The sequence below is a fragment of the Prosthecobacter sp. genome (assembly GCF_029946185.1).
GTDB lineage: Bacteria > Verrucomicrobiota > Verrucomicrobiia > Verrucomicrobiales > Verrucomicrobiaceae > Prosthecobacter.
The window spans coordinates 1-49,205 of record NZ_JAQSEA010000111.1; the positions used below are offsets into that span (position 1 = coordinate 1).

Annotated in this window: 35 protein-coding genes; 14 read left to right on the forward strand and 21 right to left on the reverse strand. The window is 60.8% G+C overall.

The genetic code is table 11. The features are described from left to right. Window positions 1-364: 364 nt before the first annotated feature. From PSV43_RS08620 to PSV43_RS08630, 3 genes are all read right to left on the reverse strand, one after another. On the reverse strand, window positions 365-5,284 hold the full coding sequence (locus PSV43_RS08620; RefSeq protein ID WP_300195663.1) for an autotransporter outer membrane beta-barrel domain-containing protein: 4,920 nt from the start codon (window positions 5,282-5,284) through the stop codon (window positions 365-367). Beyond that, complete coding sequence (locus PSV43_RS08625; protein WP_300195665.1) at window positions 5,208-5,714, reverse strand: hypothetical protein; 507 nt, start codon at window positions 5,712-5,714, stop codon at window positions 5,208-5,210. Before PSV43_RS08625 ends, PSV43_RS08620 begins: the two co-directional genes overlap by 77 nt. 249 nt (window positions 5,715-5,963) lie before the next feature. Next, on the reverse strand, window positions 5,964-6,833 hold the full coding sequence (locus tag PSV43_RS08630; RefSeq protein ID WP_300195667.1) for a hypothetical protein: 870 nt from the start codon (window positions 6,831-6,833) through the stop codon (window positions 5,964-5,966). Between the two features lie 352 nt (window positions 6,834-7,185). On the opposite strand from PSV43_RS08630, the gene PSV43_RS08635 reads away from it, so the two are divergent. From PSV43_RS08635 to PSV43_RS08655, 5 genes are all read left to right on the forward strand, one after another. Next, window positions 7,186-7,698: a hypothetical protein gene (locus PSV43_RS08635; protein ID WP_300195668.1), complete on the forward strand. Its 513-nt coding sequence runs from the start codon at window positions 7,186-7,188 to the stop codon at window positions 7,696-7,698. A 16-nt stretch (window positions 7,699-7,714) separates the two neighbouring features. After that, window positions 7,715-8,815 (forward strand): DNA-processing protein DprA, encoded by a 1,101-nt coding sequence (dprA, locus tag PSV43_RS08640; RefSeq protein WP_300195671.1) that lies wholly within the window; start codon window positions 7,715-7,717, stop codon window positions 8,813-8,815. Window positions 8,816-8,837: 22 nt separating this feature from the next. Then, a complete protein-coding gene (locus PSV43_RS08645; RefSeq protein WP_300195674.1) occupies window positions 8,838-9,161 on the forward strand; it encodes a type II toxin-antitoxin system HigB family toxin in 324 nt (107 codons plus the stop codon). 129 nt (window positions 9,162-9,290) lie between these two features. Then, window positions 9,291-9,578 (forward strand): helix-turn-helix domain-containing protein, encoded by a 288-nt coding sequence (locus PSV43_RS08650; protein ID WP_300195676.1) that lies wholly within the window; start codon window positions 9,291-9,293, stop codon window positions 9,576-9,578. Window positions 9,579-9,652: 74 nt separating this feature from the next. Then, window positions 9,653-10,423 (forward strand): peroxiredoxin-like family protein, encoded by a 771-nt coding sequence (locus PSV43_RS08655; protein ID WP_300195678.1) that lies wholly within the window; start codon window positions 9,653-9,655, stop codon window positions 10,421-10,423. Between the two features lie 98 nt (window positions 10,424-10,521). Here PSV43_RS08655 and PSV43_RS08660 read toward each other — a convergent pair whose 3' ends face one another. Continuing rightward, complete coding sequence (locus tag PSV43_RS08660; protein WP_300195681.1) at window positions 10,522-11,568, reverse strand: methyltransferase domain-containing protein; 1,047 nt, start codon at window positions 11,566-11,568, stop codon at window positions 10,522-10,524. Window positions 11,569-11,675: 107 nt separating this feature from the next. On the opposite strand from PSV43_RS08660, the gene PSV43_RS08665 reads away from it, so the two are divergent. From PSV43_RS08665 to PSV43_RS08680, 4 genes are all read left to right on the forward strand, one after another. Continuing rightward, the gene (locus tag PSV43_RS08665) at window positions 11,676-14,102 is read left to right on the forward strand and encodes a fused MFS/spermidine synthase (protein ID WP_300195684.1); all 2,427 of its coding nucleotides are present in this window, start codon (window positions 11,676-11,678) and stop codon (window positions 14,100-14,102) included. A 64-nt stretch (window positions 14,103-14,166) separates the two neighbouring features. Continuing rightward, window positions 14,167-14,664, forward strand: a complete 498-nt coding sequence (locus tag PSV43_RS08670) for a hypothetical protein (RefSeq protein WP_300195687.1) — start codon at window positions 14,167-14,169, stop codon at window positions 14,662-14,664. A 38-nt stretch (window positions 14,665-14,702) separates the two neighbouring features. After that, window positions 14,703-16,316 carry a flippase activity-associated protein Agl23 gene (locus PSV43_RS08675; RefSeq protein ID WP_300195690.1) on the forward strand — a complete coding sequence of 538 codons (1,614 nt, stop codon included), beginning with the start codon at window positions 14,703-14,705 and terminating at the stop codon, window positions 16,314-16,316. Further along, entirely contained in the window at window positions 16,313-17,179 is an 867-nt protein-coding gene (locus PSV43_RS08680; protein WP_300195692.1) for an FAD:protein FMN transferase, read from the forward strand. Before PSV43_RS08675 ends, PSV43_RS08680 begins: the two co-directional genes overlap by 4 nt. A gap of 5 nt (window positions 17,180-17,184) precedes the next feature. On the opposite strand, the gene PSV43_RS08685 is transcribed toward PSV43_RS08680, so the two are convergent. The 4 genes from PSV43_RS08685 to PSV43_RS08700 all read right to left on the reverse strand — a co-directional run bounded on the left by PSV43_RS08685 (window position 17,185) and on the right by PSV43_RS08700 (window position 24,568). Continuing rightward, entirely contained in the window at window positions 17,185-19,719 is a 2,535-nt protein-coding gene (locus PSV43_RS08685; protein ID WP_300195695.1) for a tetratricopeptide repeat protein, read from the reverse strand. A gap of 78 nt (window positions 19,720-19,797) precedes the next feature. Beyond that, window positions 19,798-20,823: a vWA domain-containing protein gene (locus PSV43_RS08690; RefSeq protein WP_300195698.1), complete on the reverse strand. Its 1,026-nt coding sequence runs from the start codon at window positions 20,821-20,823 to the stop codon at window positions 19,798-19,800. A 271-nt stretch (window positions 20,824-21,094) separates the two neighbouring features. Further along, complete coding sequence (locus PSV43_RS08695; RefSeq protein ID WP_300195701.1) at window positions 21,095-22,390, reverse strand: DUF1501 domain-containing protein; 1,296 nt, start codon at window positions 22,388-22,390, stop codon at window positions 21,095-21,097. A gap of 21 nt (window positions 22,391-22,411) precedes the next feature. Beyond that, window positions 22,412-24,568, reverse strand: a complete 2,157-nt coding sequence (locus PSV43_RS08700) for a DUF1549 domain-containing protein (protein WP_300195704.1) — start codon at window positions 24,566-24,568, stop codon at window positions 22,412-22,414. 316 nt (window positions 24,569-24,884) lie between these two features. Here PSV43_RS08700 and PSV43_RS08705 point away from each other — a divergent pair, with 316 nt between their 5' ends. The 3 genes from PSV43_RS08705 to PSV43_RS08715 all read left to right on the forward strand — a co-directional run bounded on the left by PSV43_RS08705 (window position 24,885) and on the right by PSV43_RS08715 (window position 29,550). Further along, on the forward strand, window positions 24,885-27,578 hold the full coding sequence (locus PSV43_RS08705) for a zinc-dependent metalloprotease (RefSeq protein WP_300195706.1): 2,694 nt from the start codon (window positions 24,885-24,887) through the stop codon (window positions 27,576-27,578). 140 nt (window positions 27,579-27,718) lie between these two features. Next, window positions 27,719-28,801 (forward strand): DNA polymerase IV, encoded by a 1,083-nt coding sequence (dinB, locus tag PSV43_RS08710; RefSeq protein ID WP_300195709.1) that lies wholly within the window; start codon window positions 27,719-27,721, stop codon window positions 28,799-28,801. Between the two features lie 269 nt (window positions 28,802-29,070). Beyond that, on the forward strand, window positions 29,071-29,550 hold the full coding sequence (locus PSV43_RS08715) for a hypothetical protein (RefSeq protein ID WP_300195712.1): 480 nt from the start codon (window positions 29,071-29,073) through the stop codon (window positions 29,548-29,550). A 791-nt stretch (window positions 29,551-30,341) separates the two neighbouring features. Here PSV43_RS08715 and PSV43_RS08720 read toward each other — a convergent pair. The 12 genes from PSV43_RS08720 to PSV43_RS08775 form a co-directional block, all read right to left on the reverse strand. Beyond that, a complete protein-coding gene (locus PSV43_RS08720) occupies window positions 30,342-30,776 on the reverse strand; it encodes a hypothetical protein (protein ID WP_300195715.1) in 435 nt (144 codons plus the stop codon). Window positions 30,777-31,116: 340 nt separating this feature from the next. Beyond that, window positions 31,117-34,254, reverse strand: coding sequence for a CusA/CzcA family heavy metal efflux RND transporter (locus tag PSV43_RS08725; protein ID WP_300195718.1), 3,138 nt, complete (start codon window positions 34,252-34,254; stop codon window positions 31,117-31,119). A 229-nt stretch (window positions 34,255-34,483) separates the two neighbouring features. Continuing rightward, complete coding sequence (locus tag PSV43_RS08730; protein WP_300195721.1) at window positions 34,484-35,272, reverse strand: HlyD family efflux transporter periplasmic adaptor subunit; 789 nt, start codon at window positions 35,270-35,272, stop codon at window positions 34,484-34,486. Between the two features lie 225 nt (window positions 35,273-35,497). Next, the gene (locus PSV43_RS08735) at window positions 35,498-35,902 is read right to left on the reverse strand and encodes a DUF2946 family protein (protein WP_300195724.1); all 405 of its coding nucleotides are present in this window, start codon (window positions 35,900-35,902) and stop codon (window positions 35,498-35,500) included. A gap of 53 nt (window positions 35,903-35,955) precedes the next feature. Beyond that, entirely contained in the window at window positions 35,956-36,279 is a 324-nt protein-coding gene (locus PSV43_RS08740) for a hypothetical protein (RefSeq protein WP_300195726.1), read from the reverse strand. 166 nt (window positions 36,280-36,445) lie between these two features. Further along, entirely contained in the window at window positions 36,446-38,518 is a 2,073-nt protein-coding gene (locus PSV43_RS08745) for a transglycosylase domain-containing protein (protein WP_300195729.1), read from the reverse strand. A gap of 104 nt (window positions 38,519-38,622) precedes the next feature. Continuing rightward, entirely contained in the window at window positions 38,623-40,635 is a 2,013-nt protein-coding gene (locus PSV43_RS08750) for a penicillin-binding transpeptidase domain-containing protein (RefSeq protein WP_300195731.1), read from the reverse strand. Window positions 40,636-40,834: 199 nt separating this feature from the next. Next, window positions 40,835-41,173, reverse strand: a complete 339-nt coding sequence (locus PSV43_RS08755; protein WP_300195734.1) for a hypothetical protein — start codon at window positions 41,171-41,173, stop codon at window positions 40,835-40,837. Between the two features lie 49 nt (window positions 41,174-41,222). Beyond that, a complete protein-coding gene (locus PSV43_RS08760) occupies window positions 41,223-42,320 on the reverse strand; it encodes a nuclear transport factor 2 family protein (RefSeq protein WP_300195737.1) in 1,098 nt (365 codons plus the stop codon). After that, complete coding sequence (locus PSV43_RS08765; protein ID WP_300195740.1) at window positions 42,317-42,511, reverse strand: hypothetical protein; 195 nt, start codon at window positions 42,509-42,511, stop codon at window positions 42,317-42,319. Before PSV43_RS08765 ends, PSV43_RS08760 begins: the two co-directional genes overlap by 4 nt. A gap of 47 nt (window positions 42,512-42,558) precedes the next feature. Beyond that, window positions 42,559-42,744 (reverse strand): CsbD family protein, encoded by a 186-nt coding sequence (locus tag PSV43_RS08770; RefSeq protein WP_300195743.1) that lies wholly within the window; start codon window positions 42,742-42,744, stop codon window positions 42,559-42,561. Window positions 42,745-42,801: 57 nt separating this feature from the next. Beyond that, on the reverse strand, window positions 42,802-43,023 hold the full coding sequence (locus PSV43_RS08775; RefSeq protein ID WP_300195746.1) for a hypothetical protein: 222 nt from the start codon (window positions 43,021-43,023) through the stop codon (window positions 42,802-42,804). A 268-nt stretch (window positions 43,024-43,291) separates the two neighbouring features. Between PSV43_RS08775 and PSV43_RS08780 the strand changes: the two genes are divergently transcribed. Continuing rightward, window positions 43,292-45,178: a KUP/HAK/KT family potassium transporter gene (locus PSV43_RS08780; RefSeq protein ID WP_300195749.1), complete on the forward strand. Its 1,887-nt coding sequence runs from the start codon at window positions 43,292-43,294 to the stop codon at window positions 45,176-45,178. A gap of 38 nt (window positions 45,179-45,216) precedes the next feature. Next, complete coding sequence (locus PSV43_RS08785) at window positions 45,217-46,119, forward strand: alpha/beta hydrolase (RefSeq protein WP_300195752.1); 903 nt, start codon at window positions 45,217-45,219, stop codon at window positions 46,117-46,119. Between the two features lie 89 nt (window positions 46,120-46,208). On the opposite strand, the gene PSV43_RS08790 is transcribed toward PSV43_RS08785, so the two are convergent. Next, window positions 46,209-49,193 carry a DEAD/DEAH box helicase gene (locus PSV43_RS08790; protein WP_300195755.1) on the reverse strand — a complete coding sequence of 995 codons (2,985 nt, stop codon included), beginning with the start codon at window positions 49,191-49,193 and terminating at the stop codon, window positions 46,209-46,211. Between the last annotated feature and the right edge of the window lie 12 nt (window positions 49,194-49,205).

Here is a 49,205-nt window from a genome sequence, read left to right on the forward strand (position 1 = left end):
TTCCTGCGACGCTGAATTCACGATCCCCGGCTTCACTGAGTGCCATCCATGCCAGACATGAATGCCGCTCGGTTAAGCCCATGTTTCGTCCGCATTGCCGCCAAGCTCTCAGACCAAAGGTGCGGGGACTCAGCCCAGGGCGCGGCGAGGAACGAGCAAGCCCTGGGTTACTGCACCAGCTATTCAGGCAGCAAACCCAGCGCGCTCTTCGCACGCCGACTCCACCAGCAGCGTCTCAACGCCCCACCGCAGCTGCCCGTGTGCCCCCGCTTCCACAACCATATGCACCACTCGGTTGAGGCTGCTTTCCGTCGATTGAATGCTATCAGCTACCGGCGTTTTTCAGTGGAAGAACAGCCCCCTGTTAGAAGCTCTTGTTGAACCGAAAATCATACAAATCCAGTTGGTAGTTCTTAGACAGCGCCTTGGTGTAGTAGATCCCCAGCGAGAGATCATTCCGAATGAGCACCTGCAGGCCGATGCTCATGGTCGCCATCGACCCCAGATCAATCGGCACCGTCATCTTGTCAGCCCCCGCAGGCGCTCCGGAAAAGCCAGCACGCACATACGTGTCATTGCCATTGAGGAAATACTGATACCCAAACTCCGTGTGCAGGCTGATGCGCGTGCCTGATGTCACCAGCAGCGCTTTGCGCACAGTCACGGCCGGCCTCACCCACGCGTGGGCTTCATTGTAGCCCAGCAGCTCCAGGTTGGTGGCCCCTGCCCCGTTCTCAGCGGTCGCACCCGCGGAGAGCTGGGTGACGCCGAGGTCGAGCTGCGGCTTCAAGTAGAAATCTTCATACACAAATTCATGCGCCATGCGCACCATCGCGGTGAGGGTCTGCATGTCGCGGTTGGCAGCGGCATTGAAGAGAGTGGCCACCTCCCCCGCACGCGTGCTGTCCATGTTGTTCCAGCCATAAGATACCAGCGCGGCGAATTCGCTGCCCGCGTTTTTGTAGCGCACCATCGCGCCCACGCGCTCGCTGTTGCCGTTCGCATTCCAGCGGCCGCCGTAGCCGTTGGCGCTGTTGTCTTCAAAGGAGACCGCGAGGCCTGCGCTCCAGTGCTCGCTGATCATTTCTTCAAATCCCAGCGCAAAACCGAGCGTCTGCTGCCGCACCGTTTTGTAGTCGTCGTAGGCGCTGTGCAGCGTGTTGGAGCCGATGAAGTCAAACCAGATCGTCCGCTCCTGCAGCGAGAAGCGCGAGCTGCCGCCATTCAGCATCGTCTCGCCAAAGCGCTGCGTGGCGCGGATCTGCTCCGCCTGCTGCTCGCCATAGAAATCGGGGCCGAGCTGGCTGAGCAGTTCGCGGTACACTCCCATGTTGGGGGCATACAGCAGCGCGATGAGGGTCGCAGCCAGCGCTGGGGAGCTGCCTGCCCGTTGGATGTTGTTAAAGTACTCACCCACCTCCAGCAGATTGCGCCCCATGTTGGCGCCCGGCGGATTGAAATTGACGTCGTAGTCGAGGACCTCATCGTTCGGCGTGGGATACTGCAAATCGTAGGTGATGACCACCGAAGGCCGCGTCGTGAGCACCGCGCCGTCATTGGTCACTCCGCCATCCGCATGCACCAGCACTTTCTCGAAATGGCCGATGGGGATGAGCTGCGGATTCAGCAGCGCGGCATCAATGCGCCCCGCGAGCTTCGCGGTGCCGGTCATGTAAATCTGGTCGATGGCATTCGTGCCGAAATCGAGCTCGGCAAAGGTCACCCCGCTGCTGCTCTGCGTGAAGCTGCCCGTCATGTCCGTGTGCTGTGCGAAGTTCGTGTCACCAGGGAGCAAGATGCCGTTGTTGATGAGCTGATTGCCGGCCGCACCGAGGAAGAACTGCGGTCCCAGCACGAGAAGCGCGTCGGCGGCATTGCTGAACTGATTCGCACCCGTGCCGAAGTCCGCATTCCCCACGAAGGTGCCGTTGTTCTGGAAATGGTCGTCGCCGTTGTCGCCGCGGAAACTCCAGCCTGTCAGTTCATCCAGACCGGCGATGGTGCCGTTGTTGGTGAAAAGATTATTGCCCCCGCCGGAAAAGCGCACGCCGGTGCCGCCCGTGCCAAAGAAGATCGACTTCGTGGCCGCGAGATCCACGTTAATGTCGCCCTGCGTGCCGCTGGACTGCGACTGCGCCAGCAGCCCCGTGCCGGAGGCTCCCGTGGCGTAGATATTGCCGCCCATGTGAAAGGTGATGGCCCCGGAGGTGACCGCCATGGCCAGATCAAGCCCGAAGTTGCCGCCGCCGCCACCGATGGACTGCGCCAGGATGCCGTAGGAACGATAGCCCTTGGTTTCGATGTCGCCGACCTGAATCACACTCACCTTTTCCCCATAGCCGCCATCTCCCGGTGCGCCGCCCACAGCCAGACTGAAGCCAAGGTTTTTGTTCTCCTTGTTCATGTTGTCGGAGTCCGCGTAGGTCCTGGCCAGATTGAAGTTTCCATTGCCGCCACCGCCGCCGATGGACTGCGCCAGGATGCCATCGCTGTAGTCTTTCACGGTGCCGATGGCGCTGTAATTGCTGACCGTTACGACACCGCCATTGCCCGCTTGGCCACCAGCACCGCCGATGGCGAAGACGGCGGCAAATCCGGCGTCGGTGTTGTCCTTGCCGGCACTGGAAAAACCAGCGTTGAAATTCATCCCCGCCCCCGCCGCCAATGCTGGAGGCTTGAATGCCATGCGCACTGTAGCCGGTCGTGGTGATCGCTTGGGTAGCCGCCGAGGACAGCCCCCGGGTGATGGTGACTGCACCCGCGTGCCCCCTCCCGATCCTGTGCCACCCACGCCCACTGAAATGGGGGAACTGCTCTTCGCATACACCGCCGTCACGTTCATCCCGCCGGTGCCGCCACCGCCACCGATGCTCTCGCCGATGATGCCACGCGCGTAGTCCCCATCCGTCTGCACCCGGCCGTTTTGCGTGATGCTCACATCTCCGGCATCCGCACCGAAACCGCCGTTGCCACCGACACCCGCGACGATGGTCACGTCCGTTTTGCCGCCCGAGGCGGTGGAGTCCGCGAAGTTGAACTGGCTGGTGATATTGATGCCGCCGTTGCCGCCGCCCCCGGCGATGCTTTGGGCCATGATGCCGTGAATCCAGTCACCCGAGGTGATGGCATCGCCGACATGCGTCACCACCACATCGCCACTGCTGGCACCAGCTCCGCCAAACCCACCGATCCCGAGGGAGATGGAGGGCGTGGAGTTGTCCTTGTTGATGGCGATGCCGCCCGTCACATTGAGGCCGCCATTGCCGCCACCGCCGCCGATGGACTGCGCCAGAATGCCTGCCGCGCTGAGGGTCTTGGACGCCAGTGCCGAGGCATACACATTCGCCGTGACCGTCGCCGTGACATCTTTGGCCACGCCCGCGTTTCCACCAAAACCGCCCACGCCCACATTGATCGCAGAATCCGAAGTGATCCCGCCGCTCACATTGAGTCCGCCATTGCCACCACCACCGCCAACGGACTGCGCCAGGATGGCGGAATTCCCCGCGCCATAGCCCGTGATGCTGCCAGCCCCTGTGACGAGCACGTACACCTTGTCAGCGCTGCCGCCGCTGCCGCCACCGCCGCCAATCGACTGCGCCAAAATGCCCGTGGAGTCATTGCCCTGCGTGATGATCAGCCCGGTCACATCCACCGCGACATTCCCAGCATTGCCCGCGCCGCCGCCAAAGCCGCCTAGGCCAACTCCGATGGCCGCGCTGCTCTTGCCCGTGATGTTCACCGCCCCCGTGACATTGATCCCGCCCATGCCGCCGCCGCCGACTGACTGCGCCACCACCGCGGAGGAGTGATCTCCCGTGGTGCCAATCTGAGTGTAAGTGGCCGTGGTTTTCACCGTGCTGGACACATTGCCCGCATTGCCGCCATCGCCGCCGAAGCCGCCAATGCCGATGCCCAGCGCGCCGACGCCATCCTTGGTGGCATTGATCACGCCAGTGACATTGATCCCGCCATTGCCGCCACCACTGCCAAGACTCTGCGCCATGACGCCCGCCGAATAACTGCCCGTCGTCACCACCCCGCCGGTGAAGGTGCTGGTCACCGCCTTGCCATTGCCACCGTCACTACCAAGCCCACCGATGCCGATCGCCAGCGCGTCGCTGCCTTCCTTGGAAGCCGTGACCGCGCCCGACACATTGAGTCCGCCATTACCACCACCCCCAAGGGATTGGAACAACACGCCAACCGAGTGACAGCCCTGAGTTTGGAGGTAACCCGCAACCGTGTTGGTGACGTCGGCCGCGTCACCGCCTTTGCCGCCGGACCCGCCCAAACCAAAGGCCAGCGCACCCGCTCCAGTCTTCGCCATGGAGATGGCGCCACTGACACTCAGGCCGCCCATACCGCCACCACCGCCGAGCGATTGGGCGGCAACACCGAAGCTATCTTGCTGAATAGTGTACACGTTTCCGGTCAAAGTGTTGGTGACGCTGCCCGCGTTTCCGCCGTCTCCACCCGACCCACCGAGCCCCACACTAATGGCTCCGCTGCCGCTGCCAGCGAACGACATGGCACCCACGATGGAGATTCCCCCATTGCCACCACGGCCGCCGAGCGATTGCGCCAGCAATCCGCCCGAACCTGCCTGCTCTGTATTGATGTTTCCCGTTACGTTAGATGTAACGATTTTCTCGTTTTCTCTTGTGCCGCCATTGCCACCCAAACTAACTCCAATAGCCCCACTGGTAGTGCTAGCCCCTGACAGTGGCGCAGCAACTTCAAAACCACCGCTACCACCATCACCACCAATGGACTGCGCGATGATACTGGTCGATTTTTTGCCTTTTGTTGTCACGTTATTGGTCGTAGTCAGTGTAACGCTTAAAGCGTCACCTCCACCTGACCCGGAACCACCCAAACCGACGCTCACAGCGCCACTGGTTTCACCGGAACCGGAGGCCGCGATGCTGACATCGAACCCACCCATACCACCGCCACCGCCGACGGATTGCGCCACGATGCCAGCGGAGTTTTCGAGCAGGGTGTCCACATTGCCGGTGATGCGCGCTGTTACGCCACCCTCGTTACCATCGCCTGCACCTGCACCGCCGAGGCCTACGCTGATGGCTGCCGTGCCGCTGCCTGCGCCGGAGCCGCTGGCGGAGACGTTGTACCCTCCGCTGCCGCCACCGCCTCCAATGGCCTGAGCCACAATGGCTGCTGAATTTTTGCCCGTGGTGCTGACGTCATTGCTCACCGTTAGATTGACCGCTCCCGCATTCGCCCCGGTCCCGCCGCTGCCACCGAGGCCTACGGTAATCACCCACGGCAACCCCGGCAAAGAGACCGAAGGAGCCCGCGCTGCCGCCACTGCCGCCGACGGACTGCGCGTGGATGCCGAGGGAGTCTTCCCCCAGGGTGATGATGCTGCCGCCGTTGGTCACGGTGACTTTGCCACCTGCGCCGCCGCCATTTTCGGCAAGCCCGGCATTGCCGCCCACGGAGACCATGCCGAGCGTGGAGCCGCCATCGCCGCCATCGCCGCCGCCGCCGATGGACTGGGCGAAGATGGCGTCCGCGTATAACCCCTGTGTCTGGATGATGCCTGTGCTGAGGTTTGACACGGTAACGGTTGAAGCGCTACCTCTATTGGAACCGGCGCCGCCTATAGAGACCAGACCACTTGCAGAGCCGCCCGTACCGCCGCCGCCGCCGGTGCTCTGGGCAAAGATGCCGCGTGATTTATTCCCCACGGTCAGAATGGTTCCGTCATTGGAAACCAGAACGGTGCCGCCGTTACCGCCATTGTCTCCGGAGCCGCTGAGCGAGACCAGCAGATTTCCCGAAATACCGGCCGAGCCGCCCGAGCCGCCGATGCTCTGCGCCAGAATGCCATGGGCCTGAATGCCGATGGTTGAGATACTGCCGCCGGCTGCGTTGGTGATGCTGACCTCACCTCCGCTGCCGCCATAGCCGCCTGACCCACTGGTGCCAACGAGTCCCTAGGTGGAGCCGCCGCTGCCGCCATTCTGGCTAACGCTTAGACCGTAAATACCGATGGCCCCGTCTCCGGTGATGGAGACTGATCCATTTTTCATTACTGTAACGCTGCCGCCATTGCTGGAATGACCGCCCGTGCCCCCACCGGGTGCGGCGAAACCGCCGCCACCATTGCCTGCCTGACCGCCACGGCTGTAAGCAAAGATACCGTAATGTTGTCGCCGCTGGTGGCCACGGTGTTGCCCATGCCGACGGTCACGGATGCAGCGCCGCCCGAGCCGCCATTGCCCCCGTCCCCCCCAGATGTAGAGGTAGGAGTCCCCACCATTGCCGCCACGTCCCCCGACGCTGCCCACTTCAATGCCGATGGCATTGACGGTGTTGATCGTGGGAATGCTGAGGACGGTGCCGTTGGGATACGTGGCCGCAGGCCCCGCCGCCCCCCTGCCGCCGGAGTTTGGCGGCACAACAAGAGCCCCGTCGCGGCCATTGGAACCATTCCCACCCGTATTCACAATGCGCACGCCGCTGGTCGCATCCCCGCCTGCCACGGGGGGCGTGAGCATGCCGGGGGTGTCGGGCGGATTGAGCACTCCATTCATCGTGGTAAAGAGCGTCTGGTAGCTCAGCGAGGTCGTCGGATCGGTGGGGAGCAGGTTGCTGGGCTGGATCTCCACCGTGCCTGCGGTGGTGTCCTTGCTCACGATCTTCATCGCCACGGGTGGATCGTCATTGTTGTAGATGAGATCGCCCACGGTTTTGACCAGGAATACGTAACCGTTAGCAGTCTTCACAAAAGCCACATCTCCGACCGTGGGGGTGCCTACAGGGTCATTGATAAAACCACTCACCGTGGTCGAAAGATTGGTCACCGGGTTCAACCCGTCATGCCCAAGGTGGAGGTCGCGGTGGGCGGTGGATCCACGGCTAACGCAGACGAAATGCTCAGAAAAAGGGCCACCCACACGCATATCAGGAGACGCCACGCGCAGGCATTGCCCGCCCGAGTGCTGAATGATTGAGTGAAGGTGATTTTTAAGGCCTGATTCGGCATAGCCCAAAATTTTATTCAATTTGATAGTTATGAAAAATACGATATACGTTAAATGCCCAGCCTGATACACCTATCAGCTAGGTTCCTAGGGGGGGGCGGGCACCAGTCCTCATCTTCTGCGTTTTTGCCCGGTTGCAGAGGCCCGGGCATGCGTATAACTTTCCACAGCCATGTTTAAAGACCTTCTTTCCCCCCAGAACACCTTCGTTTACGGCATTTTGCTCTGCGGCATTTTCCTTGTGCAGTCCCTCTGGGGCCACTTTAAGACCAAGCGCGAACTCAAGCGTTACAAAGGCATGCTCAGCGACAAGCTGGACCTCGACTCCAAGCAAAGCCAGGACCTCAGCAAGGAACGCGCCTCGCTGAAGCAGGAAAACGAAAACCTGCGCATGCAGGTGGCACGCCTGAACGAGCGTCCTGACAACAAGATGCAGCGCGAACTGGAAATCCTGGCCCGCGCTGAAAAGCAGATGGTCATCAGCGCGCCCGGCTTTGCCCCGGCTTGGGAGATGGCCAAGTCGGCGGCTCTGGGCCAGCTTGAGAATGAGGAGAAGGGCCAGTCCTTCCCCTCTAAGATCTTCCGCAAACTGATCGGTTCCGGTTCCGCGCAAACGAACGTCGCGCTGCCTGAGTCCGCTGCTGCTGCCGCGAAAAACGGCGAAGCGACTCCCTCTATCGCCTGAGCCTGAGCGTTCTGTCATGACCCGCACCGAGGCCTGGCTGGCGTTGAACCTGCTCCCGCAGGTCGGTCCTGTGCGCGTGCGCAAACTTTTGCAGCACTTCGGCAGTCCTGAGCGCATTCTCAGCGCGAAAAGCAGCGACATTTTGCAAATCGAAGGCTTTGGACTCGCGCAGGCGGAAAGCATTGCGGGATGGGAGGCGCAGGTAGATCTAGAAGGCGAACTCAGAAAGGTCAAAGAGCGCGGCCTGACCCTGCTGACGCAGGAAGATGAACTGTATCCGCCCCTGCTACGGGAGATTTACAACCCGCCGCTGGTCCTCACGGTGTGGGGGGAACTGACGAAGCGTGACCACAACGCCCTCGGCGTGGTGGGCAGTCGCCATGCCACGAACTACGGCCTGAGCACCGCGAAGAAGATGAGTTTCCAGATCGCGTATGCGGGCTACACGGTGGTGAGCGGGCTGGCCCGTGGCATCGACACCGCCGCGCATGAGGCCGCGCTGGCAGCCAAGGGGCGCACGGTGGCGGTCATCGGCTCTGGCATGGGCAAGCTGTATCCGCCGGAGAACATGGCGCTGGCCGAACGCATCGCGCAAAACGGCGCGGTGGTGAGCGAGTATCCGGTGGATCGGCCCGCCGACAAACAGACATTTCCGTATCGCAACCGCATCGTCGCGGGCTGGACCTGCGGGTTGATCGTGGTGGAGGCTCCGCTGCGCAGCGGCTCGCTGATCACCGCGCAGCAGGCCACCGAGCAGGGCCGCACGGTGTATGCCGTGCCCGGTCCCATCGACAAGCCAACCTCCGCCGGGTGCAACCGCCTTATTCAGCAGGGTGCCAAGCTGATCATGGATGGAGCAGATGTGCTGGATGATTTGATGACCCTCTTCCCAACCGCGCCGAAAGCGCCGGTGGTCGAGGAATCCCGGCCTGCTGTCACGCTGACGCTGGAGGAAGAGATTCTGTACAACGCCATCAGCACGGATGAAGCGCACATCAATGACATCACGACCACTTCGGGACTGACGACTGCGACGGTGTCAGCGACGCTGATGAGGCTGGAGATGAAGCGGCTGATCCGGGCGCTGCCGGGGCGGCGGTATGTAAGGCTGGTTTGAGTGTTGCCATTTTGGCAACAAAATGTCACAAATGTGCGTGCGTGTCATCAAGCCGACACATCGCAGCAGGCTTGGCTCCAGGCATTCAGCCTCGCTACCAGCCGTTGAAAAGTGGCTGCGGCTTGTCAGGTACGCGCGCTGGCAGCACCTTGCCGATGCCCGGCGTGTCTTCCCGCATGCGGATGCTGTTGAAGTCGCCAGTGGCAACACCGTCACCTTGTTCAATCTCGGCGGCAATGCCTTCCGGCTGATTACCGCCATTCATTACCGCACCCAGAACATCTTCATCCTCCGCCTGCTGACCCACGCCAGCTACTCCAAGAACACCTGGAAACAAGAGCTATGAAAACCACCTCGCGCGCCCGCTTCACGCCGCCACCTTTTGCAGAACTGCCCAAGGATTACACTCGTCTCTGCCTGCTACTGTTACCACGTCCCAATTCATTCCCGCACTCAGGCAGGCGAGGTCGAGGCCATGATTGATACGCTCGCGGTGGACGAGCGCCGTCTCTCGGCCGATGAGCGTGACTACCTGGAAATGCTCAGCGAAGTACTCACCGTCTGGGATGAGTCCCGCTCTCCCGCCGCTGCTGACATCGCGCCTGCCGCATTACTGAAGCTTCTGCTGGAGGAATCAGGTCAAACCGCCGCCGCCGTGGCACGGGCGATTGGGGTGGACCGCTCCGTCATTACCCGCTTGCTCAACGGCGAACGCGCCTTCACCATTCAGCAAGCCAAAGCGTGGCGGCACACTTCGCTCTAGCACCAGCGGCATTTTTGGATCTTTCCAACTCTTAGAAAGAACGAACCCATGAAATACAGCCCACTCAAAACAGTATGAAAATCATCTTACCTGTCTATCTGACTCTGGCATTCGCATCGCTTGTTCACAGCCAAACTCTTCGTGAACAGCTTGAGGCCCGAGAAGCCGCTGGTTCCAAAAAGGTAACCCCCGAAGTTAAAGAGGAATTCGCGAAAGGCATCGCCTCCATCAAGGTGGCCCAAATCGTCGAGGGCGCAAAAAAAGTGGGCGACCAAGCCCCCGATTTCACCCTCAAGAATGCAGCAGGGAAAAGCATTCGCCTTGCCTCAGAACTAAAAAGAGGTACCGTTGTCCTCACTTGGTATCGGGGAGGGTGGTGTCCCTACTGCAATATTGCGATGGCAGCGATGCAAAAAGAGCTTCCGGCCATCAAGAAAACTGGAGCCACCCTCATCGCAATCACTCCCGAGTTGCCAGACAAGACTCTAACGACCAAAGAAAAGAACGGCCTCGATTTTGAAGTGCTTACTGACCTGAACCATCAGGCAGCAAGACAGTATGGATTGCTATTCAAACTTACTCCTGGTGTAGAGAAGCTTTATGGAAAGTTCTTTGATCTCAAAAAATACAATGGCGAGGATGCTGGCACCGACACTCTTCCACTCGCTGCCACCTACATCATAGGTCAAGATGGGAAGATTTTATGGGCATTTCTGCATCATGATTATCACATGAGAGCCGAACCCAAAGAAATCGTCCAATTTCTCAACAACCTCAATGAGGAGTCGTCAAAGAACGGAGAACAAGGCGGTGCTGACAAACCCGCTACAGCTCCGGGTCGTTAGGCGCGCCCAGTCGCTCCACTGAACCCAATCCCCCCAGATGTTCACTTGTTCCGAGCATACCGGAGGACCTTGACCCACGACACGCCGTCGGTGGTCTTTCACCTCTTCTCCCACAGCAATGCCAGAAACAGCGGGAACTCTTTCCGTGAGCGGTTTTCGGCGGCGGCGCGGGGTCCGGGCTGGCTTTCTTTGTGGGAGTACCATTCTTCAATGCCGGCGAGACGGAGGCCGGCGCTGAAGCCGGTGGCGGTGAGGGTCTGCAGGCTGCGGTGGAAGGAGGTGGTGGTCTCGCTGTCGGCCTGGCCGGGGTGCATGATGATGGGGATGCTCAGGGTGCTGCTGTAAGCATCGATGCGGCGGTACTGTATCTTAGTGGCTTCTTCATTGCCCCAGCTCGTCTGACGCGGGATGCGGAAGGCGGGATGATTGACGACCCAGAGCATGCGGCCACCGGACTTGAGGACTTTGGCGGCGGCGGCGCTGACGACATCGAGGTGCTCCATGTTTTGCACGCAGAGGATGGCGGAGGCTGCATCGAACTCGCCGAGGTCTTCGATCTCGGCGGCGTCGCGGGCGAGGTAGCGCACGGGGGGCTTGACGGGATAGGTGCGGGCTTTTTGGATGAGGGTGGGGGCGGCATCGATGCCGGTGACCTGGCAGCCAGCTTGGGCGAGGGCGCGGCTGAAGACGCCCTGGCCGCAGCCGAGGTCGAGCACGCGTTCGCCGGGCTTGGGCGCGAGGAGGCCGAGTGCGCCGGGTATGACGACGGCCTGGTAGAGTTCGGAGCCACGCTCGCCGATGATGCCGTCGTACCAATCGGCGGATTTTTCCCAGGAGGTGCGGTGCTCGTGGCCGCCCTGTGTGCGATTGAGTTTGCGCTGGGCGCGATTGCCGGGCTCGCGTTTGACGGGTTCGCGATTGCCTTGGGGGCGGCTGCCGTATTCTTGATTGCCATGCTCGCGATTGCCTGACGCATTTTTTCCCTGCGGACGATTGCCGTATTCGCGGTTGCCTTGCGGGCGGTTGCTTGGCGCGCTGTCGCCCTGCGGTCGATTGCCTTGTGGGCGTTCCTCCTGTTCGCGACTGCCCGGCTCACGGGGCGGTGAGGGGCGTGGACGGAAGGGGCGGCGAGGCGGCTGCGGCATGCGGCATGATGTCGCGGCGATCGGGGATTGCCAGCGGCTCTGCACAATGTCCTTACTTTTATCTTCCCTGAATCAGGGTGATATGCCAGCCTCACGCCCTTTTTCCAATGTCTAACTCCCCTTCCCGTGCTGTTCCTGGCATCATCCTCGCGGCACTGAGTCTGCTGAGCGCTTTTTTGCTGTTTCAGGTGCAGCCGATCATCAGCAAATTCATCCTGCCGTGGTTCGGTGGGAGCCCGGGGGTGTGGACGACGTGCATGCTGTTTTTCCAGGTGGTGCTGTTTGGCGGCTATGCGTATGCGCACACGCTGACGCTGCTGCCACGGCGCTGGCAGGGCATTGTGCATGGGGTGCTGCTGGGCGCGGCGATCGCGATGCTGCCGATCGCGCCGAGTGAGATGTGGAAGCCGACGGGTGCGGAAGATCCGGCGCTGCGGATTTTGCTGCTGCTGTTTGTGAGCGTGGGGCTGCCGTACTTTGTGCTCTCCAGCACGAGTCCGCTGGTGCAGGTGTGGTTTACTCGCACGACGAATGGAGCGAGCCCGTGGCGGCTGTATGCGCTGTCGAACATCGGATCGCTGGTGGCGCTGCTGAGCTACCCGCTTTTCTTTGAAGTACACTGGGATGTGCTGGAGCAGACGACGCTGTGGGCGGTGGGCTTTGGTGCGTTTGTGGTACTGTCACTGGCGGGGATTTGGCTGGACCGCAGTCATGCCATCGTGGCGGAGTCGAAGCCGGTTGAGGTGGTGGACAAGGCGGCGGATCATCCGGGATGGCTGAAGAGAATCCAGTGGGTGCTGCTGCCGGCACTGGCGAGCTGCGTGCTGCTTTCTGCAACGAATCACGTGTGCCAGGACGTGGCGGTGATTCCGTTTCTGTGGGTGGTGCCGCTGAGTTTGTACCTGCTGACGTTCATCATCTGCTTTGAGCATGAGCGCTGGTATGCACGGATCTGCGCGCTGTGGGCGCTGCTGGCGCTGCCGGTGCTCTTCATCACCTGCACGGAAAGCAGCCTGCGGGAGCAGCCTTTTTGGACGGATTTTGAAATGATGCTGCACAACCATGTGGAGCCGGTGCTGAACCGGCTGACGGGGCAGAAGTTCCTCCTGAGCAACATCGACCTCACACCGAATTTCATCTGGGAGCTGGGCTGGTCTTTCAGCGCGATGTTCATTGCCTGCATGCTCTGCCATGGGGAGCTGACGCGGCTGAAGCCGGCACCCCGGCGGCTCACAGAGTTTTATCTGCTGATGTCCTTTGGCGGTGCGCTGGGTGGGCTGTTTGTGAGTCTGGGTGCTCCGCATGTTTTCACCAGCTTTGCGGAGTGGCCGATCAGCCTCATCGTGGTGAGCGCGCTGGCGTGCTATATTTTGCTGCGCTCCGTGCTGAGGGTGAAGCATGTGTGGGAATGGCTGCTGGTTTTGATCCTCGCGGGCGTGACCTGTTGGATTGGCTGGGAGCTGTATCAAAGGGGCATCGTCACCCTTGAGAAGTTGCGGGAATTGATGAAGCAAAAAGACATGCCGCCGGCTGCGGCGATGTACGGCGCCGTGGGTGCCATCGGCCTCTGTTTGGCATTGCTCATTTTCCGATTGGTTCAGCGTGGGCGCATGCGGCCCGCTCTGGTTTCTCTCACACTGCTAGCCGTGTACTTTACCTTGGGCCTGTTCGCAATGAGCTACCTCGGCTTCAAGAGTGACGACAAAATCGAACGTGTGCGCAATTTTTACGGCATGCTCTCGGTCTCGGAGGATGACTACGAAAGCGGCGGGCAGACCTTGATATACCGCCAGCTCATGAACGGCGGGATCGTCCACGGCATGCAGAATCTAGATGCGTCGGTGAGGGAAGAACCGACGACGTACTACGGCCACCAGACGGGGATCGGCAAGGCGCTGGACAGTCTGAAGGACAAGCCGGATGCGCGCATTGGAGTGGTGGGCATGGGCGCGGGCACGGTTTCCTGCTACGCGAAGAGCGGGCAGACGCTGCGCTTTTATGACATCAATCCCGATGTGGTGCGGATCGCGGAGAAATATTTCACCTACCTCGAAGATGCTAAAAAACGCGGGGCAAAGGTGGAGATCGTGGTCTCGGATGCGCGGCTGGCGCTGGAGCGTGAGAAGTCTCAGCAGTTTGATGTGCTGCTGCTGGATGCCTTCAGTGGGGACTCGGTGCCGGTGCATCTGCTGACGCAGGAGGCCTTTGCCATTTATGACCGCCACATGAAGGCGGACGGCATCATTGCGGTGCACATCACGAACAGCTATCTCGTGCTGGCGCCTGTGATCGAAAAAATCGCTGAAGCGAGCGGCTTCAAAATGACCCGAATCGCAACCGAGGCCGAAGGTGACCATGATTCGACGGACTACATCCTGGTGACTCGCAATGAGGACTTCCTGAAAGCGACACCGCCGGACCTGCTGGGCAACGAAACCGAGCTGAAGCATGCCGTGCGCCTGTGGACGGACCGGTATCACAATTTGCTGCGCATCCTCGACATCCCGCAGAACACGAAGGACTCCGAAGAATAAACCGCGGGGGCCAACAGCGAATTTGCGAACGTCCGCGAACGCGCCAAGCTTGGGTGAATTCGCTATGATTTCCCTCGATCCAGTCCCCACGCCGCAGCAGCTCTTCCGCTGGCTGGACAGCGGCCATATCTCCCGTGAAGAATTCCGCAGGGCGATGGCGGTGCATACGGGCGAGCTGATCCAGGAGATGGAGCAGGCGCATGCGAACCCGCTGGTGGCGAAGTTCAATGAAATGATGAACCGCCGCGAGGCCTGGAAGTGGACGCGCAAGCATGGTGAGATGGTGATGCGTGAGATCCTGTGCGCGCTGATGGATGAGGAGCGCTTCACACCGGCACGCTGGCTGTGGAATGCCGCGCATCCGCACATTCCCCTGCACTGCTTCTTTCGCACGCGGGGCACGCCGGTGCTGCGCTTTTTGGAAATGTCCGTTCATCCGCAAAATGTCACCGTGCTGGTCGAGCATGGTGGCAGTGAAACGCTGCCTCCCACACGTGAGCGCTTTCACCTGCGCCGCACCCGCCAGCAAAGTCTTCAGGTGGAACGCCGTGAACTCGAGTAGTTCATGCGTCATTCCGCTTTCGACCTTCGTCATTCCTCATGCCCCATCCTCAGAAACAAAAGTCCCTCGGCCGTCTTGGCCTGATGATCTTTGCCATCGTCTCACTCGCCATCGGAGCCTACTACCGCCTGCCTTCACTCGGGGACCGCCCGATGCACACGGATGAGGCGATTCTGGCGATGAAGTCCGCCGAGTTTCAAGCCACCGGCCATTTCCAATACGACCCGAAAGATTTCCACGGTCCGGGCCTGCACTACGTCACGCGCGTCTGGTCCAAACTGGCGGGCTGGGGTGACTCAGCGACGTGGACTGAAGCGCAACTGCGCACGGTGCCGGTGGTGTGCGGGCTGCTGCTGCTGCTGACAACGCTGCTGCTGCGCAATGCGCTTGGCCGGATGGCGACGGGCTTCGCGATGCTGCTGATCTCCATCTCGCCGATGATGGTGTATTACTCGCGCTACTTCATCATGGAGGTGCCTCTGGTGCTGTTCATTACACTGAGCATCGCCGCGCTGTGGCACTACTCTCAGGGAGGCGGGCGCTGGTGGCTGGTACTGGCGGGTTTTTCACTCGGCATGCAGCACGCGACCAAGGAGACCTTTGCCATCAATGTGGTCGCGGCGCTGGTCGGATTTGCGGTGACGAAAATGATGGCGGGTGACTTCGCGCCACGGCGCAGCGGCTATGACACGGGTAGTAGCAAACGGCGCGCGGCACGCCCCTGGATGTGGGTGATCATCGCCGCTGTTTTGACCAGCATCATGATCTACTCCGGCGGCTTCAGTGACTGGGAGGCGGTGAAAGACAGCGCGCTGACTTATCTGAACTACTTTAAGCGTGCCGGTGGCAGCGGCCACGAAAAACCGTGGCACTACTACCTGACGCTGATCTTCTGGCGGAAGGACGGCCTGGCGTGGAGCGAGGCGATGATCGGCTGCCTCGGCATCGTGGGCATGCTGCATGCGTTTCTGGGAAACCACACGAAGCAGCCCGGGCGGCAGGCGTTTCTCATTTTCCTTTCCGTTTACACCTTCGTCCTCTTCTTCATCTATTCCTTACTGGCCTACAAGACGCCGTGGTCCATCCTCAGCGCGCAGCATGCGCTGACGCTGCTGGCGGGTGTGGGTGCTGCTGCGATTGCAGGCGCGCTCAGGGGGAGGATTTCGCGGATCGTTTTTAGAGTCGCTTTCGGCATCGGCATGTACCATCTCATTGCACAGACCAATCTGGCCATTCACCTGTATGCTGCGGATTCGCGCAATCCGTATGTTTACTCTCATACCTCCACGAATCTCATGCAGTTGCTGCCACAGGTGAGGGAGTTGCAGAAGACCGCGCCGGATGATGCCTTCAATGTTCTGGTGATCAATCGCGATGCGGGCTGGCCGCTGCCATGGTATTGGCGCGACATCAAGAGCGTGCATTACACGGACACCGTGCCTGAAACGATTGATGCACGGATCATCATTGCCGAACCCGAAATGCAGGCCGCGCTGGAGTCCAAATTTGCAGGCCGCAGCTACATTTCGCCGGATTCCTTTTTCGGGCTTCGCCCTGGAGTGCTGCTCAAGATTTGGATCGAGCAATCTCTCTGGGATCGCCACACCCTGCGCAAGGAGCAGGAGAAACAAAAGCAACACTCCGCACCGTGAGCGAAGCCGCCCCCCAGCACCATCGATTCACCTGCCATGCGATGGCCACCACGTTCGACGTGATCATCAATCATGCGGATGCCGATGAAACCTACGCGGCACAAGCGGCGCAGGCGGTGTTTCAAGAGATCGCGCGGCTGGAAGATGATCTGAGCCGCTTTCGCGCCAGCAGTGACATCCACCGGCTCGGGCAGCTCAAGGCAGGCGAGAGCATAAGCGTGGGCATGGCGGCGTGGGATTGCCTGTCGCTGGCGAAGGCGATGCATGAGGAAACTGCGGGGGCTTTTGACATCACCATCGGCCCGCTGATGGATTTATTCATCACGTCTGAGGGCGAGCCACGACAGGTGAGCAAGGAGGTGCTGGAGCAGGCGCGGCAGATCATCGGCAGCCAGCGGTTTGATCTGGAAGAGGAAACACTGAGCGTGACTGTGCATGCCACGGGCATGATCTTTGATCTCGGTGCCATGGGCAAAGGCTATGCGCTGGATCAAGCGGCGGATGTGCTGCAGGACTGGAAGATCAAGAACTTTGTAATCAATGCGGGAGACAGTACGATCCTGGCCATGGGTGCGCCGAGTGGGAAAGAGGCGTGGTCCATCACGCTGGGTGGTGGTGAGAAACGGACGGCGCTGATCAATCGCGCGGTGAGTGGTTCGGGCTTTGCGGTCAAGGGTGCGCACATCATGAATCCGCGGTTGTTTGCGCCGGTGCCTTTGAGGAAGCGCCGCACCTATGCGCTAGCGCCAACGGCAGCGCTGTCCGATGCGCTTTCGACGGCGTTCATGGTGATGGAGAAGGATGAGATCGAGGCGCTGTGCGCGAGGTATGAGGGGGTGGAGGCGCTGGAGATGGAGGTGTAGGCTGATCACTTCCACTCCGCCAGCAGCGCGAGGCCTTCGCGGTTTCTGGGAGCGAGGGCGAGGGAGTCGAGGAGGTGTTGCTTTGCTTGGGTGGCATCGGAGGGACGAAGCAGTTCGGCGAGTTTGAAATGGGTCTGGGCGCTGCCGGGATCGAGGATGAGGACGCGTTCGTAGGCGGCGATCGCCTCGGGCGTTTCTTTCAACGCGGCGGAGGCGGCTGCGAGGGCTCTTTGCGGGGTGACTAGAAAGGGGTTCAGGGCCATGGAGCGCTGGGCATTGGCTTTGACTTCGGGCCAGCGCTTGGCTGGCAGATCGAGCTCGATGAGGCGGAGGAAGGAGCTTTGGGCGCTGGAGGATTTCGCAGCGATCTGGCGGAGCACGGCGGTTTCTTCATCAGTGTGTTTGAGCTGGCGCAGGGCCTGCACTTTGAGTGCGTAGCCGCTGTCCTCATCGTAGCTGTCGGGCAGCAGTTCGATGAGTTTGTCGGCGAGGGGCAGGACTTCAGACCACTTCTTGGCTTCGACCCGTGTTTCGGTTTGCTTGCGTAGCGCCCAAAGATTGTTGGGATGCTTTTTCAGAAATTCGGTGAATGAGCCTGCATCGAAGGGATTGAGGTCTTCGGGTTTGGGCTCGTTCCAGTCGGCCTTGGCACCGAAGCTTTTGGCTTTGGCGATGATGTATTGGGCGAACTGTTTTTCGATCTCTTCGATGCTGCCCACGTTTGCGGCGATGGCGTCATTGATGCGCTTGCCGTTGGCGAGGTCGTGCAGGATGCCCTGGAACTTGTCCTGGCCGAATTTCTCCAGCAGAAACTCCACGGCCTGGCTGGACTCATAGTAGGCAAACAGCAGATGATGCTGGGTCTTGGGTGCCATGAAGGCGCTGCTGAGACGCGACATGGGTGTCAGGGTTTCCTCGTCGAGCACCATCCCGCGATACCTCTCGCTCATCCACATGCCCCAGGCGGGATCGCGCTGACGTTCTTCGTGGACGCTGATGCCTTCGCTGAGCCAGCGTGGCATGCGGTTGTTCGTCACGGTGAGGGTGATGACGTGGCAGAACTCATGCCAGAGAGTGCTCTCCCAATTGTTGCGGCCTTGGGCCAGACTGCCGGGGCTGTTCATCGTGACCACGGTGCCAAAGCAGACGCCGAGCATGCCCTGCCCGCCGAGCGCGCCGAAGGTACGGATGGCGAAGTCCTGCTGCGCACCGAAGAACTCGACGAGCACGGGGCGTTTCAAATTCATGCCATATTTTGCGCCGAGCACGGTCTTCGCATCGCGCAGGAGTGCGAGCGCGCGCGCGCCGTAGATGGGCCATTCGCGCTTGGGCATTTTCAGGATGAAGTCGTCGAAGGTCTGCGTGGTGTAGCCATTCATCTCCTTCTCCAGCTTCGCCAGATTATGCGCCTGAATGTTGTAGCCGTCTTCCTTGCGGATCATGTCCGCGACCTTCCAGGCTTCCTCTTCTTCACCGAGGCGGAGCAGATCATTGCAGAGCTGCATCTTGGCTGGCAGATACTTCGGATCAAACTCCAGTGCCTGACGCTGGCGGGCGGCGCTTTCGGCAAAGCGGTACGCACGCGAGATGCAGCGGCCGATGGTGTGATCGACCTCGGGATTTTTCGCCCAGCGCTCCAGCGCATGCTGCCGCGCGTCTTCCATCTTGCCGGCATCGGCTTGAAAGAGATAGGCGACAACGGCACGCAACGCCCAGGCCACGGGATGGTTCTCATCCTGATCAAGCACCTGCTGGATGGCGGCTTCGGCTTCGATGAATTTTTCACCGCCAATGAGCTGCTCCGCTCGCAGCAGATGGGCGGCGGCAAGATGGGGATTCAATTCGAGGGCTTGCTTCAGGTTCTCTCCCGCTTTTTCGCGGTCGCTAGACTGGAAGGCTTTTGCGAGGCCGAGGCGCAGGTCTGCGGTCTCACCATGGGCTTTCAATCCGGCACGAAAGACATCTGCGGCGCGCTGGGCATCGTCTTTGTCGAGCGCGAGATTTCCTTCGGCGAGATACGCTGCCTCCAGCTTGGCGTCCTTGCTCTGCGCGAGTTTGAAATACTGCGTGATGACTTTTTGTGCATCGGCACCGAGCAGCACTGCGGCACGCCCGAGCATCACGGATTCCATGGCGGTGCGATCTTTGGCAGGTTTGGTTTTTGCGGCGTCGTTGAGGCCTTTCAGTGCGGCAGCGGCGACATCCGCGCGGCCCAGCATTTGTGCTAGATCATGGCGTAGCAGGAGGATTTCGAAATGACCTGGAAACACCACCAGCGCCTTGCCGGCCTCTTCCAGCGCCTGTTCGATGTGGCCCATTTCGCGCAGCGCCTTGAAGCGCAGGATGCGCCAGTCGGGCGACTTCAGGCCCTTCGTGGCAGCCGCCTCGCCGATGCGCGCGACGAGCTCGTAGTCGCCGTGTGCGAGGAGTTCCCCCACGGGCCCGAGATTTTTTTCCTCGAAGATTTTTTCGAGGTCGATCTGCTGGGCGTTCGAGATCGAGATGCCCAGAAGGAGCAGAAAGAAGGAAAGCAGGCGCATGGATTCAAATCGTGTCCAAACACCTGCTTCTCGCATGAGTTGTGCCTGCAGAATAGGAAAGATGAAGGAGCGGAGTCCTCACTCAAAGACGATACCCTTGTCTTTTGCCTGCGCACGCAGAGTCTGGGCGACTTGATCATCGAAAGAATCGGCCTTCTTACCTGGCGCGAGCTTGCTGCGCTCTGCCTGCATGAAGACGTCACGCTCCTTCACCAGAACGGCAATGCGTGTTTGGATCGTCTCACGCTCTGCCTGCTTCCTGGCCACATGGGCTTTCAATTCCTCCGGGCTCAGGTTTCGCAGAGCCTCGGGAAGATCCTGAGTCTTCACGTCATCGAGTTTCATTTTCCCCTCTTTCAATGCATCAATCAGTTCGCCGGTACCTTGCACGGTCTTAGCGGTCTTCCAGTTATAAGACAGACGGCTGGCCGCAGCGGCGGGTGCGGCGGCCTCTGCGCGACTTTGTTTGGTCGTGATCTCGCTGCGCACGGCGTCACTCCCGCAGGGGATGAGAGTGCTGCCCACCTTCACGTTCAGTTCCTGAAGTTCCTTGTCCTGCGGTGCAGCGATTTGCTTCATGTTACCATCCTGAGGAATGACGGCATAGGCACCGCCTGCATTGCTGGCGATGGCCTTCCACGCCTCCGCAGTACCGGCCATGTCGCCGCATTGAATGGTGTTGATCAGAATGCCCTGCTCCGACGCGACCTTGCACACATCCTGCCAGCGTTTGCCGTCAGAATAGCTCTGCGGAGGTGCATCCCCCACGAGATAGATGACCTTGAACACATCCCGCTGCACATTCCAAGGCATGGAGTTGACCGCCTCATGCAGAGCCTCGCTCACGCTTTCCGGAGTGTCGCCACCGCCATCCGCTTTGAACTTCTGCAATTCTTCATAGATGGCGTCCAGATCGTCGGTCAGGGCCACCGGTTTGGTCACATAGGCATCGCCGCGGTCACGATAACCCACGAGACCAAAGCGCACCTGAGGTTTCGGTTTGGCAGAGACTATGTCGTTGGCCATGGACCAGATCTTCTGCTTGGCCCCTTCGATGAGGCCGGACATGGAACCGGTGGTGTCCAGCACAAAGCAGACTTCCACGGTTTTTTGCGGTAGTGCTGGTTGAGATGGAGCAGCCGGGGCTGGTGGCGGGACGGGTGCTGGCTTGACAGGTTGAACACTAGATTCCCGGGCATGTAAGACCAAGGAGAGAGAGACGGCGAGAGCCGTGAGAAGAAGTTGTGGTTTCATGACGCCCCCAAGCTCTCATGAGAGCCTGGGGAAGTCTGTAAACGCAGTGTAAAGAAGCCCTTGATATGCCAAGGCTACTACCTCATTGCCTTCGAAACGCGCCTTGCCTACACCCCTGACTTCAGGCAAACAAGCTGGTGATCGGCTGGCCTTTGTCGGTGACGGTGAAGGGGCGTTTGGTGTTGGAGTAGAGGACGAGGTCGAGGGGGAGACCGAGGGCGTAGGCGACGGTGGCGTTGAAGTCGGGGACATCGACTTTGTTTTCGGTGACTTCGATGCCTTTGTCGGTCTTGCCATAGACCTGCCCACCGGCGATGCCGCCGCCCCAGAGGACGGAGCTGAAGGCTTTCGGGTAATGGTCGCGGCCGTCGTTCTGATTGATCTTGGGAGTGCGGCCGAATTCGGAGGTGAGGACGACGAGGGTGTCGTCGAGGAGGCCGCGGCGTTCGAGGTCGGTGAGGAGGGTGCCGAGGGCTTGATCGAGATCGCCGCAGCGTTCGGGGAGGCGGGCACCGATGTCCTGGTGCATGTCCCAGCCGCCGAGGTTGACTTCGACGAAGCGGACGCCGTGCTCGACAAGGCGGCGGGCGAGGAGGCAGCCTTGGGCGAAGCTGCCGTCACCGTATTCGGCGTGGGTTTCGGGGGATTCTTTGCTGAGGTCGAAGGCGTCGAGGTCTTCGCTTTTCATGACCTTGATGGCGTCTTTGTAAACGTCGGCATAGGCTTTGACGTTTTTGTAGTTGTAGGCCTGCTGGAAGCCTTGATCGAGCTTGGCGGAGAGGCCGAGGCGGTAGTCGAAGTCGCCTTCGCTGATGGTGCCAGGACGGTGGCTGTTTTGCAGGCCACGGGCGGGATCATTGAGGACGAGGGGCTGGCAGGCGGCTTCGAAGAATCCGCCGCCGGGGTGCTTGCTGTCGCCGGTGATGATGACGGAGCCGGGGAGGTCGGTGTTGCCCTTGCCCTGAAATTTCTGCATCCACGCGCCCATGGTGGGGTGGCGGGTGGCACCGCGCATGGTGTAGCTGGTGTGCTGGAAGTAGTTCCCCTGCGCATGAGCGCCTTGAGTGGATGAGAGTGAATTGATGATGGCTCCGCGATGCATCATCTTCGCGGTGTGGGGGAGTAGCTCGCCGATCTGCACGCCGTCTGCGCTGGTGGCGATGGTTTTCGTTCCGCCCATGGTCTCGGCACCGGGGACGCAGCCGAAGGTGTCCAGGTGCGTCATGCCGCCGGACATGTAGAGATAGATGACGCGCTTGGCGGTGGCTGCTTGTTTGGCCTTGCTGGAGCCTTCAAACGCTGCGTAGCCGCGTGGCGCGAGGGCGCTCATGACGGTGACGCCGAGGCAAGTCTTGGCAATGTTTTTGGCAAAGTCACGGCGGGTGACATCGTCACAGGAATGGATGAGGGGTTTCATGATGAGGATGATGCGTGAGGATTACTGAACGAAGAGGAACTGCGAGCCAGTGATGAGGGCGTGGGTGACATCGGCGACGGCTTTGTCGCCGCGCTCTTTGATGACGCCATCGAGGATGGCCTGCTCTCCGGTGGTGGGGGCGCGACTGAGGAGGGCGTGGTAAAGGGTGGTGATCTTCTGCGCGGGGGTGCCGGCCTGGGCGATGGCTTGATTCAGCTTGGAGGCGGGATTGTTGATCACCTCGGCAGCGGGGCCATTGAGGAGGGTGAGGGCCTGGGGCACGGAGGCGTCGTCGCTGGCGTTCTGGATGAGTTCGCGGTCGCTCTGGCCAAAGGTGCGCAGGAAGGTGCCGGGGCGTGCGGGGCTGGGCTGCTCTGAGGCGCGGGAGGTGAGGCCCATGCCGTCCTTGCCCCTGCTGTTGCGCTGGTAGGCCAGCATGAACTCTTTGCGCTGCTCCTTGGTCATGGATTCGAGGGTCTTGCGATCAATCTGCGGGCGCTTTTGCTGCGCGGGTTTGTCGGGGCGGTAGCCCTGGCGGAGGTCATCGGCGCGGTCTTTGCCGAGGAGGGCGATGAGGATGTCCTTCTCAGCGGATTTACGCAGGTTGTTGGCCTCTCTGGCGAGGGCTTTGGCAGCAGCGGTGGTGTCGATGCCCTTGGCTTTGTCGGCTTCGAGCTTGGCTTTTTTCTCTTCGATCTGCTTCTGATTGGCATCCAGGTGGGAGCGGCCTTCCTTGGCGATCTGAACGAGACCTTCCGGGCCTTTGGATTTGATGGTGCCGAGGAAGGTGGAGAGATCGCCAAGATACTGGTGCAGGCGGGCGTTTTCGTCATCAACGCTGTCATCGATATTGCCCTTGGAGAGGGTGACGAAGGAGTCCCAGATCTGCTCGGCGCTCATGCGGCGGAGGATGGGGCCGGTGAAGTGGTAGCTCTCGCCGAGGGGGACCTCCTGCGTGGTGGCGGCGCGCTGGTAGGTGTCAGTATTATACAGCACCCGCAGGAAGGATTTGAGCGAGTATTGTTTCTCGATCATGAGCTGGCCGAGGTAGTCCATGAGGGCGGGATTGCTGGCGATGGTGCTATCGGTGATTTCATCGACGGGTTCGATGAGGCCGACGCCGAAAGCTTTCTTCCACATGCGATTGGCGATGACGGTAGTGAAGCGGGGATTTTCCGGGCTGGTCATCCAGTCGGCGAAGGCATTGAGGCGTGTCTCGCCGGGCTTGATGACGGCATCTTTGCCAAAGATGGTTTTGGACTCGACCTTCTCGCCGGGCTTGGCATCAGGGTATTTGTAGTCGGAGGGGAGGCTGGGGAGCTTGCCCTCCTGCCACTCGGCGCTGGTGTAGCGCAGGGGTTTCATGACGTCCTGCATGGCGCGTTTGACCTGGGCCATGTCTTCTTTGCTGATCTTGGATTCTTCCGCTTTTCTCTCGGCCAGCATCTTGGCGCGGTAGGCTTTTTGTTCTGGCCGGCTCAGGGCTTGGATGGCTTTTTTGTCCATCGCCTGGCGCTTGGGGTTGAGGTCAACCCCGCGGCTTTTGGTGTCCATGCCGTAGGTGAAAGCGGCCATGTGGTAGTAGTCCATCTGGGACCACTTGTCGAAGGGGTGATTGTGGCACTGGGCGCAGACGATGCTGGTGCCGAGGAAGACCTGCACGGTGTAGGCGAGGTGGTCGAGCTTGTTTTCGTCGCGCTGCCAGAAGCCAATGCTGCCGCTGTCCCACACGCCGCCGTCGGTGGTGAGGAGGTTTTTCACGAACTGGTCATAGGGCACGTTGGCTTTGACCTGCTGCTTGAGCCATTCCTCGTAGGCTTCGGCGGTGATGCGGCCTTTCACGTTGTCGGTGAGACGGAGGACATCGGCCCAGTAGTTGAACATGTGGCTGGTGTAGCCGTCGGAGGCGAGGAGGGTGTCGATGAGCTTGGCGCGCTTCTGGGAGTCTTTGGAGGTGATGTAGGCCTGCGCTTCGTCGAGGGTGGGGATGCGCCCGGCGATGTCGAGGTAGAAGCGGCGGACGAGGACTTCGTCCGTGGCGGGTGCGTTGGGCTTCAGACCGGCCTTGTCCCAGCCCGCGCTTAGGAGCTGATCGATCTTCTGGCTTTCCGGCAGCGGGGCAGCTTGCAGCGTGGCTGTGGTAAGGAGGCCGGTGAGGAGGAGTCGGAGGGGGGACATAAAATGGGGGCGGAGGGTGCTTCCAGCCGCGAAAACGTGGGGGCTTCAGGTTTCTTACCATTAAATGTGAATATGATATAGCGGAGGGCGCGACATGGGGGAGCTTGGACCGATTCATGAACCGCAGAGGCTGGACGGACGCAGAGGTCTGATGTTATTGCTCGCCTGGGAGGCTCGGAGCTTCCGGGAACGAGCTGAAGCTCGGGAGTGCTTTCCCTGAACGAGCCTTGATTTTTTATACAATGATCTCGCCGCTGGCACGTTGTGTTGAGGTATTGTTATTGCCCTGATCCTATCACCAGCCATTTACCTGATCATGTCTCGCCGCCTCATCATTGTGTGTTCCGCTCTAGTCCTGCCTGTGTTCAGCCTGTCTGCGGCACCTGCAAAACCTGAGCCGAAACCGATTCCTGCGAAGCCTGAGCCAAAACCGGAACCGAAGCCGGAGCCTGCTAAGCCGGAGCCGGCCAAACCTGCGCCGGCCCCCACACCGCCTGCTCCTTCAACGCCACCGGTCACGGGGCCACCGGCTCCTGCTGCAGCAGGGACGACGGTGAGCCTGACGAAGAGCGATGGGGACAACAAACCCAAGCGGAAATCGGTTGCTGATTTCACCAAGGGTTTTACCCGGGTGGATGGTCTCTTCCGGGTGTATCTGGATGGCGAACGCGGCAACCCGTGGCTGTTCATTGCGAAGAACCAGTTTGGCCCGGAGTTCATCTACTTCAATCACAGCGTGGATGGCCCGGTGGCTTCGGGGCATAACCGGGGGCGGTATGGCGATTCTCTGATCTTTAAGATTCACAAGACGGCTGACCGCATCGAAATCATCGAACAAAACACCAAGCTCTACTTTGACCCGCAAAGCGCGCTGGCCAAGGCCCGCACGGCCAACACGAGCAGCGCGATTTTGAACAGCGAAGTCATCGCGGCGGAGGATGCGGAGGGCTATCTAATCTCCTGCACCAACCTCTTCATGCGCGAAAGTCTGGCGCAGGTGAAGTTCAGCAACTTGGGCGGAGACAAGGCGGTGCTGGGCAAGCTGTCCGAACCGAAGTCCAAGATCCTGCGCGTGAACGGCTACCCCAAAAACACCGCCATCACCGCGGAGTATGTGTTTGAGAATCCGATGCCGACCTGGGAGACCGCTGCGGATGTGGCCAATGCGCGCTACGTCAGCGTGCAGGTGCAGCACACGCTGCTCGCCATGCCGGAGAGTGACTACAAGCCGCGCGCGGACGATCCGCGCATCGGATACTTCACGCACAAGATCACGGACATGACCAGCGTGGATGTGGCCCCGTACCGCGATGTGATTCACCGCTGGCGGCTGGTGAAGCAGAAGCCGGGCACGGCGATGAGCGAGCCAGTGCAGCCGATTGTATTCTGGATCGAGAACACCACGCCTGTGGAGTTCCGCGACACCATCCGCACGGCAGTGCTGAAGTGGAATGAGGCGTTTGAGACAGCGGGGTTCAAAGACGCGGTGGTCGTTAAGCTGCAGCCGGATGATGCGAAGTGGAGTGCGGATGACATCGAGCACAATGTGCTGCGCTGGACGAGCAGCGTGGCTCCGCCCTTTGGCGGCTACGGCCCGAGCTTTGCGAATCCACGCACGGGAGAGATCCTCGGCGCGGACATCATGCTGGAGTACAGCTTCATCACCAAGCGCCTGCTGACCAAGAAGCTGTTTGCGGATCTGGGCACGGAGGCAGAGACGGCGGATGCGAGGAAGGCCTTTAACCCGCATGCCTGCGAGGCCTGCGGCTCTGCGCGCAATGGGCTGATGTTTGGCCAAACGATGCTGCGTCTGCAAAAGAGCGACCGCGTGGAGATGGACCGCCTCATCAAGGAGTCCCTCTACTACCTGTGCCTGCATGAGGTAGGCCACACGCTGGGCCTGAACCACAACTTCCGTGCCAGCCAGATGCACAGCCTCAAGGACATCCACAATGCGGAGATCACGGAGAAGACGGGGCTCACCGGCTCTGTGATGGACTACCCGCCGGTGAACATCGCGCCTAAAGGCATGAAGCAGGGGCAATATTTCACCACGAAGCCGGGACCCTATGACCATTGGGTGATCAACTACGGTTACAGCGAGTCCTTGGAAGATCCGGTGGAAGAGGAGAAGCGCCTGGAGGCCATCGCCGCGCTCTCGCACAAGCCGGAACTGGCCTTTGCGAATGACGCGGACGACATGCGTGCGCCGGGCAAGGCCATTGATCCGCGCGCGATGCTTTATGACATGAGCAGCGACTCCATTGAGTATGCGGCGCAACGCTGCGAGACCGTGCGTGTCGAAATCGGCAACATCCTCAAAGATGTGTCCGATCCTGGCAAGAGCTGGCAGGAAGTGGCGCAGGCCTTTGCCTCGCTGACGAAAGAGGCGAGCGGATCGCTGAATGCGGTGTCGCGCTATGTCGGCGGTGTGTATGTGGAGCGCGGGGTGCAGGGGCAGGCCCCGGGAGTCGCGCCGTTCAAACCGGTGGAGGCTGACAAGCAGCGCCAGGCCATTGCGATGCTGACGAAGTATGCCTTTGCGCCGGATGCACTCCTCGCGCCGCCGGAACTGTACGCGCACCTGCAACTGCAGCGCCGTAGCTTTGACCATCGTGACGAAGGGGAAGACCCGAGGCTGCATGAACGCGTCTCTCTGATCCAACGTGCGCTGCTGGACCAGCTGCTGCATGCGCACACTTTGAAGCGCATCGAGGACACGGCGCTTTATGGCAACGAGGTGAGCCTGGATGAAGTGATGAACTCGCTGACCACGGGGATCTGCACCGGTGATGATCCCGCTAAGCCGGTGAGCATCGCGCGCCAGAATCTGCAGATCGACTACCTCAACCGTTTGCTCAACATTACCAACAACGGCGGGCACCCGCCTGCGGTGCAGAGCGTGGCGCTGCTGCAGATTGAGCGGATCAAGGGGCTGACCTTTGCGAATACTCCGGCGCATCAGCTTGCGATCAAGTATCGGATTCGGCGTGGGCTGGATGAGAAGTGAGGAGGCCCCTGCCCTGCCAGTCCGAGTGTGGAAGCCCCCGTACGCGCTGCTGTACGTGAGGGCGGGCTGTCCTCAGCCAGCCGCGTCAGGTCGCATGCCTTTCAGCAACCTAGCTGGTTTTTCAGCCGTACGTTAAAGCCATGCCGCGAGTGATCATGCACATGGACATGGACGCGTTTTTTGCGTCGGTGGAGCAGCGGGACAACCCGGAGTATCGGGGGAAGCCGGTGATCGTGGGGTCGCCGCCGGATCAGCGTGGGGTGGTGTGTGCGGCGAGCTATGAGGCGCGGAAGTTTAAGGTGCGCTCGGCGATGCCGTCGCGGACTGCTGGACGGCTGTGCCCGGCGGGGATTTTTGTGCGGCCACGGATGGAGGTGTACCGGGCGGAGTCGGCGCGGATCATGCGGATTTTGCAGGAGTTTACGCCGATGATCGAGCAGGTGTCTGTGGATGAGGCGTACCTGGATGTGAGCGCCCATGCGGACCCGGATTTGGAGGTGGATGCGGCGATCGACGCGGCGCGGCCGATGGCGGCGGCGATCAAGCGGCGCATCCGCGAGGAGTGCGGGCTGACGGCGAGTGTGGGGATCAGCGCGAACAAGTTTCTGGCGAAGCTGGCGAGTGATTTCCAAAAGCCGGATGGGCTGACGGTGATTTTCGACCGGGATAAGATCGCTTTTTTAAGGCCGCTGCCGGTGAGTGCGATCCATGGGGTGGGGCCGGTGACGGCGCAGGGCCTGGAGTCGCTGGGGCTGCGGACGATTGGGGATCTGCAGGACTCGACGCAGGGGCTGGAGGCGGTGGCGGGGTCGTTTGCGGCGCGGCTGCGGGAGCGTGCGATGGGGAATGATGGGCGTGAGTTGGACCTGAGCGAGGAGCGCAAGAGCATCAGCGCGGAGAACACGTTTCTGAATGACACGGACGCGCGGCCGGTGCTGCGGGCGGCGCTGAAGGAGATGGCGCTGGATGTGGCGGGGACGCTGGGGAAGCACGGGGTGGGCGCGATGACGGTGCAGGTGAAGGTGCGCTACAGTGACTTCACGACGCTGACGCGGCAGATCCGGCTGGAGGAGCCGGTGACGACGGAGCGGGAGATCTACCGGATGGCGTGCTACCTGCTGGCGCGAGACCGGCTGGTGACGGGGCCGCTGCGGCTGATCGGGATCGGGCTTTCGACGCTGGTGGCGCCGGAGCAGAGGCGGCAGTTGAGGCTGGGGATCTGAGGGGGGCGGTGGCTGGATGAGGATCAGGCTTTGAGGTCTATCGCTTTTTCTTCAGCTTGGCCGGAGGCAGTGGTGTTTGCGATATTGGGTATGAAGCGTCGCCCGCTAGGTAATGGCGACCTGCTGAGGACGGGAAGTCCGCGCCCCTTGGGTACTAGGGGCATTTGACAGGGCCTGTGGGCTGGTGGAGGACGATTATTGTGAGAGACAGGAGCGACTTGGGTTGTTAGTCTGCTGCTGTTGTTCTTAAATTTTACTGCCTCGCTTTTATGAAACATTCTCTTCTGCTCGTTTGCTCATTGATGGCGGCCGGTGGGCTGGCTTCTTGCACTGGTGATCTCTACACCCGCACGGTGCCGGCACGCACGACTTCCACATCTGCCAAGGTGGCTCCGCCTGAGTATGGCTCGCCTGCGTATGTGAGTGGCCTGCGCCCGTATGGGCGGCCGTATGAGCGGAGCGGATTTTACCCGTACAGCGCAGCGCGCCCGGGTGGGATGGGGTACTATGACCGTGTGGCATCGCCAAATGGGTCGTATGAGTATCTTTACCATGACATGGAGGCACCGCATCCGGCACCGGGGACGCCGCTGAAGGAGAAGACGGTGCGGTATACGTCGCGCTATCCCAACTCATGGGGATCGCCGGTGTGGGTGACGACGTTTAAGCCGGTGGTTTACCCGCGCGTTGTCCATGGTGGGGGGACCACCACGACGACGACGAGGACCACGACAACGGGGTCGGAGTGAAGGATGGGGAGTGGGCGCGCTTTCAGAACCCGCTCAAGCCGTGACTTCAGTGCGAAGAGTCCGGAGTTGGTGGCTGCTGGGTTTCCGTGGGGTTGATGTGCGGAATCGAGGTGGTGGCACCAGGGGGTGTTTGAAAACCTCAGTGTTCGTGAAGGTTATGGGGCTTTTAAGAGGGTGACGGCGTCTTGGCGTGCTCCAGTCTTGTGGAGCTTTCCGCAGGCTAGAGGACGTTCGAAAGCGCCGGAGGACCGGCGCACTCCAGGACGCTCCGCGTTCGTGGATGCGCTGGAACTTGCTGGTGTGTGTTGGGGGGCGCTGTAACACCCATTCATGAGTTGCGTCTGAGTAGCTGCTTAGGTTTTCAAACACGATCTAGTTCTACCGTGTTAAGCGTTTGGGATGAGGCGGAGCGTTCCTTGTTCCACAGGAACAAGGCTACCTTGCTGCGCCAGGGCGAGAGCCCAATGTAGCTCAGTTCCTGTGGAACTGAAAAGCGGCACGGCCATGCGGAAGTGTGCGTCGTTCTTTCATGGCTTTGCCCAGGTGGCTTGGACGATCAATTCTCTAGCCGTTTCTAAAACTCACTTCCGTTTAGCAGATTGTCTCTTGCTCGAAGGACATGGGCTTGTACGGCGACTGGCTGAGGACAGCCAGCCCTACCAGCACCTGGTATGCGCCGCTCAACGTGAGGCAGGGCACTTGGTCCTCAGAGCGCTGTCGAGGGTCACCACGCGCCGCTTTCCAGAAATCAGTTTTGGATAATGCTATACCCATGTAGAAACTGGGCGGCATCAGTGATCGCAGATGCAAGCGTATTCGGCGTTGCCGCATTCTTTGCAGGTGTAAAGGAGGAGCTTGATGCGGAAGTTTTTGGGTTTGGAATTTGCGTCGGGTTTGACCTGGATTACGACTTGATAGTCTTCGCCTGTGGGGAGCGGGGCGGTGGCGAGGAGGAGTTTGCCTTTGGGGGCGAAGTCAATCTTGGTTTTGCCTGCGGGGGTTTCGGCGGTGGCGGTGACGACTTGGGCTGCGGGGGGCTGGGCTTTGAGGGCGGCGTCGTAAAAGGCGATGCTGATGGTGCGGTCTTTTTCGACGAAGAATTCGGCGCTTTGTGTCGGGGAGATTTCAAGGAGGCGGCCTTTGCGGGGTCCGGCTTTGACGGCGGTGTCGGCGATGGCGGAGCTGAGGGTGACGAGGAGGAGGAGGGTGCGGAGGAGGGTTTTCATGGTGGTGGGGGGGGAATGACGAATGTGGATTGGTGGGGTGGTGGAGGAAGGCTTGGCGGGGGTGGATGGAGGCTTGGTGCTTTTTCTGACGGGCTTCCTTTTTCGTCAAGGCTTCGAAGGACTTGAAAGTCCGAACTACGAACGGGAAGGGGCGGGGTTGGGGGGGCGCGGATTGAAAACTGGGAACTGAAAACTGAGAATTGTAAATTGGTGGTGGGTGATTTGGGGGCGGTGGGGTGTCGCGGGGCGATTGGATCGAGGGACGAGTTCGAGTAGGAGGACGAGGACGAGGACGAGGACGAGGACGATTTTGCTTTGGCGGCACTCGTTGGGCACTTGGTTATGCTTGAGGGTTAGAGTGCTTTTCTAACCATTCGTAGAGGAGTGGGACGACGAGGAGGGTGAGGAAGGTGGAGGTGATTATGCCGCCGATGACGACGGTGGCGATGGGGCGCTGGACTTCGGCTCCGGCTCCGGTGGCGAGGGCCATGGGGACGAAGCCGAGGCTGGCGACTAATGCGGTCATGAGCTTGGGGCGAAGGCGTGTGAGGGTGCCGGTGACGACGGCGGAACGGAGTTCGTGGCCTTCGCGACGGAGCTGATTGATGTAGCTGATGAGCATGATACCGTTGAGGACGGCGATGCCGCTGAGGGCGATGAAGCCGACGGCGGCGGAGATGGTGAAGGGCATGCCGCGCAGGTGCAGGGCGAAGATGCCGCCGGTGACGGCGAGGGGGACGCAGAGGAAGATGAGGGCGGCCTGCTTGAAGGAACCGAAGCTGAGGTAGATGAGGACGAGGATGAGCCCGAGGGCGAGGGGAACGACGATGGTAAGGCGGGCTTTGGCTTCCTGGAGGTTCTTAAACTGGCCGCCGAATTCGAAGTAGTAGCCGGGGGGGAAGACGACTTTCTCGCGGATCATGCGGGTGGCTTCTTCGACGAAGCCTTCGGTATCGCGACCGCGTACGTTGATGAGGACGCTGACGCGGCGCTGGGTGTCTTCACGGGTGATCTGGTTGACGCGGTCTTCGAGTTTGACCTTGGCGATCTGCTTGAGGGCGAGCATGCCGCCGCCTTCGGTGCGAAGGGGGAGGCGCTCCATGGTGGTGAGATCGGCGCGCTGGTCTTCGGCGAGGCGGACGAGGATGGGGGTTCGGCGATTGCCCTGAATGAGGGTGCCGACTTCATCGCCTGCGAGGGCGGTTTCGATGAGGCGGTACAAGTCTTCGCTGTGGACGTTGTATTTGATCATGGCCTCGCGGTCGGGCTGGATCTCGATCATGGGGACTTTGCCGATGGCGTCGAATTCGGTCTCGCTGCCGCCGGGGAGGCTGTTCAATACGGCGGTGATTTCTCCGGCGAGGCGCTCGAGGTCGTCGTAGTTTTCGCCGAAGATTTTGCAGAGGAGGTCGGCGCGTGCTCCGGCCATGATCTCGTTGAAGCGCATCTGGATGGGCTGGGAGACGAGGATGTTTTGGCCGGGGACCTGGGCGAGGAGGCGGGTGCGCATGAGCTCGCCGAGGTCGGCTTTGGTGATGGGCGCGCCGTTTACTTTTCGCCAGGTGTCGGAGGATTTGAGCATGACGTAGGTGTCGGCGACATTGGGGCCCATGGGATCTGTGGCGACTTCGGCGGTGCCGATGCGGGAGAAGACATCGCGGACTTCGGGGAACTCGCGGCGGAGGGCGGCTTCGCTCTGCTTTTGAAGCTGGACGGAGGAGGTGAGGCTGGCGCTGGCGCTGCGGATGAACTGGAAGGTGAAGTCGCCTTCATCGAGCTGCGGGATGAATTCGGCGCCGAGGCGTGAGAAGAGGACGAGGCTCCAGGCGAAGAGGGCGAAGAGAGGCATGACGATGAGCCAGCGGTGGCGCAGGCCGAAGGCGAGGAGGGGGGCGTAGAGTCTCTTGGTGGCGGTGACGATGATGCTGTCCTTTTCCTGAATTTTCCCGCCGAGGAGGAGGGAGCAGAGGACGGGCATGAGGGTGAGGGCGAGGACGAGCGATGCGCCGAGGGCGAGCATGACGACCATGGCCATGGGCTGAAACATTTTTCCTTCGATGCCCTGGAGCGCGAGGATGGGGACGTACACGACGGTGATGATGAGGACGCCGAAGAACATGGGGCTGGCGACTTCTTTGGCGGACTTGAGCACTTCGTCTGCGCGCTCAGTGGCGGTGAGGCGGCGACCGAGGGCGTGCTGTCGCTCGCCGAGATGACGGACGATGTTTTCGACCATGACGACGGCTCCGTCGATGATGAGGCCGAAGTCGATGGCGCCGAGGGACATGAGGTTTCCGGAGACGCCGAGGCGGACCATGCCGATCATGGCGAGGAGCATGGAGAGGGGGATGACGAGGGCGACGATGAAGGCGGCGCGGGCATTGCCAAGGAGGAGAAAGAGGACGATGACAACGAGGAGCGCGCCTTCGCTGAGATTTTTCTCCACGGTGTGGATGGTGCGGTTCACCAGATCGCTGCGGTCATAGACGGTGCGGATGACGAGGCCGGGGGGGAGCTTGCGCTGGATGTCTTCCAAGCTTTCGCGCACGGCATTGGCGACGAGGCGGGCGTTTTCTCCGGCGAGCATGAGGGCGGCGCCGACGAGGGCTTCGTCTCCCTCATGGGTGCTGGCTCCGGTGCGGAAGGCGGAGCCGATGCCGACGCTGGCGACTTCTTGAAGCAGGATGGGTTTGACGCCGCCGCCGAACTTGAGCGGGAGGCGCTGGATCTCTTCGACGCTGCTGACGCGGCCGGGGGCGCGGACGATGAGCTGTTCGCCACCGATCTCGACAAAACCGCCGCCGGCATTGCGGGTGCCTTCTTCGACTTTGCTGGCGAGTTCATCGAGGGACATGCCTGCGGCGACGAGGCGTGCGGGGTCTGGCTGGATGACGATCTGCTTGTGATAGCCGCCGCTGGTATTGACTTCGGCGACGCCGGGGGTGCGACGGAGGAGGGGCTTGACCTGGTATTCGTGGATGGTGCGGAGCTCCATGAGCTGGGCTTCGCGGGTCTTGGGCTTGGAGGGGGCGTCTGCGGTGTAGTCGAGGGTGTAGTAGAAGATTTCGCCGAGGCCGGTGGCGATGGGGGCGAGGCGGGGTGTGAGGCCGGGGGGGAGCTCTTCGAGGACGCCCTGGAGGCGCTCGGTGACGAGCTGGCGGGTGCGGTAGATGTCCACGCCGTCTTCGAAGATCATGGTGATCTGGGAGAGGCCGAACTTGGAGAGGGAGCGGAGCTCGACCATGCCGGGGAGGCCGGCCATGTCTGTCTCGATGAGGAAGGAGACGAGCTTTTCGACTTCTTCGGGGGCGAGCGCGGGGACGGCGGTGTTGATCTGGACCTGAGGATTGGTGATGTCCGGGACGGCATCCATGGGGAGGCGCAGGGCGGACCAGGCGCCGAGGGCGGCGAGGACGAGGGTGCCGAGGAGGACGGCGGCGCGCTGGCGCATGGCCTGGGCGAGGAGGAGGGTCAGCATGGGGCGGGGCGACTGGATGACATGGGGTGGTGGGAAATACCTTGGGATGGTGGGGGACACCTTGAAATGGTAGCTTGGGGTGGCCGGAACCGGCTAAAGCCGGGACTACAATACTCGGAGGGGTGGGGCTCGGGGGTGCTGGATGTTCGCGGGGGTGGATGTTTGGCGGGGTGGTGGGATCGAGGACGAGTTCGAGTAGGAGGACGAGGACGATTGGGGGGAAGCGAGCTCAGTGGCCGCAGGTGCAGGATTTGCCGCCGCGGAGGACTTGGAGTTCGGCGAGCCAGAGTGACATGACGGGGGTGGTGACGATCTCGTCTCCGGCGTAGAGGCCATCGGTGATCTCGACGAGGTCTTCGTTCATGGCTCCGGTTTTGACGGGGGTGCGGAGGTAGGAGGGGCCGTTGAGGGTGTAGGCGAAGGTGCCTTCGGCGGTTTTGAGCAGGGCGCTGCGGGGGATGGCGGTGACGGCTTCGCCGGGGGCGGCGCGAAAGGTCATGAGGAGGCGGGTGCCGACGGGTAGCGGTGCGGCGGCAGTGACGGTGAGGGCGAAATCGCCGAGGGTGACGTGGGCGGTTTGCTCGATGCGTGCGATGGTGCCGGTGGATGACTTGGCGTCGTCGCTTTCGGCGTGCAGGGTGACTTGCTGGCCCGACTTGATCCATGCGGCCTGCGCGGCGGTGAGCCAGCCGGTGGCTTGCATGGAGGTGGCTGCATCTGAGGTGAGTGCGGTGGGTTGGAGGTCTTGTGAGGGGACGATCTGGAGCGAGACGACGAACAGGGTGGGAACGGGTGCTTCGGTGACTTCGGTGGTCTTGAGGCCGATGGCTTGCTTCATCTCTTCGGTGAGGGTTACCCCCTGCCCTGCCTTGAACTGCGCGCCGTTTTCGGGGCCGTGTTCGCTCTCGTGATCGTGTTCTTCTTGGGCTTCGTGGGCGGTAGCGTGGGGTTTATCGGTGCAGGAGCCGAGGGAGAGGAGGAAGGCTGCGAGGGTGATCCGTGGAATGAGAGTTTTCATGGGAAGATGTGAAGTGGGTAAGTTTTGAGAAGCTGCCGCATTCGAAGGGATTGTGGTGGGCGGAGTCTGACGGATACGGTGATCCTGTCTTTGGGGCGCATGAGAGCCCAAGCCTTGTTCGTGGCTGTTTTTTGCTATGGTCGCTCTCCGATAGGTCTGATGGGACCGATAGGACGGATGGGTCCTAGAGCGCTCAGAGGGAGGCGCAAAAAAAACAGCGCGGGCTTAAGCCTGCGTAGGGCCGCGCACGGGACAGGCCGTGCGGGAGAGGACTTCGCAGAGGGCGCGCAGTGGCGGCGGATCGTTGGCTGCGAGTGAAGTGAGAAAGGTGGTGGCCAGTTCAGGGAGTGGCGCGGGCTCCCAAGTGGCAAGCGGTGGTGCTTCGACTGCCAGCGCCGTCATGGGCGGGAGCTTCTGCATGAGGGTGCTGCCGTGGGTCAGGAAATCGCAGACGCCACAGTCGAGTCCGGTGTGAAGGGGCGCGTCGTTGCTGTGGTGCCCCTCGTGTTCATGCGTTTCTTCGGCATGCTCATTGGTGGCCAAGCAGCAGGTGTAAGCAGCACTTCCCTGCACCGCTCCAAAGCGGCTCAGCGAGCAGTGCGCCCAACAAAGGAGCCAGAGCACGAGCATGGATGAGGCAAGTGACTTCACAGGAGTGAGTAACCGGGCAAAGAGGTGGAATGTCAAGCGTGGGTGCGTGGCGGAGAAAGGACAAAGCTGAGAGCCCTTGGGGTTTCAATGCCTTGTACGCGGGGAGTGGATTTCACGGTACGCCAGGAGGAGCGAAGGAGGGAGATGCTGAGGACGATGCCGATGATGAGCGACAGAACCGCAAAGAAGACGTACAAGGATGTGTAGAACCAAAATGTGAATGGGTTGTCTTTGCGGCGGAATCGCCCGTAACGACAGGTGACCTCCTGCCGAGTCCATGCGCGCCAGGAGACGAAGGTGAGGATGAGGCCGGAGATGAAGCACATGAATATGCATGCCAGTTCATTGGACATCATGGGGAGTGTGGGCGCGTGCTTTTTGCGGGGCGTCTATAGCATCTTGCTAGGCGCATTTCCAGCTTGGTGCGACTGGGGATGTGCGGTTTACACCGCAGAGGGCAGAAACCTGAGTTGGAAGGGCAGTTCTCTGAGTCCGTCCAGCCTCTGCGGTTTACTTCATTTTTTACTGCGGAACGGGGATGGCTTTGGGGACGTAGTCGTCTTGAGGGACGGGGATAGCCGCAGGGACGCCGCCGGGGGCGCTGGTGGTTTGGTAGGGGTCTCTGCCGATGACGACGCTGGAGATGGGGGTGACGGGGATGACGCGGGCTTCGCCTTCGACGAAGAGGGCGCGTGGGGGAGCGGCGAGGAGTTGGGAAGCGGGGGCTTTGCCGTCCCAGCCTTTGGGCTTGCCCTCGGTGACCATGGCGAAAACGGCGGCCCACAGGGGAAGCGCGGCGGTGGAGGCGGTGGCTTGGGGGCTGATGGGGATGTCTTTGTCATGCCCGATCCAGACGAGGCAGGTGCGTTCGCGGTCGGAGCCGATGAACCATGCGTCGGTGCGGTCGTAGGTGATGCCGCCGTAGCCGGCGATGCTTTTGTTGGCGAGGCCGTGGGCCTTGAGGGGCTTGCGGTATTCGGGGCGCTCCATGCCGGTGATGAGGGTGTCGCGCACATGGGTGACGGCGGCGGGGCTGAAAATTTCGGTACTGCGAATGGTGGGGGTGAGGAGGAGGTGCGGGCTGGCGCACTGGCGGCCGTCATTGGCGATGGCGGTGAAGGCGCGGGCGATCTCGATAAGACGCAGGGAGCTCTGGCCGAGGGTGAATGCGGCTTCGGCCCGCAAAGGATTGGTGAAACCGCAGCGATTGATGGCGGCACGGAGGGGTTCGAGTCCGACCTGATAGCCGAGTCGGACGGTGGCGGCGGTGCGGCCTTCAAGCAGGGCCTGCTTGGGGGCGATGCTGCCGCCAGTGTAAGCTACGGGATCGCCTTCGGCTCCCCATTCACCAAGGGTGCCGACGAGGCCGCCGATCATGGCCTGTTTGTTGTCCAGGGGGCCGTCGATCTGGGGGGCGTCTGTGACGTCGGGCTGGGCCGTGAGTGCGGCGGCGTAAACGAGGGGGAGAAAGGCGGTGCCGACGGGGCGGATACCGTCGAGGGCGCGATTGAAGGGGCTGGTGGTGAAGTCGCGGCCGCCCTGCATGGCGAGGATGGCGCCGGAGTTGTTGTCGAGGACGATGACGGCTCCCTGGAGGGCTTTGTCTTTGGCACCGACCGTGTCGAGGTGTTTGCGGACGAGGGTGTCGAGCTTATGCTGCCAGTCGAGACGCAGCGAGATGCTCATCTCGGGCGGGGTGCCGGGCTTGTAGCCGAGGCTCTGAAATTCGGCGCGTGCGGCGGCGAGCATGTAGCCGGTGCGGACGCGGTTTTTGTCATAGCTGATGGTGAGGGGCTGAGCGCGGGCGGTGGTGGCTTCGGCCTCGGTGATGCTGCCGGTCTCGGCCATGCGCTGGAGCGTGAGATCACGTTTTTGTTTGGCGAGTTTGGGCTGGGTGATGGGGGAGAAGGCGACGGGAGCCTTGATGATTCCGGCGAGGGTCGCGGACTCGATGAGGGAGATGTCGCGGACGTCTTTGCCAAAGTAGCAGCGTGCGGCGGCACCGACGCCGCTGCAGCCGGTGCCGAGATAGATGCGATTGAGGTAATGGGTGAGGATCTGCTCCTTGGTGCATTCGCGCTCGATGCGCATGGCTAGGAAGATTTCGATGATCTTGCGCTCGTAGTTGCGGCCCTGGAGGCCGAAGGCATTGCGGGCGAGCTGCTGGGTGATGGTGCTGCCGCCCTGACGGATGCCTTTGGAGGTGAAGTTTTTCACGGCGGCACGGCTGAGTCCGATGATGTCGAAACCGGGATGGGAGAAGAAGCGGGCATCTTCGGTGGCGATGATGGCCTGGACGAGGGTGATGGGGACTCCATTGAGGGTGACGAGCTCGCGCTCAATGTCGCTGGCGCTGCCGATGGGCTCGCCTTTGGCACCGAGGAAGAGGGTTTCATTCTGGCCGCGAGTGAGGGCGGCCATGTCATAGGTGGCGGCGAGGCTGGAGTAGTGGTTCCAGACAAAGCCGAAGGCGATGAGGCCGATAAGACCAAGGATCACACAGGAGCCGCTGATGAAACGGAACCAGCGCGGGAGGCGGTGGTAGCGAGCGCGGAGGCTGGAGAGGAAGGTGCGAACTGCTGAGAGTGGAGACATGAGTGAGGCTTTTATCTTTCTCGTCCTCCCACTCTGCCTCCTACTCTCGGGGCAAGTCAGGGTGCTGAGAAAGGGAGGAAGAGCAGGAGGAAGATGAAGTTTGATTAGCGGAAGAGGCGCTGGAAGAAGCCGCCGATGCCGGGTTGTTCGCGGTACTGAGCGGGGGCGCCGCCGCCGTAGTAGCCGGGTGGAGGCTGACTGAAGTCGGGGGTCAGTGGATCGTTTTCTTCCGGGACGGTGTTCGGCTCATACTTCACATCGTGGGCAGTGGGCCTGTCTTCAATGTCGTGCAGGACTTTGGCGATGATGGGTGCGGCGGTGCCGCCGCCGGAGAGGCCGCTTTCGCCGGCATTCCCCTCCACCATGACGGCAAAGGCCAGCGGGGGATTGGTGTCCACAAATCCGGCGAACCAGACGACGTTGGCCTTGGCTCCGCGCAGCACCCACTGGGCGGTGCCGGTCTTGCCAAAGACGGCGACTTTTTTCAGGCGCACGGCTTTGCCAGTGCCCCGTGAATGATTGACGACACCAAACATGCCGCTACGAACGGTTTCGAGGTCCATCTGGCTGACGGGCATGAGGGCATCACGGCACGGGATGCTGACGTCTCCGAGCTGACCGGTCTGTGACTGCGTGTGGGTGACAAGGCGCGGGCGGGGGCGGCAGGAGCCGTTGGCGAGGGTGGCCATGACCATGGCCATCTGCAGCGGGGAGGTCTCGGTGACGCCCTGGCCGATGGAGAGATTGGCGAGGTCGTGATTGGAGGGGGCGTTTTTCGGCAGATTTCCGGCGGCCGTTTTTAGCGGCAGCACTGGAGAACTGCCAAGACCAAACTCATGCGCCATGTAGAGAATGGGGCGGTCACGCATGACCATGGCGGACTGGTAGAAGTAGGTGTTGCAGGAGCGGATGAGCGCGGCGCGCGCATTGAACCAGCCGTGGTCGTCTTTGGACCAGTTGTTGAATTCGCGGCCGTCGATCATGAGGGAGGGACCGCACTCGAACTCCATCTGGGCATCGACGAAGCCGGAGCGGAGTCCGGCGAGGACGACGATGGGCTTGAAGATGGAGCCCGGTGGGTAGGTGCCGAGCAGGGCGCGGTCAAACAGCGGGCCGTCGATGTCCTGCGTGAGGGTGGTGAAATCGGCGAAGGAGATGCCGCCGGCGAAGGCATTGGGATCGTAGTGCGGGAGGCTGGCCATGGCGCGGATGTCTCCGGTGAAGGCGTCAACGATGACCATGGCGCAGCGGTGCTTGGACTGCGCGAGGGCGGTCTCGGCGAGGCGCTGGGTTTCGAGATTGAGGGTGGTGACGACATCGCGCCCGGCGGAGGGCGGAGTGAAAACCTGCTGGTAGGCGACGCTGCCAGCGTCTGCCATCATGAGGCAAAGCGTGCCGTCTGTCCCGGTGAGAGGTTTATTAAAGGCGGCCTCAAGGCCTGCTGCGCCCTTCGTGCGCTGCCAGAGGGGCTCGCTGCGGAGAATGGGGCCGGACGGCGGTGCGCCGTCAGAGGAGACGTAGCCGAGAATGTGTGCGGCCATGCCGCTCTGCGGGTAGTGCCGCACGTATTCCGTTCGCAGGCTGGCATGGGCGTGCTTTTGCGGATCGATGACGAGATCCTGCGTGAAGGCATCACTGACAGTCACCGGCAGCTCGCGGCGGCTTTCATAATGGCGTTTCAACGTTTCAGCGTCCGGCATGCGTGCTACGGGGAGATCGGCCTTCGTAGCATCAATCTCCTGCTGGAGCCAAGTTGTGTAGGCTTCCAGCGTGCTGCGCTTCTCTGCGGGCACGGTAAACTGCAAACGACGCACGAGGGAGTTTTGCGCAAGCGGCCGTCCTTTGCGGTCAAGGATCTGCCCACGCGGCGCAGGGATGGCAAAGTAGAAGGGCTTGACGTCGGTGCGTGAGCCGGTGCCGGGGACGAAGGCGGCGGGAGGCTCTGCGCTGTGCGCGGGAGCAGCAGTCGCAGGCTTTGGGGTTTGAGCAGGAGCGGCGGCTGGCAGCTCTGCGCTAAATGTAGGAACTGCCGCGAGGATGAGGCCAAAGGCGGCGAGAGCACCGAGGCTTATTCGTCCTGCGGAACTGCCAGGGGGGGATGTAGGGGCAGTGCGCACTGGCCATGAGAAACGGCTGGGCGCGGGAGGGTGGGCGGACGGCGGAGAGGAAATCACAGGCAGGAAATGAGAATGATAATACCGCGAACCAAGTCAGACTGCCAACAAAACCAGCGGCAGCATAAAATCGTATGTGCGGGAAGTTTGGACGCCGAGTCGTGAGGCTGAGTTCAATCTTGGTTAAAGGACGGGGCAGGAGTCAGACGGTGAGGAGGTGAAGGGCCTTCACTTCATTTTCAGTTAAAGCCGCATTAATCCCCTTCCCCGGCCACCTGTCATACCATGAGGCAGGACAAAAACATAAACGCAAAGCAGTCTGGCGGCGCGATGCCATGGAAGAAAGAAACCCAACCATGAAAACAGCGCATTCATCCCAGCCTGAAGCCTCGGCGGCTGACTCATCTGCCCCTGCTGCAGACAGACCCGCCACCGCATCCAACACCGAACCGCCACAGCCCACGGTCTCTGAAGACATGGAGGCCAACACCATGCTGTCAGAAGATCCGCTGGGGAATCTGCCCATGCCGCCGAAGATCATGGTGCCAGGTCTGGCAGAGCTTGAGACCTGGGACGCACCTGCCAACGAGTCAGGGTATCGAGTGGCTCCGCAAACTGCAGAAGACGAGGCAGAGTTTCCTGAAATCCTTGTCGAAGAAGGTCTCGACGAAGCTGAGGAAGAACTCCGCAGTGTGCAGGATGCTGAGGAAAAGCTGATCGAGCAGAAAGAGGAAGATATCGAGGAGGCCCGAGAGGCGAAGAAGTGAGGCGGGGTCAGGGTCTGAACGGTGATTGAGCACCGTTTTAGACCTTGTCATGTACTTGTCATGTCCCTGTCCTTCCATTCCTGTTTTCGATCTTGGTTTATCGGAGGGACTGGGGATGGGAAAAATGACAAGACCGAAACAGCCTTCCCTATCCATCACTCGAAGGCTTGAGATTGAGGAGGCCTGCCCGGTGTTCATGTCAAAGGGCACGGAGCTGTGCAGATGGGTGATGAGCCATCTACCATCGCGTTTCTCAAAGCACGCAGTCTCGCGCCACCACATGTCGATGGATTCTCCGTCGTTCTTGGCGCCCTTCAGCTCATTGAGACTACGGCAAAAGGCGGTGTCATTTGCAGCGGAAATGGAGAGATCTCTCAACTGGTAGTCGATGGGGCCTGCAAATGAGGCAAACCACTCGTCGGCACGTCGTTTCACGGTGTCTTTGCCGCAGTAGCGCAAGGGGTTGATGAGATCAAAGGCGGTGACGTCGGGCGCGTAGTTACGCATAAGTGCGGAGACATCTTTGGCGCGGCATGCAGCGGCGATGTCTTCCATGAGCACCCGAATCTCGGCTTCGGTGGTGGCAACGGGATCTTCGGAGCCGAAGTACACCTCCACCTGCGAGATTTTGCCACCGCCCACGGTGAAAAACTCGGTGTTGCCGAAGGTCATGCCCTGTGACGTGCGGGCTTCATAGCGGACGCACACATTGTTTCCTTCGACCATGAGATCCTTGATATCAAATGAGGAGAGATGCTGGCTGTTGGGCCAGCATCTCTCAAAGTAGTGCGCCCGGTTGATATGATTATCCACAGGACTGGTAAAAGTGAAATCTTCCGAGAGCAGATACTCCAGGGCCGCGCGGTCCTTGTTCTCGTAAGCGGCATAACATGCACGGACGAGGTCAGCGGGTGATTTCATCGCGAAGCAAACATGTGCATTGAGGACGGCTTCGCCTGCGGGGCGGAGGCATTCATCTTGCGAAGGAACCTGTAGGTGCGGAACGGTGCGGCATCGATGATCATGGTGGGAACTTCTTCAGTTTCCACGATGGGCTTCGAGGTGGACAATTCCAACCTTTTCGGATTGAGCCAGTTTTTGAGCATGTTCATGGCAGTGACGAGTGAAGGGTGGTGACTGCGGGAGTTTTTAAGGCGTATTAGAGCTTCGCGATGGTCTCGCGCAGGTTCTCTTTGGTTTCCCCGAGCTTCTGCTGGAGACGTCCCAGAACTTCTTCATCTTTGCCCTCCGCGAAGAGCAGATCGTCATCGGTGAGCTGGGCGTACTTCTGCTTGAGCTTGCCTTTGATTTCGTTCCAAGAGCCGTTGAATTTGAGCTTGGTCATAAATGTTAGGGGGTGGGTGAGGATGAATGCGGGGCTGCTGTGAGTTTCTGTGGCAGACTATTTTTCGCCTGCGTTGTTTTTATCGAAGTCGTCGCCTGCATCGTCATCGATGCCCTCGTCACCGGCGGCCTTGTCGATGTCATGCTCCTCATCGCTTTCCACGCCGTGATCGCGCACCACGATGGGTTTCTCCTCAGGCTCAAGAGGAGGCGTGGTGAGAGGCTCTGTCTCCTCGGGATCTTGCGGGGCTTCTGTTGCTGCATTGGGGTAAGTATTCATCCATGAATCATAGGACCCCGGTGCCCTCTCACAACCCGATCCCGCCCTGCCCAGATGTTCAGGGGATGCCTGATGCAAATACCCATGCATCAGGACATGGTCATCAGGCACCGCCGGGCAGCGGTCGAAGGACGCATGCTCCACTGTTCATTCACACACCCAAAACCCAAGACCTGCGCCGAACTGTCTCTTGCATCTTCGGCAACACTGGCTAACAGCATTAGTCCCTGATTCAAACAGGGCTTCGGGACTGTCTCGAAGACACCTCATGTCAGAACACAAAAACTCAAACAGTTGGACCCTGGCCCTAGTCGCCTTGGGTGTGGTATTCGGGGACATCGGTACCAGTCCGCTCTATGCACTGCGGGAGTGCCTCACGCATGCGGGCTACACACCGGGCCGTGACGGAGTGGACATGATCTACGGGCCGATTTCGCTGATGTTTTGGTCGCTCACGCTGATGGTTTCGGTGAAATACCTCGGGCTTCTCAGCCAGGCCACAGCGCAGGGAGAGGGCGGCATGTTTGCCCTGCTGTCTTTGCTGCGCTCCAAAAAAGAGGCGCTCAGCCCCAAGGCCAGTTCCTTTGTGGTGCTCGTGGTGCTCTTTGGTGCGGCGCTGCTGTATGGCGATGGCATGATCACTCCGGCCATTTCGGTGCTCTCGGCCGTGGAAGGCATGAAGCAGATCAGCGCGGAAATGCCGCAGCACGTCATCGTCTACATCTCGGTGGCGATCATTTTTGGCCTGTTCATGGTGCAGAAGTACGGCACGGCGAAGATCGGCGTGGCATTTGGTCCGATCATGATCCTATGGTTCACCGCACTGGCCAGCCTGGGCTTATACCGCTACATCGAGCATCCTGAAGTCATCGTGGCGCTGTCTCCACATTGGGGCATTTATTACCTGATGCATCATGGCTACCATGGCATCGTCATCATGGGAATGGTGCTGCTGGCCGTCACGGGGTGTGAGGCGCTGTATGCAGACATCGGCCATTTCGGATCGAAGCCGCTGAAGCGCGCCTGGTTCATCCTCGTCTATCCCGCGCTCATTTTGAACTACCTCGGCCAAGGCGCGCTGGTCATCAGTGATCCGGCAGCGCTGGAGCACCCGTTTTTCAAACTGGTACCGCAGCCCCTGCTGGTGCCGATGATCATCCTGGCAACGATGGCCACCATCATCGCCTCGCAGGCCATGATCACGGGCGTTTACTCACTGACACAGCAGGCGGTACAGCTCGGCTACCTGCCGCGCTTGAAGATCATCCACACCAATCCCGACGTGCGCGGACAGATCTACATGCCGCAGGTGAACTTCCTCCTGATGGCCGCATGCATCGCGCTGGTGATCGGCTTTGAGACCTCCAGCAATCTCGCCTCCGCCTACGGTCTCTCGGTTTCGATGGAGATGTTTCTCACCAGCATTTTGTTTTTCTTTGTGGCCCGCCGCATCTGGGGCTGGGCGTTTTGGAAAGCTTTTCTTCCTGTGCTGGCTTTCACCATCATTGAACTGGGCTACGTCTCCGGCAGCCTGATCAAATTCATGCAGGGTGCGTGGTTCCCGCTGGCCGTCGCGGCCTGCATCTGGGTGATCATGAAGACATGGACGGATGGACGCTCCATCTTGTACGAAGCCATGCAGCGCGGCCGCCTGCCAGTGGTACATCTGATTGATGAACTCAAAAAGGACCGTGTCATTCGCGTGCCGGGCACGGCGGTCTTCATGTCTGCCAGCGCCGACGGCCTGCCGCTGGCGCTGCTGCATCATTTGAAGCACAACAAGGCGCTGCACAAGCAGGTGGTGCTGCTGAGTGTGAAGTTCGCGGATGCCCCCTATGTCAGTGAGGAAGCGCGCCACGAGATCAGCGAGTACTACGAGGAGTTTTACCGCGTCGTCCTGCGCTATGGCTTCTCCGAGCCGCCGGATGTGTTCAATGACCTCTGCGCGGCGATGAGCGAAAAGACCAAGGTGAAACGCAACGGCATCACCTTCTACCAGAGCCGCGAGGTGCTGCTGACCAATGGGCCCGGCAAGATGGCCGCCTGGCGGAAGAAGCTGTTTGTGATGCTCTCGCGCCTGTCCCGCCCTGCCACGGGGTACTTTGATCTTCCGCCGCGTCAGGTCATTGAGCTGGGGATTCAGCTGGAGGTGTAGCAGCGCTGGCGTAGATCACCGATTCTGCGCCCCGACCTATGACCTTCCTTCGCCACCTCGTCCCCGCGCTTTGCCTGCTGGCGGGTGCCCATGCCTTTGCTCAAACTCCGGCTCCTACGCACGCCAATGTGCCCTATGGGAAGCATGCGAATCAGGTGCTGGATTTTTACCAGGCGAAAGCGGAGCAGCCGACGCCGCTGCTGTTTTTCGTCCATGGCGGCGGCTGGATGAATGGCGACAAGGCGAATCCTGATTTCCTGGCCAAGTGTCTGGAGAACGGCATCTCCGTGGTGTCGATCAACTACCGCTTCATCCCGGATGCGCAGGCGGAAAAGATCGAACCTCCGGTGAAGGCCTGCCTGGATGATTCAGCGCGGGCGCTGCAGTTTGTGCGCAGCAAGGCAGCCGAATGGCACATCGACAAAGACCGCGTGGGCGGCTGTGGCGGGTCGGCGGGTGGGTTCACGGCGCTGTGGCTCGGGTTTCATCCCGACATGGCGAATGCGAAAAGTGCCGATCCGATTGCGCGCGAGTCCACACGCCTGCGCTGCGTGCTGGCCTTCGTGCCGCAGACTACGCTGGACCCGAAGCAGATGCAGGCGTGGATTCCGAACAACGAGTACGGCAGCCATGCGTTTGGGCTCGGCAGCATGCAGGAGTTTCTGGATAAGCGGGAGAGTTTGCTGCCGTGGATCGAGCAGTTCTCACCGTATGCGCTGGCCAGTGCGGACGATCCGCCGGTGCTGTTATTTTATGACAGCGCACCGGACCTTGGCAAGCCACCGGCCAAAGACCCGGTGCACTCAGGCAACTTCGGCGCGGGCATTGCGGAGAAGTTGAAGGCGGTGGGCATTGAGCATGAGATCAACTATAACAATGATTACGGGCACATGAAGTGGCCGGATCTGTTTGGGTTTTTGAAGGCGAAGCTGGGGAAGTAAGGGGGGAGTCTGCTGGAAAGCAGTCCTGAGCTTTAGCTCGACTCTGGGTGCGGCGGCGTTTCCAGAACGAGCTGAAGCTCTGGACTACTTTATTGAATCAGGGCCTCCAAATCCCCTTCGGTCAGGCCTTCCATCATGGGGGCTTGGTCGTTGAGGGCGGCTTCGACTAGTCCGCGTTTTTGGGCTTGGAGTTTGAGGATGCGTTCTTCGACGGTGCCGCGGATCGCCAGGCGATAGGCGTTCACGACTTTTTGCTGACCGATGCGGTGGGCGCGGTCGATGGCTTGGGATTCGACGGCGGGGTTCCACCAAGGATCGGCGAGGATGACGTTGTCGGCGGCGGTGAGGTTCAGGCCGTAGCCGCCGGCTTTGAGACTGATGAGGAAGATGCGGCAGTTCGGGTCTTTCTGGAAGCGCTCGACCTGCGCGGAGCGGTCTTGGCTGCTGCCGTCGAGGTAGGCGTGGTCGAGTTTTTCGGCCTTCAGGTGGTCGCGCATGAGGTGCAGGAATTTCACGAACTGGCTGAAGACGAGGAGCTTGCCGCCGGATTCCATGACGGATTCGATCTGCCCCACCAAGGCGGGCCATTTGCCGGAGAGGTCTTCCTGGCCGAGGCCTTTGAGGGCGTCGGGCTGGACGCCGGTGAGGCGGAGATCGCAACAGACCTGACGCAGGCGCAGCAGCACGGTGAACATGGTCATCTTGGCCCCATTCTGGCCGGAGCGTTTGCGGGCGGCCTTGATCTCCTCGCGGCCTTCTTCCAGAATCTTGCGGTAGAACTCGCTCTGCGCGGCGCTGGGGACGCACCACAGCACCTGCTCGATCTTCTCGGGCAGGTCCTTGAGCACCTGGCGTTTGGTGCGGCGGAGGAAATAGGGCAGCGTGAGTTTCTGCAGGCGCTGGGCGGCGGCGCGGCCTGCGGGGAGATCGAGGCCGGACTGGATGGGGCTTTCGAAGCGCTCTTTGAAGGAAGTCTGGTTCCCCAAATATCCCGGCAGGGCGAAGTGGAAGATGGACCACAAATCGCGCACGCCGTTTTCCAAAGGGGTGCCGGTGAGGGCGATGCGACCGGCAGAGTTCAGGCTGCGGAGGGTCTTGGCGGCGTCGGTATCTGGATTTTTGATGAAGCTGGCTTCATCCAGAAGAAGCAAACCAAACCGGATGGTTTGGTAATGTTTAATATCTCTGATGATCAATTGATAAGAGGTCAATATCACGTCAAAAGCGGGGATGGTCGCGAGGGCTTTTTCGCGGCCTGCGCCTTGGATCAAGAGCACCTTCAGGGTGGGTGCGAAGCGCTCAAACTCGGCCTGCCAGTTGCCGAGGAGGGACTTGGGGCAGACGACCATCACGGGGCCGCATTGGTCGCCTTTCCGCTGTTTGAGGAAGAGAGCGAGGGCGATGCTCTGGACAGTTTTGCCCAAGCCCATTTCATCGGCCAAGATACCGCCCCGGCCCCGCAGGACGCGGGAGGTCATCCAGCAAACGCCTTCCATCTGGTAAGGACGGAGCATGCCAGCGAGATCGCCGATTTCGGCGCGAACCTCGGAATCTGTAACGACGATTTCGTTAGCAGCGCCAGCGGCTTCATCGCCAAAGTAGGCGGCGTGCGCCCCGTGGACGCGGGCCCCTTCGGGGGTGAGTTCCAGCGGGACATCCCGCAGTGATTCCTCCAAATCATCCACCGCAGCGATGTCGAGAATATAACGCTTGCCGTTGGCTCCTTTGACGGACCTCTGACCGGAACGGACGAGCCGGAGCACCTCGGCACGTGGCAGGCGGAAGCCATCGGTGGACTCATAGGCAAACTCCATGCTGAGCCAGTCGCCGCCGCCGCCCATCTGACCGGCGGGTGGGACGAACTTGGTTTTCGGGGCGATGCGCTGGATGCCACGAGTCGCGGAGCGCCAGCGTTCCCCCTCCGTGATGGTGGCCAGCTCGCGGAGGAGCGGGAGTTCGGAGGCGTAGAAGCGGAGGACGTTTTCGCTGCCCTGCAGGCGCAGGACCTGGCCTTCGGGCTTGAAACCGAGGGCCTCCAGACGGCGTAAAAGGCGGAATTCTGCTTCTATATTCTGTACGTAAAAGACAAATCCATTCGATTCAGCCTGAATTGGGAAGATTGAATGCTTACTGTCTGAATGTAGGATTGGCCAGCTGTTTGACATGTAACGGGCGGATAGTTTCGCATCTACCACCTGAAGAGAGCCGTCGAGCTGGATTTCGAAGGTGCAGGGCACCGGCGCGACGTGGAATTTCTCCAAGCCTGCGCCACGCAGTTCCATCTGGAAGCACTCGCCCAAGGCCTCCCCCTGCTCTGCCAACCAGCGCAGGGGCCGGGTGACGGGAGCCTTGCTCAACTCGCTGGCGAGGGTAGTCAGGGCGGGGCTGTCGGCCAAATGGCGGAACAGCGATGCGGTCTCCTGGCAGATCCACCACGGGCCGAGGACGTGCTTTTGATGAGCACCTTCCAGTTTGAGGCGCACGGTTTGGGCATCGACAGACTCGACCAGCAGCGGCAGGCGCACGAGTTCAGGGGCGACGTGGAGCGCCCGCTCCTGGCCGTTCGGCTTGCCGACAAACACCCGGGGGTGCTCGGCGAGGGTTGGCAGGAAGGTGTGGAGGCTTTCGCCTCTGAGGGAGATGGGCAGGCTCTGGGGATGCTTGATGCCCTGGCTGGCGAGCCATGCTGCGAACAGGGAGGACTCACCTTCGCCGCCGGGTTCGTATTTGACGAAGACGCCGAAGGGTTCGCGGATCTGACCTTGGAGGAGTGGTTCGGGGAGATAGAGGGAGTAGCGGCCTACGATCTTGAGCGGAGTCAAAGTGGGGGAGCTTCTGGGTAATATCGTCCCGGCTTTAGCCGGGACGGCACCTCCAGAGCCGCCTGAAGGCGGGGCTACAGTACCCGATCCGCCGGAACGCGGTCTGCCTGCACCGCTTTGTTCGCGGACGTGGGCCAAGGCGACGGCGAGGGCGTGCTCGCACATCATGCCGCTGCGGCGGGCGTGGGGGCAGGTGCAGAGGTTTTCCACATCCGAAGAGGTGCGGATGCGCAGGCCGGTGGTAAATTTCATCTTTCCGGAGCC

Excerpts from the sequence above, each read along its gene's own strand:
- PSV43_RS08670 (WP_300195687.1), top strand. The coding sequence starts at position 14,167 with ATGATTTCCCTCGATCCAGTCCCCACGCCGCAGCAGCTCTTCCGCTGG.
- PSV43_RS08785 (WP_300195752.1), top strand. The coding sequence starts at position 45,217 with ATGACCTTCCTTCGCCACCTCGTCCCCGCGCTTTGCCTGCTGGCGGGT.
- PSV43_RS08730 (WP_300195721.1), bottom strand. The coding sequence starts at position 35,272 with ATGAAAACTCTCATTCCACGGATCACCCTCGCAGCCTTCCTCCTCTCC.
- PSV43_RS08740 (WP_300195726.1), bottom strand. The coding sequence starts at position 36,279 with ATGATGTCCAATGAACTGGCATGCATATTCATGTGCTTCATCTCCGGC.
- PSV43_RS08790 (WP_300195755.1), bottom strand. The coding sequence starts at position 49,193 with ATGAAATTTACCACCGGCCTGCGCATCCGCACCTCTTCGGATGTGGAA.
- PSV43_RS08675 (WP_300195690.1), top strand. The coding sequence starts at position 14,703 with ATGCCCCATCCTCAGAAACAAAAGTCCCTCGGCCGTCTTGGCCTGATG.
- dprA (WP_300195671.1), top strand. The coding sequence starts at position 7,715 with ATGACCCGCACCGAGGCCTGGCTGGCGTTGAACCTGCTCCCGCAGGTC.
- PSV43_RS08660 (WP_300195681.1), bottom strand. The coding sequence starts at position 11,568 with ATGCCGCAGCCGCCTCGCCGCCCCTTCCGTCCACGCCCCTCACCGCCC.
- PSV43_RS08780 (WP_300195749.1), top strand. The coding sequence starts at position 43,292 with ATGTCAGAACACAAAAACTCAAACAGTTGGACCCTGGCCCTAGTCGCC.
- PSV43_RS08770 (WP_300195743.1), bottom strand. The coding sequence starts at position 42,744 with ATGACCAAGCTCAAATTCAACGGCTCTTGGAACGAAATCAAAGGCAAG.
- PSV43_RS08715 (WP_300195712.1), top strand. The coding sequence starts at position 29,071 with ATGAAACATTCTCTTCTGCTCGTTTGCTCATTGATGGCGGCCGGTGGG.
- PSV43_RS08760 (WP_300195737.1), bottom strand. The coding sequence starts at position 42,320 with ATGAAATCACCCGCTGACCTCGTCCGTGCATGTTATGCCGCTTACGAG.
- PSV43_RS08725 (WP_300195718.1), bottom strand. The coding sequence starts at position 34,254 with ATGCTGACCCTCCTCCTCGCCCAGGCCATGCGCCAGCGCGCCGCCGTC.
- PSV43_RS08775 (WP_300195746.1), bottom strand. The coding sequence starts at position 43,023 with ATGAATACTTACCCCAATGCAGCAACAGAAGCCCCGCAAGATCCCGAG.
- PSV43_RS08655 (WP_300195678.1), top strand. The coding sequence starts at position 9,653 with ATGAAAATCATCTTACCTGTCTATCTGACTCTGGCATTCGCATCGCTT.
- PSV43_RS08735 (WP_300195724.1), bottom strand. The coding sequence starts at position 35,902 with ATGCTCGTGCTCTGGCTCCTTTGTTGGGCGCACTGCTCGCTGAGCCGC.
- PSV43_RS08645 (WP_300195674.1), top strand. The coding sequence starts at position 8,838 with ATGTCACAAATGTGCGTGCGTGTCATCAAGCCGACACATCGCAGCAGG.
- PSV43_RS08685 (WP_300195695.1), bottom strand. The coding sequence starts at position 19,719 with ATGCGCCTGCTTTCCTTCTTTCTGCTCCTTCTGGGCATCTCGATCTCG.
- PSV43_RS08700 (WP_300195704.1), bottom strand. The coding sequence starts at position 24,568 with ATGTCCCCCCTCCGACTCCTCCTCACCGGCCTCCTTACCACAGCCACG.
- PSV43_RS08665 (WP_300195684.1), top strand. The coding sequence starts at position 11,676 with ATGTCTAACTCCCCTTCCCGTGCTGTTCCTGGCATCATCCTCGCGGCA.
- PSV43_RS08650 (WP_300195676.1), top strand. The coding sequence starts at position 9,291 with ATGATTGATACGCTCGCGGTGGACGAGCGCCGTCTCTCGGCCGATGAG.
- PSV43_RS08695 (WP_300195701.1), bottom strand. The coding sequence starts at position 22,390 with ATGAAACCCCTCATCCATTCCTGTGACGATGTCACCCGCCGTGACTTT.
- PSV43_RS08635 (WP_300195668.1), top strand. The coding sequence starts at position 7,186 with ATGTTTAAAGACCTTCTTTCCCCCCAGAACACCTTCGTTTACGGCATT.
- PSV43_RS08745 (WP_300195729.1), bottom strand. The coding sequence starts at position 38,518 with ATGTCTCCACTCTCAGCAGTTCGCACCTTCCTCTCCAGCCTCCGCGCT.
- dinB (WP_300195709.1), top strand. The coding sequence starts at position 27,719 with ATGCCGCGAGTGATCATGCACATGGACATGGACGCGTTTTTTGCGTCG.
- PSV43_RS08765 (WP_300195740.1), bottom strand. The coding sequence starts at position 42,511 with ATGAACATGCTCAAAAACTGGCTCAATCCGAAAAGGTTGGAATTGTCC.
- PSV43_RS08720 (WP_300195715.1), bottom strand. The coding sequence starts at position 30,776 with ATGAAAACCCTCCTCCGCACCCTCCTCCTCCTCGTCACCCTCAGCTCC.
- PSV43_RS08755 (WP_300195734.1), bottom strand. The coding sequence starts at position 41,173 with ATGATCTTCGGCGGCATGGGCAGATTCCCCAGCGGATCTTCTGACAGC.
- PSV43_RS08705 (WP_300195706.1), top strand. The coding sequence starts at position 24,885 with ATGTCTCGCCGCCTCATCATTGTGTGTTCCGCTCTAGTCCTGCCTGTG.